The 57,671-nt window shown below is 43.2% G+C and carries 45 protein-coding genes and 2 pseudogenes; 25 read left to right on the top strand and 22 right to left on the bottom strand.

The annotated features are described in order from the left end of the window. Nucleotides 1-101: 101 nt before the first annotated feature. Both nlpD and rpoS read left to right on the top strand, forming a co-directional pair. Nucleotides 102-1,091, top strand: a complete 990-nt coding sequence (nlpD, locus tag ABLA76_RS09270) for a murein hydrolase activator NlpD (protein ID WP_348987702.1) — start codon at nucleotides 102-104, stop codon at nucleotides 1,089-1,091. 54 nt (nucleotides 1,092-1,145) lie between these two features. Continuing rightward, the gene (gene rpoS / locus ABLA76_RS09265; RefSeq protein ID WP_348987701.1) at nucleotides 1,146-2,141 is read left to right on the top strand and encodes an RNA polymerase sigma factor RpoS; all 996 of its coding nucleotides are present in this window, start codon (nucleotides 1,146-1,148) and stop codon (nucleotides 2,139-2,141) included. Nucleotides 2,142-2,488: 347 nt separating this feature from the next. On the opposite strand, the gene miaE is transcribed toward rpoS, so the two are convergent. Together miaE and mutS are read right to left on the bottom strand one after the other, a co-directional pair. After that, nucleotides 2,489-3,274 (bottom strand): tRNA isopentenyl-2-thiomethyl-A-37 hydroxylase MiaE, encoded by a 786-nt coding sequence (gene miaE, locus ABLA76_RS09260; protein WP_348987723.1) that lies wholly within the window; start codon nucleotides 3,272-3,274, stop codon nucleotides 2,489-2,491. Between the two features lie 17 nt (nucleotides 3,275-3,291). Continuing rightward, nucleotides 3,292-5,853 carry a DNA mismatch repair protein MutS gene (mutS, locus tag ABLA76_RS09255; protein WP_348987722.1) on the bottom strand — a complete coding sequence of 854 codons (2,562 nt, stop codon included), beginning with the start codon at nucleotides 5,851-5,853 and terminating at the stop codon, nucleotides 3,292-3,294. 484 nt (nucleotides 5,854-6,337) lie between these two features. Here mutS and map point away from each other — a divergent pair, with 484 nt between their 5' ends. The 5 genes from map to yjiA all read left to right on the top strand — a co-directional run bounded on the left by map (nucleotide 6,338) and on the right by yjiA (nucleotide 12,685). Then, nucleotides 6,338-7,147: a type I methionyl aminopeptidase gene (gene map / locus ABLA76_RS09250; protein WP_348987700.1), complete on the top strand. Its 810-nt coding sequence runs from the start codon at nucleotides 6,338-6,340 to the stop codon at nucleotides 7,145-7,147. A gap of 293 nt (nucleotides 7,148-7,440) precedes the next feature. Then, nucleotides 7,441-8,832: a phosphoethanolamine transferase gene (locus tag ABLA76_RS09245; RefSeq protein ID WP_348987699.1), complete on the top strand. Its 1,392-nt coding sequence runs from the start codon at nucleotides 7,441-7,443 to the stop codon at nucleotides 8,830-8,832. A 303-nt stretch (nucleotides 8,833-9,135) separates the two neighbouring features. Next, entirely contained in the window at nucleotides 9,136-11,289 is a 2,154-nt protein-coding gene (locus ABLA76_RS09240) for a carbon starvation CstA family protein (RefSeq protein ID WP_348987698.1), read from the top strand. A 209-nt stretch (nucleotides 11,290-11,498) separates the two neighbouring features. Beyond that, complete coding sequence (locus tag ABLA76_RS09235; protein ID WP_047769237.1) at nucleotides 11,499-11,702, top strand: YbdD/YjiX family protein; 204 nt, start codon at nucleotides 11,499-11,501, stop codon at nucleotides 11,700-11,702. Between the two features lie 20 nt (nucleotides 11,703-11,722). Continuing rightward, a complete protein-coding gene (gene yjiA, locus ABLA76_RS09230) occupies nucleotides 11,723-12,685 on the top strand; it encodes a GTPase (RefSeq protein ID WP_348987697.1) in 963 nt (320 codons plus the stop codon). Nucleotides 12,686-13,033: 348 nt separating this feature from the next. Here the strand turns inward: yjiA and ABLA76_RS09225 are convergent. Further along, nucleotides 13,034-13,600 (bottom strand): annotated as a pseudogene (locus ABLA76_RS09225) (tyrosine-type DNA invertase); the annotation flags it as partial. A 949-nt stretch (nucleotides 13,601-14,549) separates the two neighbouring features. Then, nucleotides 14,550-15,875: a hypothetical protein gene (locus ABLA76_RS09220; RefSeq protein ID WP_348987721.1), complete on the bottom strand. Its 1,326-nt coding sequence runs from the start codon at nucleotides 15,873-15,875 to the stop codon at nucleotides 14,550-14,552. A gap of 989 nt (nucleotides 15,876-16,864) precedes the next feature. Here ABLA76_RS09220 and ABLA76_RS09215 point away from each other — a divergent pair. The 3 genes from ABLA76_RS09215 to ABLA76_RS09205 all read left to right on the top strand — a co-directional run bounded on the left by ABLA76_RS09215 (nucleotide 16,865) and on the right by ABLA76_RS09205 (nucleotide 18,727). Beyond that, nucleotides 16,865-17,536 (top strand): CsgG/HfaB family protein, encoded by a 672-nt coding sequence (locus ABLA76_RS09215; protein WP_047769240.1) that lies wholly within the window; start codon nucleotides 16,865-16,867, stop codon nucleotides 17,534-17,536. Between the two features lie 157 nt (nucleotides 17,537-17,693). Beyond that, nucleotides 17,694-18,062, top strand: coding sequence for a DUF4810 domain-containing protein (locus tag ABLA76_RS09210; RefSeq protein ID WP_348987696.1), 369 nt, complete (start codon nucleotides 17,694-17,696; stop codon nucleotides 18,060-18,062). Continuing rightward, nucleotides 18,062-18,727, top strand: a complete 666-nt coding sequence (locus ABLA76_RS09205; RefSeq protein ID WP_348987695.1) for a DUF799 domain-containing protein — start codon at nucleotides 18,062-18,064, stop codon at nucleotides 18,725-18,727. The genes ABLA76_RS09210 and ABLA76_RS09205 overlap by 1 nt, the downstream gene beginning before the upstream one ends. Before the next feature lie 62 nt (nucleotides 18,728-18,789). Here ABLA76_RS09205 and ABLA76_RS09200 read toward each other — a convergent pair whose 3' ends face one another. Together ABLA76_RS09200 and ABLA76_RS09195 are read right to left on the bottom strand one after the other, a co-directional pair. Next, nucleotides 18,790-20,130 carry an MATE family efflux transporter gene (locus ABLA76_RS09200; RefSeq protein ID WP_348987694.1) on the bottom strand — a complete coding sequence of 447 codons (1,341 nt, stop codon included), beginning with the start codon at nucleotides 20,128-20,130 and terminating at the stop codon, nucleotides 18,790-18,792. A gap of 369 nt (nucleotides 20,131-20,499) precedes the next feature. Beyond that, nucleotides 20,500-20,856 carry a YacC family pilotin-like protein gene (locus tag ABLA76_RS09195; protein ID WP_047769246.1) on the bottom strand — a complete coding sequence of 119 codons (357 nt, stop codon included), beginning with the start codon at nucleotides 20,854-20,856 and terminating at the stop codon, nucleotides 20,500-20,502. 815 nt (nucleotides 20,857-21,671) lie between these two features. Here ABLA76_RS09195 and hpt point away from each other — a divergent pair. Continuing rightward, nucleotides 21,672-22,217, top strand: coding sequence for a hypoxanthine phosphoribosyltransferase (gene hpt, locus ABLA76_RS09190; RefSeq protein WP_047769248.1), 546 nt, complete (start codon nucleotides 21,672-21,674; stop codon nucleotides 22,215-22,217). A 199-nt stretch (nucleotides 22,218-22,416) separates the two neighbouring features. Here the strand turns inward: hpt and can are convergent, their stop codons facing one another. Then, entirely contained in the window at nucleotides 22,417-23,070 is a 654-nt protein-coding gene (gene can, locus ABLA76_RS09185; RefSeq protein ID WP_285808426.1) for a carbonate dehydratase, read from the bottom strand. Between the two features lie 185 nt (nucleotides 23,071-23,255). Between can and ABLA76_RS09180 the strand changes: the two genes are divergently transcribed. Beyond that, nucleotides 23,256-24,179, top strand: coding sequence for an ABC transporter ATP-binding protein (locus tag ABLA76_RS09180; RefSeq protein ID WP_348987693.1), 924 nt, complete (start codon nucleotides 23,256-23,258; stop codon nucleotides 24,177-24,179). After that, a complete protein-coding gene (locus ABLA76_RS09175) occupies nucleotides 24,179-24,949 on the top strand; it encodes an ABC transporter permease (RefSeq protein WP_348987692.1) in 771 nt (256 codons plus the stop codon). Before ABLA76_RS09180 ends, ABLA76_RS09175 begins: the two co-directional genes overlap by 1 nt. 71 nt (nucleotides 24,950-25,020) lie before the next feature. Here ABLA76_RS09175 and panC read toward each other — a convergent pair whose 3' ends face one another. The 7 genes from panC to sfsA all read right to left on the bottom strand — a co-directional run bounded on the left by panC (nucleotide 25,021) and on the right by sfsA (nucleotide 31,193). Further along, nucleotides 25,021-25,878 carry a pantoate--beta-alanine ligase gene (gene panC / locus ABLA76_RS09170; protein ID WP_047769255.1) on the bottom strand — a complete coding sequence of 286 codons (858 nt, stop codon included), beginning with the start codon at nucleotides 25,876-25,878 and terminating at the stop codon, nucleotides 25,021-25,023. Between the two features lie 39 nt (nucleotides 25,879-25,917). Further along, the gene (gene panB, locus ABLA76_RS09165; RefSeq protein ID WP_348987720.1) at nucleotides 25,918-26,709 is read right to left on the bottom strand and encodes a 3-methyl-2-oxobutanoate hydroxymethyltransferase; all 792 of its coding nucleotides are present in this window, start codon (nucleotides 26,707-26,709) and stop codon (nucleotides 25,918-25,920) included. Between the two features lie 32 nt (nucleotides 26,710-26,741). Then, complete coding sequence (gene folK / locus ABLA76_RS09160; protein WP_348987691.1) at nucleotides 26,742-27,224, bottom strand: 2-amino-4-hydroxy-6-hydroxymethyldihydropteridine diphosphokinase; 483 nt, start codon at nucleotides 27,222-27,224, stop codon at nucleotides 26,742-26,744. A 1-nt stretch (nucleotide 27,225) separates the two neighbouring features. Further along, complete coding sequence (gene pcnB / locus ABLA76_RS09155) at nucleotides 27,226-28,584, bottom strand: polynucleotide adenylyltransferase PcnB (RefSeq protein ID WP_348987690.1); 1,359 nt, start codon at nucleotides 28,582-28,584, stop codon at nucleotides 27,226-27,228. A 311-nt stretch (nucleotides 28,585-28,895) separates the two neighbouring features. Next, a complete protein-coding gene (gene gluQRS, locus ABLA76_RS09150) occupies nucleotides 28,896-29,774 on the bottom strand; it encodes a tRNA glutamyl-Q(34) synthetase GluQRS (protein ID WP_348987689.1) in 879 nt (292 codons plus the stop codon). Between the two features lie 56 nt (nucleotides 29,775-29,830). Next, nucleotides 29,831-30,286 (bottom strand): RNA polymerase-binding protein DksA, encoded by a 456-nt coding sequence (gene dksA, locus ABLA76_RS09145; RefSeq protein ID WP_074019168.1) that lies wholly within the window; start codon nucleotides 30,284-30,286, stop codon nucleotides 29,831-29,833. 196 nt (nucleotides 30,287-30,482) lie between these two features. Continuing rightward, nucleotides 30,483-31,193, bottom strand: coding sequence for a DNA/RNA nuclease SfsA (sfsA, locus tag ABLA76_RS09140; RefSeq protein WP_348987688.1), 711 nt, complete (start codon nucleotides 31,191-31,193; stop codon nucleotides 30,483-30,485). Nucleotides 31,194-31,296: 103 nt separating this feature from the next. On the opposite strand from sfsA, the gene hrpB reads away from it, so the two are divergent. From hrpB to ABLA76_RS09110, 6 genes and pseudogenes are all read left to right on the top strand, one after another. Continuing rightward, entirely contained in the window at nucleotides 31,297-33,777 is a 2,481-nt protein-coding gene (hrpB, locus tag ABLA76_RS09135; protein ID WP_348987719.1) for an ATP-dependent helicase HrpB, read from the top strand. Between the two features lie 49 nt (nucleotides 33,778-33,826). Next, nucleotides 33,827-36,301: a bifunctional glycosyl transferase/transpeptidase gene (gene mrcB / locus ABLA76_RS09130; protein ID WP_348987687.1), complete on the top strand. Its 2,475-nt coding sequence runs from the start codon at nucleotides 33,827-33,829 to the stop codon at nucleotides 36,299-36,301. Nucleotides 36,302-36,541: 240 nt separating this feature from the next. Continuing rightward, nucleotides 36,542-38,098: a type I restriction-modification system subunit M gene (locus ABLA76_RS09125; RefSeq protein ID WP_348987686.1), complete on the top strand. Its 1,557-nt coding sequence runs from the start codon at nucleotides 36,542-36,544 to the stop codon at nucleotides 38,096-38,098. Next, nucleotides 38,095-39,339, top strand: a complete 1,245-nt coding sequence (locus ABLA76_RS09120; protein WP_348987685.1) for a restriction endonuclease subunit S — start codon at nucleotides 38,095-38,097, stop codon at nucleotides 39,337-39,339. The genes ABLA76_RS09125 and ABLA76_RS09120 overlap by 4 nt, the downstream gene beginning before the upstream one ends. 1 nt (nucleotide 39,340) lies before the next feature. Continuing rightward, nucleotides 39,341-40,106: pseudogene (locus ABLA76_RS09115) on the top strand (hypothetical protein). Nucleotides 40,107-40,130: 24 nt separating this feature from the next. Next, entirely contained in the window at nucleotides 40,131-43,247 is a 3,117-nt protein-coding gene (locus ABLA76_RS09110; RefSeq protein WP_348987684.1) for a type I restriction endonuclease subunit R, read from the top strand. A 141-nt stretch (nucleotides 43,248-43,388) separates the two neighbouring features. Here the strand turns inward: ABLA76_RS09110 and hemL are convergent, their stop codons facing one another. Further along, nucleotides 43,389-44,672, bottom strand: a complete 1,284-nt coding sequence (hemL, locus tag ABLA76_RS09105) for a glutamate-1-semialdehyde 2,1-aminomutase (RefSeq protein ID WP_348987683.1) — start codon at nucleotides 44,670-44,672, stop codon at nucleotides 43,389-43,391. A 411-nt stretch (nucleotides 44,673-45,083) separates the two neighbouring features. On the opposite strand from hemL, the gene ABLA76_RS09100 reads away from it, so the two are divergent. Next, nucleotides 45,084-45,443 (top strand): hypothetical protein, encoded by a 360-nt coding sequence (locus tag ABLA76_RS09100; RefSeq protein ID WP_348987682.1) that lies wholly within the window; start codon nucleotides 45,084-45,086, stop codon nucleotides 45,441-45,443. Between the two features lie 522 nt (nucleotides 45,444-45,965). Here ABLA76_RS09100 and ABLA76_RS09095 read toward each other — a convergent pair. The 3 genes from ABLA76_RS09095 to ABLA76_RS09085 form a co-directional block, all read right to left on the bottom strand. After that, nucleotides 45,966-46,289: a hypothetical protein gene (locus ABLA76_RS09095; protein WP_348987681.1), complete on the bottom strand. Its 324-nt coding sequence runs from the start codon at nucleotides 46,287-46,289 to the stop codon at nucleotides 45,966-45,968. Between the two features lie 13 nt (nucleotides 46,290-46,302). Further along, on the bottom strand, nucleotides 46,303-47,001 hold the full coding sequence (locus ABLA76_RS09090; protein ID WP_348987680.1) for a hypothetical protein: 699 nt from the start codon (nucleotides 46,999-47,001) through the stop codon (nucleotides 46,303-46,305). Between the two features lie 87 nt (nucleotides 47,002-47,088). Beyond that, nucleotides 47,089-48,609: a hypothetical protein gene (locus ABLA76_RS09085; protein WP_348987679.1), complete on the bottom strand. Its 1,521-nt coding sequence runs from the start codon at nucleotides 48,607-48,609 to the stop codon at nucleotides 47,089-47,091. A gap of 564 nt (nucleotides 48,610-49,173) precedes the next feature. Here ABLA76_RS09085 and erpA point away from each other — a divergent pair. After that, entirely contained in the window at nucleotides 49,174-49,518 is a 345-nt protein-coding gene (erpA, locus tag ABLA76_RS09080; RefSeq protein ID WP_047771810.1) for an iron-sulfur cluster insertion protein ErpA, read from the top strand. Nucleotides 49,519-49,612: 94 nt separating this feature from the next. Here the strand turns inward: erpA and ABLA76_RS09075 are convergent, their stop codons facing one another. Continuing rightward, the gene (locus ABLA76_RS09075) at nucleotides 49,613-50,176 is read right to left on the bottom strand and encodes an XRE family transcriptional regulator (protein ID WP_348987678.1); all 564 of its coding nucleotides are present in this window, start codon (nucleotides 50,174-50,176) and stop codon (nucleotides 49,613-49,615) included. 97 nt (nucleotides 50,177-50,273) lie between these two features. On the opposite strand from ABLA76_RS09075, the gene ABLA76_RS09070 reads away from it, so the two are divergent. Beyond that, nucleotides 50,274-51,458 carry a benzoate/H(+) symporter BenE family transporter gene (locus ABLA76_RS09070; protein WP_348987677.1) on the top strand — a complete coding sequence of 395 codons (1,185 nt, stop codon included), beginning with the start codon at nucleotides 50,274-50,276 and terminating at the stop codon, nucleotides 51,456-51,458. Between the two features lie 5 nt (nucleotides 51,459-51,463). Here the strand turns inward: ABLA76_RS09070 and btuF are convergent, their stop codons facing one another. Further along, on the bottom strand, nucleotides 51,464-52,309 hold the full coding sequence (btuF, locus tag ABLA76_RS09065) for a vitamin B12 ABC transporter substrate-binding protein BtuF (protein ID WP_348987676.1): 846 nt from the start codon (nucleotides 52,307-52,309) through the stop codon (nucleotides 51,464-51,466). Nucleotides 52,310-52,335: 26 nt separating this feature from the next. Then, the gene (gene mtnN, locus ABLA76_RS09060; RefSeq protein WP_348987675.1) at nucleotides 52,336-53,034 is read right to left on the bottom strand and encodes a 5'-methylthioadenosine/S-adenosylhomocysteine nucleosidase; all 699 of its coding nucleotides are present in this window, start codon (nucleotides 53,032-53,034) and stop codon (nucleotides 52,336-52,338) included. Nucleotides 53,035-53,169: 135 nt separating this feature from the next. Between mtnN and dgt the strand changes: the two genes are divergently transcribed. The 3 genes from dgt (at nucleotide 53,170) to ABLA76_RS09045 (ending at nucleotide 57,105) form a co-directional block, all read left to right on the top strand. Continuing rightward, nucleotides 53,170-54,705: a dGTPase gene (gene dgt / locus ABLA76_RS09055; protein ID WP_348987674.1), complete on the top strand. Its 1,536-nt coding sequence runs from the start codon at nucleotides 53,170-53,172 to the stop codon at nucleotides 54,703-54,705. Between the two features lie 390 nt (nucleotides 54,706-55,095). Continuing rightward, on the top strand, nucleotides 55,096-56,850 hold the full coding sequence (locus tag ABLA76_RS09050; RefSeq protein WP_348987673.1) for a type VI secretion system baseplate subunit TssF: 1,755 nt from the start codon (nucleotides 55,096-55,098) through the stop codon (nucleotides 56,848-56,850). A 39-nt stretch (nucleotides 56,851-56,889) separates the two neighbouring features. Next, a complete protein-coding gene (locus tag ABLA76_RS09045; RefSeq protein WP_348987725.1) occupies nucleotides 56,890-57,105 on the top strand; it encodes a hypothetical protein in 216 nt (71 codons plus the stop codon). A gap of 245 nt (nucleotides 57,106-57,350) precedes the next feature. Here the strand turns inward: ABLA76_RS09045 and ABLA76_RS09040 are convergent, their stop codons facing one another. After that, complete coding sequence (locus ABLA76_RS09040; protein WP_285809730.1) at nucleotides 57,351-57,617, bottom strand: helix-turn-helix transcriptional regulator; 267 nt, start codon at nucleotides 57,615-57,617, stop codon at nucleotides 57,351-57,353. Nucleotides 57,618-57,671: the final 54 nt, after the last annotated feature.

Raw genomic sequence — 57,671 nt, 5'->3', positions numbered from 1 at the left:
CTGAATTTAAGCAAAATGTTTCGCTTTAAATCTTTCTTAATCCTAAATTTTCATAAATCATTATTATTTTCACTTATATTTGCCTTTATGGGGGATAAAGTATGAATCTGGAAAAACCAGTGAAAAAAATAAAGTGGATAATCGCCAGTACTGTGATGGGCGTTGTGCTGATAGGTTGCAGTAATACACCAAATCGTCCAGCCCCAATCGTGAATATCGATACAAATCGTGTTTCAGATAATCATGCGATTAAAAATCGTCAGCCAGTGAATAATGCTGCCAATAGCAGTTCATCTCAAGGGCAAATTATTTATCGCCGTAACTATGAAAATATTCCCAAAGGAAGCTACAACGGGAGCACTTATACGGTTAAACATAGCGATACTTTGTTTTATATAGCCTGGATTACAGGCAGTGATTTCCGTGATCTGGCTCTCAGAAATAATATTTCAGAGCCTTATAGCTTAAATGTTGGTCAGGTGCTGAGAATAGGTAATCTAACCTCCACAAATGGTGTATTAATAGCATCAAATAGTACTAAATCAAAAATTAGTCAGGTTGATTTTCAAAAAATTAATGCGTATCCTGCAAATATTGATAAACCAAAGTCAGGAAAAATGTTGCCAAAGGCAACCGTTTCTGATGGCGACAATTCCTATCCAAAAGTATCTATCGCAACAGATACAGGGGTAAATAATGCTATTAATGGTATTGATACTATTAATAGTTGGAGGTGGCCGGCAGAAGGAAAAATTCTTGAAAACTTCTCTGATTCTCAAGGAGGAAATAAAGGCATTGATATTGCGGGGAGCCGTGGCCAACCCGTATTTGCTACAGCCCGTGGGAAAGTGGTTTATGCCGGAAATGCATTACGTGGCTATGGAAATCTAATAATAATAAAACATAACGATGACTACCTAAGTGCTTATGCGCACAACGACACAATGCTGGTTCGTGAGCAACAGGACGTTCAAGCGGGGCAAAAAATTGCCACTATAGGTAGCACCGGAACAAGTTCAGTAAGATTGCATTTTGAAATTCGCTATAAGGGAAAATCCGTAAACCCGCTGCGCTATCTTTCGCAGCGATAAACCGGGGCAGGGATCTGAAATTCCTGCCCGCATTATCATGGGTAGGAGCAGCTGATGAGCCAAAGTACGCTTAAAGTTAATGAGTTGTATGATGATGCGAATTTAGACGAAAATAGCATGGAAGCTGATGACTTTGATGAAGTGTTGCTGAAAGATGAGGATGATATAACTGGTCTTGATGAAGATTTGGATTTGTTGCAAGGAGTAAACCAACGGGTTCTTGATGCAACACAGCTTTATCTCGGAGAGATTGGTTTCTCACCTCTGCTGACAGCAGAGGAAGAGGTTCTTTTCGCCAGACGAGCACTACGAGGGGATGTTGCTGCACGCCAACGCATGATTGAAAGTAACTTGCGATTGGTGGTAAAAATATCCCGCCGATATAGCAATCGTGGATTAGCACTGCTAGATCTGATTGAAGAAGGTAACCTTGGGCTTATTCGTGCAGTGGAAAAATTTGATCCTGAAAAAGGTTTTCGTTTTTCTACTTATGCAACATGGTGGATCCGTCAAACCATTGAACGTGCCATTATGAATCAAACTCGCACAATTCGCTTGCCTATTCACATTGTCAAAGAATTGAACGTCTATTTACGTACTGCAAGAGAACTGGCACACAAATTGGACCATGAACCCAGTATCGAAGAAATTGCGGAAAAACTGGATAAACCTATTGAAGATGTAAGTCGTATGATGCGGCTGAACGAACGCATTACTTCTGTCGATACACCAATGAGTGGTGATTCAGATAAGGCATTATTGGATATTTTATCTGATGAAAATGATTCAGGGCCAGAAACAACCATTCAAGATGATGATATGAAACAGAGTATCGTGAAATGGTTGTTTGAGCTGAACGCAAAACAGCGCGAAGTTTTGGCCCGTCGTTTCGGTTTGCTTGGATACGAAGCAGAAACATTGGAAGATGTTGGGAGAGAAATTGGTTTAACAAGAGAGAGAGTTCGTCAGATTCAAGTTGAGGGATTGCGCCGTCTTAGAGACATATTGCATACCCAAGGTTTGAATATAGAATCATTATTCCGTACTTAATTTTTTATTCCTGAGAACGTATACCTAAGAAATTTAAAATTGCAGCGTTAGTGGAAAATAGATGAATTTCCAGAAACAAAGATAATTAGATAACTTGGTGATGGCGAGAGTAGAAGTAATTCCAAAAGTGATAATTGAAAAGATAAAGGAATAGAGAAGATAGGCAGTAATCTTAAGGTGGGCTTATTTAGCCCATCTTTTATTTACGCATTTATACTCGATAAACTTCAAGTTGCAATCCGCAAGACGACGCGAGGCCTTATATTTCCCCGCTGTGCGGGGAAATATAACACGCATCTTGAAGCCGGATTGGTATATATTTTTATTACCATTTGGTGTGGCACTTATCAAAGTGAGATAATCGGAACACCACTATGAAATTTAAAATCATGATCGTGAGTTTGAATAAGTTCTGCTTCAACCAGGCCGAAATAATTCACTCTTTCGGTAATATCTTCTTTAGATATTGACTGAGCGAGCATCAAATAATCTTGGTAATGGCGGGCTTCTGAACGCAGCAGAGAAATATAAAACTTACCCAAATCCTCATCCAGATGAGGAGCCAATTTTGCGAAACGTTCGCATGAGCGAGCTTCAATATAAGCACCAATAATTAATTTATCGACCAACGTATAAGGTTCATGATTGGTAACATGCTGAAACAGGGATTTAGCATAGCGGCTGGCACTGATACTGTCATAGTTTATCCCTCTGGCATCCATGATTTCTAATACTTGATAAAAATGATGCAACTCTTCCTTAATTAATAACACCATCTTATCGATAAGATCTTGACTATAACGTGATTTTGCCCGCGCGGTAATTTGCTTGGTGGCCTGATTTTTTCCTTTCAATGAATGGATATCCCCCATTTTTTTATAGACAAAATCTTCATAAGGCTGAAACCAAGCCAGCAGAGCATCCGCACTCTCAGGGTCGACGGCATATTTACGAATTAAGAACATAGCACTTTGTGCCGCTTTCAATTCACACAGTAGATGATCGCGCAATAAAATGGGCAAATTCTCTGGCCGCCGCGCTTTTTCTACCCATTGCTCGGGAGTTTCGCACTGTAAAATTTGATAAATGGGCGCTAACAGATTAGTATCAAACGTCATTGTTGTTCCCTGCATGGCTGTTTCATTCACGGCTAAACCATATCTTTCAGACGATAAATCCACTCTAATGCCTGACGTGGTGTCAAGGTATCTGGATTCAGGTTTTCCAATGCTTCAACTGCCGGAGAAGTTTCTTCTGTCAGCAGGGTTAACTGTGGTGTATCGACATGGCCTACTGCCGCATTATTGGAGAGTGATTCCAGCTCTTTCAATTTTTGGCGCGCACGTTTAATGACATCGCGTGGAACACCGGCCAGCGAAGCAACGGCCAATCCGTAACTCTTGCTTGCTGCCCCTTCCTGTACACTGTGCATGAAAGCAATGGTATCGCCATGTTCGACAGCATCAAGATGAATATTGACGACCCCTTCCAGTTTCTCAGGCAGTGTTGTCAGTTCGAAATAGTGGGTTGCAAACAGGGTCATTGCTTTGATGCGATTAGCTAAATTTTCCGCACAGGCCCACGCCAGGGATAAACCATCATAAGTTGATGTCCCACGACCGATCTCATCCATCAAAACCAGACTGTGTTCAGTCGCGTTATGCAAGATGTTGGCCGTTTCAGTCATTTCCACCATAAAGGTAGAGCGTCCTGATGCCAGGTCATCGGATGCACCGACACGCGTAAAGATGCGATCTACAGGGCCAATAACCGCTTTTTCGGCAGGAACAAAGCTTCCAATATAAGCCATCAACGTGATCAACGCCGCCTGACGCATATAGGTACTTTTTCCCCCCATATTCGGCCCTGTAATAATCAGCAAACGGCGCTGTGACGAGAGCGTTAAGGGGTTAGAAATAAACGGTTCGCTTAATACTTGTTCGACAACCGGATGCCGACCGCCAGTGAGCTGAATACCCACTTTATCGGTTAGTATCGGGCGGGTGTAATTTAGCGTTTCAGCACGTTCGGCAAGATTTGCCAGTACATCCAGCTCTGACAGTGCTTCGGCACAAGTTTGCAAATCGGCCAGATGAGGCAGTAACAGATCGAACAACGCTTCGTACAGAGCTTTTTCGATGGCAAGTGCTTTACCTTTGGACGTCAGCACTTTGTCTTCATATTCCTTTAATTCAGGAATGATATAGCGTTCTGCGTTTTTCAGCGTTTGACGACGAACGTAATGGATAGGGACTAAATGGCTTTGTCCACGACTGACCTGAATATAGTAACCATGTACCGAATTAAAGCCCACTTTCAGGGTATCAATGCCAAGTTTTTCACGTTCGCGGATCTCCAGTTTATCCAGATAATCACTGGCACCATCGGCCAGTGCTCGCCATTCATCCAATTCAGCATTATAGCCTGTGGCAATGACGCCACCATCACGCACCAGAACAGGAGGCGTTTCGACAATCGCATTCTCCAGCAGAATCTGCAATTCATCAAAATGTCCCACACGCTGCTGTAGTACTTGGATATAAGGGGCATCGGAGGATGTCAGGATCTGATGAATATCAGGCAATTGCTGAAAAGCATGGCGCATTCTGGCCAGATCACGGGGACGAGCAGAGCGGAGAGCAAGACGGGCAAGCACACGCTCTAAGTCACCGACCTGCCGCAAAAACGGTCGTAATTCATAACCGATTTCCTGTAATGCAGAAATCGCTTGATGGCGATTTTCCAGCATAACTTTATTGCGGGTTGGTGAATGCAGCCAGCGTTTCAGCATTCGGCTGCCCATCGGTGTCACACATTGATCGAGTACCGCCGCCAGCGTATTCTCAGTGCCACCGGACAAATTTTGTGTCAGCTCCAGATTACGGCGGGTGGCGGCATCCATAATGACCGTTTCTTGTAGGCGCTCCATCGTAATGCTGCGAATATGGGGTAATGTGGTGCGTTGTGTATCTTTGACATATTGCAGCAAACAGCCTGCTGCACGCAGGGCGAGCGTCGCTTTTTCCACCCCGAAGCCAATCAGGTCACGGGTGCCAAATTGCAAATTAAGTTGCTGTCTTGCTGTATCCAGCTCAAATTCCCACATCGGGCGTCGGCGCAAGCCATGACAACGTTCAATCAACGCCATATGCTCAAAGGTTTCAGGATAAAGCAATTCCGCGGGACGGGTGCGTTGCAATTCTGCGGCAATACTATCTTGATCGGGCATTTCAGAAACGCGGAAACGACCGGAGGTGATATCCAGCGTCGCGTAACCAAAGCCCTGATTATCATGCCAGATAGCGGCGAGCAGATTATCCTGACGTTCTTGTAGTAAAGCTTCATCAGTAACGGTGCCGGGAGTGACAATACGCACAACTTTGCGCTCAACAGGGCCTTTACTGGTTGCAGGATCACCAACTTGTTCGCAGATCGCCGCAGATTCACCGAGTTGTACCAGTTTTGCCAGATAGTTTTCGATTGCGTGATAAGGAACACCCGCCATCGGAATAGGCTGACCTGCCGATTGCCCGCGCTTGGTTAGGGAGATATCCAGCAACCTCGCCGCTTTTTTTGCATCGTCATAAAACAACTCGTAAAAATCCCCCATTCTATACAGCAGCATAATATCGGGGTGCTGCGCTTTCAGACGCAGATACTGCTGCATCATGGGGGTGTGGCTATCTATATCCTTTGCTGGAGATTCTTTCATATTGACTTGATTCAATTCTATTATTCCTGTTGACTCAGTTGGGCCATCGACGCTAAGTCAACCCATCTAAATGACAAAACCTAAATATAATCAGCTAAGGATGGAACGCTAATAGACCTCATCCTGGGCGAAAACGCTATCTTATCACTGATAATCTGTGTGATTCATCTGTGGATGCGATGAGAAGATCTAAATGGTAGGTTAGCAGGATTACTCGCAGGAATGTATCAGATTTTTTCACAATTCAGCAGGATTGCGAAGCAGCTCGATTGTTGTTTGGTTTGAGTCATGCTGCCAAATAACAAATAATAAGAAAGCCGATGGCATACAGCACTTGAATTCTATCAGCGATATTGAGAATTGGCGGACTTAGAGGAAATTAGAAAAAGCCTGGATTTAAATAAATGTTGGCTTGAACTCTTCACTAATGCAGGAGCATGATTAAAAAGGAATCTACATAACTTGTGTTAAGAGAAAAAATAATATGACAAGAAACAACGGAATACTGATAAAAAATAGGGACGAAATAGAGAAGATGGAAATAGCGGGGCGTTTGACTGGTCAGGTACTTGAAGCCGTCCGTCCGATTATTGTGCCCGGTGTCACAACTTTTGAAATTGATTCATTTTGCCATGATTACATCATCAATACCCTTGATGCGATACCGGGTAGCTTAGGGCAATATGGTTTTCCTTATACAGTCAATACCTCAGTAAATCACGTTGTTTGTCATGGCTGGCCTTCGGAAAAGAAGCTGAAAAATGGGGATATTGTTAATGTGGATGTTACCGTCAAAAAAGAGGGATATTATGGCGATAGCAGCATCACATTTTGTGTCGGAGATGTGCCGTCCCATGCCAAACGTTTGGTTAATGTGACTCAAGAGTGCTTATATAAGGCAATTAAAATTGTCAAACCAGGCATCACGCTGGGAGATATTGGTCATACGATACAGCAACATGCCGAAGCAAATAATTACACGGTGGTACGTGAATATTGTGGGCACGGTATTGGCTGCAATATGCATGAGGAACCACAAGTTTTGCATTATGGCAAGGCGGGAGAAGGTATTATCTTGGAAGAGGGAATGACTTTCACCATTGAGCCTATGATCAACCAAGGCAAAAAGGATATTAAACTGCATAAAGATGGTTGGACTGTAACAACCAAAGATCGTCGGTTATCAGCTCAGTTTGAGCATACGATCTTGGTAACCCGTGATGGTTTTAACGTGTTAACGCTGCGGGATGAAGAACGCGAAATTTTTGCACGTTACCTGTCGATCACTCAATAAATGACAATTTATTATGTGATAGTGATTCCCAATACTGTGTTGTGCAGTGTTGGGTTTATAGAAATTTAACTACGGCTATGTGAAATTACAGGGTGATTATGTCTTGGCTTTATAAAAACAAGAATCTTTCTTGTTTTATTGTTCTCTTTTTTCTTATTTTTCTGATACATAAATGTTTAGGGTATCAATTAAAACTCATATATGTCTTTAGTGCCTTTGCACTCTTTTTATTTTTGGCTGCTATCAGTAGACGAATATATATCTTTTTGATTGCTTTTTTTTCCTTGATAGGAATGCTCTATACCCCGATTGGTCTCAATTACGGTTATCCAGACATCAATGCGGTGGGATCATTAATCTATACAAATAGGAATGAAACAGCGGAATATATTAGTGGCCTTTCTGTTTCAACCTATTTAACTGCGATAGCTATTTTTGTTCTGATGATATTTTCACTTAAGCTAAATGTCATCTTAACAGGCAAAAGTAAAAAGTGGCTGTTTACCCTGTTTTTTATTTCGGCTTTCTGGTCCCCAGCCAAAGGGTATATAAAATCGGGTTTTGAAGATAGCTCGGAACTTTTGAATACCAGTTTACCGGAAGTTCGTTTTTTCAGTGATGTCTATCAGAGCTACAAGCAAGTCATGTCAGAAAATCACCGATTTGCCAAGATAATTCAATATCGGGATGACTGGCAGCCAGTGGTGAAAGAAGAGAAATACGATACTTATATCATGGTGATTGGTGAGAGCGTCCGAAAAGATTTTATGAGTGTCTATGGGTTCCCGGATAAAAATACCCCTTGGTTGGATAATGCGAATGCTACCGTGTTAACCCACTATATTTCTGCGGCACCCTCGACACAGTTGTCGTTGACTAACTCTCTGGCCGTTCGTGAAGCAAATGAAATTCAACTGAACAACAGTCTTGTTTCACTGGCGAAAAAAGCGGGATTTGAAACTTACTGGCTGTCCAACCAGGGAATGAAGGGAGGGTTTGATTCTCCTGTCGCACTGATTGGGCAGCAGGCCACTCATTATACTTTTCTGAAAGAAGGCAATTCAGATGATCGCAGTTATATGCCGGATGAAAATTTATTGCCTTATATTCGCAAAGCATTAGGGAAGAATGAGCAAAAAAAGAAGCTGATTATTATTCACTTAATGGGTTCGCATCCACAACCTTGCACCAGAACGAATGATAAATACGGCACCTATTTTCATTCCAAAAATATTTCATGTTATCTTCAGAGTATTCATAATACGGACAGCCTGCTAGCTGACATTGAAAGTATTGCCAATAAAAATCAATTGCACTGGACAATGCTTTACTTTGCGGATCATGGTTTGTCGCTTGTGAATAAGAATACAGATAGCGAGAATCTGACCCATAACGATAGTAATAAGCAGAACTATCAAGTTCCCTTTATTATTACCGGTTATGACTATGGCATTAAAAATGCCGACAAGAACACAGTAAGCAAAAATATCATAGATGCTCACCGCAGCGGTTTGAATCTACTGTCTATGTTATCCACATGGTTGGGAATTGAAGAACCTCGCCTGGTATCTAAATGTGCTTGGTTTTCCAACCAAGCGTGTCCGAACCAACATACAGTGATTTCATTCAGTAACGAATATAAAGACTTTAATTACCTAAAGGATGACGCCATCAACTTCGATTGATGAATATACCTTCGTCTTGCAATTTATTGAGGAAGTGAGTTACCTCACAAAATCTGGCTCATGCTTTATATGTATGAACCACTGATTGGGGGATTTTGACCGCTTAATGTTGGTATTCAACCGCTGAGTAAGATCCTCTCCCTCTTATCAGGGAGAGTTTTATATCATAGTGCAGTGTGACGAGGAGTATATACCTTTTAATGGGTATCGCTTCCTGCCGGCTGTAGATGGTCGGTTTATGGAGAAGGAAGTAAAAATTAAATAATGACTTGCTGTTCGTCTTACTGTGGAAAAGGACGTTTTATGAAGAATAATAAATTGTTAAAACATATCCCCTGGATGATGTTGGGGATAATTGGCGCATTCTGTCTTGGAGTCGTTGCGCTACGTCGGGGAGAACACGTTAGTGCTTTGTGGATCATTGTCGCTTCCGTAGCCGTTTACTTGGTTGCTTATCGGTATTACAGCCTGTATATCGCCACGAAGGTGATGAAGCTGGATGCCACGCGAGCAACGCCTGCTGTTGTCAATAATGATGGTTTGAACTATGTTCCCACCAATAAAAATGTCCTGTTTGGTCACCATTTTGCCGCCATCGCGGGGGCCGGTCCATTAGTCGGGCCAGTATTGGCGGCACAGGTCGGTTATCTGCCAGGAACATTGTGGTTGTTAGCAGGGGTAGTGCTTGCCGGAGCGGTGCAGGACTTTATGGTGCTGTTTATCTCCTCCCGCCGTAATGGGGCATCACTGGGTGAGATAGTCAAGGAAGAGATGGGGCGTGTACCAGGCACAATAGCGCTGTTTGGTTGCTTCTTAATCATGATCATCATTCTGGCAGTACTGGCCTTAATCGTCGTGAAAGCATTGGCAGAAAGCCCGTGGGGCGTATTTACTGTTTGTTCGACAGTGCCAATTGCGCTTTTCATGGGGATCTATATGCGATATATCCGTCCGGGGCGTGTGGGTGAAGTCTCGGTGATCGGTATTTTCCTGCTAATTGCCGCCATTTGGTTTGGTGGTGTTGTCGCCGCAGATCCTTACTGGGGACCCGCGCTGACTTTTAAAGATACCACCATCACTTATGCGCTGATCGGATATGCATTTATCTCTGCATTATTGCCCGTTTGGCTTATTTTGGCACCGCGTGACTATCTGGCAACTTTCCTGAAAATTGGGGTTATTGTTGGTCTTGCAATTGGGATTGTCATCCTGAACCCTGAACTGAAAATGCCCGCCGTCACACAATATATTGATGGTACAGGGCCAGTCTGGAAAGGAACGTTGTTCCCATTCTTGTTCATTACTATTGCTTGTGGCGCGGTGTCTGGTTTCCATGCCCTGATCTCTTCGGGGACGACGCCTAAACTGTTGGCAAATGAAAAAGATGCCCGCTTCATTGGTTATGGTGCGATGTTAATGGAATCGTTTGTGGCGATCATGGCATTGGTTGCTGCATCCATTATTGAACCGGGGCTGTATTTTGCGATGAATACCCCTCCGGCAGCTCTGGGCATTACCATGCCTGATTTGCATAATTTGGGTACTGCCGAAGCGCCAATGATCATGGCCTCTTTGCAAGAAGTCACGAGCCATGCGGCAACGACCGTCAGTTCCTGGGGCTTTGTGATTTCACCCGATCAAATTCTGCAAACGGCAAAAGACATTGGTGAGCCATCCGTTCTGAACCGCGCAGGGGGAGCGCCAACCTTGGCCGTGGGTATTGCCCATGTATTCCATCAGATCATGCCTGCGGCAGACATGGGCTTTTGGTATCACTTTGGTATTCTGTTTGAAGCGTTGTTTATCCTGACGGCGCTGGATGCAGGTACACGCTCTGGCCGTTTCATGTTGCAGGATCTTCTGGGTAACTTTGTTCCATTCCTGAAAAAAACGGACTCTTTGATTGCGGGTATTATTGGTACAGCCGGTTGTGTTGGCTTATGGGGTTATTTGCTGTATCAAGGTGTGGTTGATCCATTGGGTGGCGTCAAGAGCTTGTGGCCGCTATTTGGTATCTCCAACCAGATGTTGGCTGCCGTTGCGTTGGTATTGGGTACGGTTGTCTTGATCAAGATGAAACGCACCCGATATATCTGGGTAACGGTGATTCCTGCGATTTGGTTGTTGATTTGTACCACATGGGCGCTGGGGCTGAAATTATTCAGTGATAACCCACGGCTTGAAGGCTTCTTCTTTCTGGCGAAAGAATACAAGCAGCGAATTGCCGAAGGGGGTGCAGAATTAACAGCTCAGCAAATCAGTAACATGAATCATATTGTTATAAACAACTACACCAATGCGGGCTTAAGTATTTTGTTCCTAATTGTGGTGTATAGCATCATTATTTATGGTATCAAAACTGCGATCAAAGCAAGTAAGAACCCAGAGCGTACCGATAATGAAACGCCTTATGTTCCGCTTCCTGAAGGTGGGGTGAAAGTCTCTTCTACGCACTGATGCGATACGAAAACTGATACCAGCCAAGTCATTTCGTATCAGTAACAGCGATACCCCACATAATTGACTTTGTATTATGTGGGGTATTTTTTATTGGAAAGCGATTCCTTATATACTCGATAAACTTCAAGTTGCAATCCGTAAGACGACGCGAGGCCTTTTGAAGTTGGATAGGTATAGAACAAAGAACAAGCCTTGGAGAACAATTTATGTTTGGTCATCTTGGTCGGGCAGGCAAGTATTTGGGGCAGGCTGCCCGCATGTTGGTGGGCGTTCCCGACTATGACACCTATGTACAACATATGAAGGAAAACCACCCAGATAAGCCTTATATGTCTTATGAAGAATTTTTTCGCGAACGTCAGAATGCTCGCTATGGTGGCGATGGCAAAGGCGGGATGCGTTGCTGTTAGTGAAAAATCGGGAAACGAAAATGCAACCAATATCAGTCACGATCCTGAGCGGTTTTTTGGGTTCAGGCAAAACGACGCTGCTGCGTCATATTCTTAATGCCAATCATGGTTATAAAATCGCCGTCATTGAAAATGAATTTGGCGAAGTCCCTATTGATAATGAATTGATTGGTGATCGGGCAACTCAGATTAAGACATTAAGTAACGGATGCATCTGTTGTAGTCGTTCGAATGAGCTGGAAGATGCATTATTGGATCTGCTGGATAGCTTGGATAAAGGGCAGATCGACTTTGACCGCTTGATTATCGAATGTACAGGCATGGCTGATCCTGGCCCGATTACGCAGACTTTCTTTTCCCATGAAATTTTGTGTCAGCGTTTTTTGCTCGATGGCATTATTACGCTGGTGGATGCGGTTCACGCGGAACAACAGTTAGATCGTTTTTCCATTGCACAGGCGCAGATAGGATATGCAGACAGTATTCTTTTAACCAAAACAGATGTTGCTCCCGTTCATGATGCTTTAGTTGAACGTTTGCAGCGAATCAATGCCAGAGCACCCATTCACAAGATTATTCAAGGTGAAGCTGATTTAGACTTACTGTTCGATATCGAAGGTTTTATGTTGAATGACAAACTGACGGTTTCGGCACCTATTTTTCGATTTGTACCCAAACAACAAAATTCGGTTCAGTCGATTGTCATTAACTTGGCGTACCCAGTTGAACTGCTAGAAGTTTCTAACCTGATGGAAGAGCTATTACTGAGTTTCGCGGATAATCTCCTGCGATACAAAGGCATTCTTGCTATCAAAGAAGAACCACGGCGGTTACTGTTTCAAGGGGTTCAGCGTCTGTATAGCGCAGATTGGGATAGAGAATGGCGCGATAATGAAGTACGTGAAAGTGTGCTGGTTTTTATTGGTATAGATCTGCCGGAACAGAAAATTCGTGAAAAATTTGCGGAATGGGTTGAAGCATAATTGATTGGGTAATCACTTTTTGTGGAATTTTAATTGATAATTTTTATTTCTTATTGAGCAGTGAAGTTATTTATATAAATTCGCTGCTCAAGTTTAAATGAAAATTTATATATTGACCGGTTGAGCTTAAGTTTTTTTAAAGAATAAACTTAGGTTATTTAACAGGTGGAAAACAATAAAAATAAAATAAATTTACAAATTGAGTTTGCCATACGTAAAAAATAGTCCTTTATCTTAGATTTTCATGGCATTGTCTATTTTATCTGCCAGCAATCTCCACAAATTCATTAGTGGAGATTGTTACAATAACCGATCATGTTAGTGAAAACAGCAGAAAAAATAACACAACTATTTAGAGTGAGACTCCCAAATTCTGGAAAAACGTTTCACATTACTGGCGGTGTAAATTACAGTATGTGAAATATTACGGTGTCCGAGATAGTCTTGAATCAAGCGGGTATCACGACCGAGATCAGCTAAAGCATAACCACAAGCGTGCCTTAACATATGCGGATGTGGAGAAACACTGACAGATGCCTGCTTTCCATAACGTTTTAATAAACCATAAACTTGTTGCCGTGAAACAGGACCCGATTTTTGAGAGAGAAATACCCACGGAGAATCGGCTTCACGCCATTTTTGACGAATATCTAGCCATTTATTTAACGCTTCAATTTCCTCTGGAATTAAAGGATGTGTGGTTGAAAGCCCACCTTTTAACCGTCTGATGTGAATGATCGCTGAATTCAAATCGAGATCAGATAGGCATAGATTACATAACTCACTTACCCTAAAGCCGTGAATGAAACACATTAACAGCATGCAATAATCCCGCTCTGCGTGACGTCCTTGTTTTGTTGCTGCCAAAATTGCGTCTATTTCGTATCGGGTTAAAAACTTACGTTGTTTCATGAAATTATCATTCCTATGAAATCAGAGAGATAAATTGTGAACAGCAAGGTATTTAAGTTAATCGAATACAACAAAACATTAATGTTTTTTAAACATGATTAGCTAAATGCCTGATTAATTTAATTGGAATAACGCAAATAAAAAGTTGCTGCTTATTTTTAATGAAAATGCTAATTGAAATCGTATAAATACGTGTTATGTGATTCTGATACACAGAATGAGGCAATCATAAATAGAATTCCATATATAAAAACAGCTCTATTGAACTTTACAACTAATCATTTAGCTTGGTTTGTTTTTTAGTTTTTTATTCTTTTAAAAATCCTTTTAAGTGTATTGGGTTTGTATTTTTACTGCATTTAGTGGAAAAAGTAAATGATTTATCTAATTTGTTTAGATAACGCTTTATTATTGATTGAAAATTAACTCTTATTTGGTGTTTTTGAAATAATATTTTTATTTTTTGTTTATTATTGGATTTTTATTCTGAGTGACTGCGTTTTTGAGAGAAAAAAGGGGAAATATTGAGGGAGGTTAAGGGATAATGCTTGGAATAACATCAGGTTAAAGTAAGGGTTTTCGTTAACTTGATAACATTTGTTATAGTTTCTTTTGTTTATTATATTTTTATTTGGACTGCGCTTTTTGGTTGTTTTTTGTTCATTTTGTGAAATTAAATTAAATAGATATTTTTCATGATTAATTAAATATATACCAATCCAACTTCAATATGCGTGTTATATTTCCCTGCGCAACGGGGAAATATAAGGCCTCGCGTCGTCTTGCGGATTGCAACTTGAAGTTTATCGAGTCATCCTTAAAAGGATTCTTTAATGAATAAATGAAGGCGATTTTGTAGGACGTTGATTAGTTGAATGCGCCTTATATCCCCTAACAGAGAAAGACGAGGATATAGGGCGCACGGGGTAAACCTTAATAATAAGCCCTCATATCAGGAGAAGGCCAGGAAAGGGGAAATACAGAGCAAGATCCCAGTAAAGATGATCAAGATGAGCGATATCCCTTTGTAATGGTGTAGTCCAGGGAGCTTGTAGACCAAATAAGCCGGAATAAGGCAGCCAACAATGCCAAATATTGGGCTACAAATAGAAGTAAAACTTAATACCGGGGCATTCAGGAGGATAGCGCCCCATGCCAATAAGATGGCAAAAACCATGATGCTTTTTTGTACCCACTTTTCATTGATCTTTTCGGCAGGCACCAGGCGATTAAGAATATTCATGGCAATGCCTTGGCTGGCTTCGCGAAACCCAAGGTAAACACCAAAAAACGCAGTCATCACGGCAAAGACATTGAGCATGATACTGACGGCAATAACCCAACCGCCGGGAAAGAATTGGGCGGCAATGGCTAATGCTGAAATATTCTGTTCATAGGCTTTGAGCGCTTCATCATGTCCCATTGCCAGCGTAAAAGAGATGGCATAGAAAAATACGGTACAAAACAGGATACCAAAGGCAATGTTCATAGCTCGCAGTGCCTTGTGACGGGCAACTTCACGGTTTTTCTCCCGATTGCGATAAGAAATCACCATTGGGCTAAGTGTTTGGATAAACAGGATGGATGTGAGCGTAAAAGGTAACGTGATGATGGCTTGTTTGATCAATAGCCCCAGGGGAGGTAATGCTCCGATATTGTAAAGATGCCACATACCGATCATGGAAAATCCTAATGCCGCGATAACAAATAACTTTGTTATGACCATTAGACTGGATATTTTGAACAGTAATTGTTCACCTTGGGAAGCGATAGCGACTAATACACAGATTAATACCAATCCATAAAGCGGATTTTTCGATATTAATTCATCAGTGATCCCAAAGGTTTGCAGGTAAGAAGCACTATCATTGGTTATCGCAGTGGAATAAACAAACATCCAGATCACCAGCATAATAAAGTAGAGTATTCCTAACAGCATGCCCCAATTTTTACCAAGATAACCACTGATAACACTAGGATAATCTTTGCATTCTGGTGACTCGGCAAGGGTATTGATGAAGAGCCGTTGAAAGAGATACATGGCAGGATAACCAATAATGGAAGAGAGCAGAAAAACCCACAATCCCATCAATCCAACCTGAACAGGCAAGAAAACAATTCCGGCCCCGATTGCCATACCAATACTCATAATGACCCAACCGGTATCGATATGGTCAAATTTTATTGCTTTTTTCCACTCTGCCTCCGTCATGTTGGCGCGTTTGGCCGATGGCGATAACTGTGACGTGACATCATTGTTGTTTGTTGCTGTTTTCATATCTTTTAGTAAGTGAATTATCGTTTGCTGATCGTCAATGATTTCGATTTCAGGGAAAAAATTTTCCCTAAACATGCCATCTGATATGGCGTTTGGAGAACAATGTCTTCATAAAGAAGAAATTGCAAAGGGAAACGGCGTAAAAAGAGTTGCTGTTTTTATCATATTGATAAACAACGCTATTCATTCGCTATACGAAGGTATTTGTGATATTGACAATTGGAACAATTATAAAGAAAAGTTGAGTATTTTCTATTATGTTTTTATCACGTCTGTATCTGTTCAAAACACCTGGTCAGGATTTAATCCTTTTAATTATTAACATTATGCTGTATTTCAGCATATTAATCTAGATTTTTTTACTAGTGAACGGAGGCGATACCTATCTTAATCCTGCTTATTGATTAAAAATGAAAGGAAATCATAATTTAATTAGTCAGCTTTCTTTTACTATGGTTTTTTAGGTGATGAAAACTAACGGAACAGTGTCATTGATAGAATAGTATTCTATTAAAGTGTTAAGGTTAAAAATATATACTAATCCAGCATTCAAAATGCGTGTTATATTTCCCCGCGCAGTGGGGAAATATAAGGTCTCGCGTCGTCTTGCGGATTGCAACTTGAAGTTTATCGAGTATATATAGATTGTGGTTTATGTTTTATCTGAAATTAACCCGATCTAATTAATTTGATGGAATAAAGCTGATTTATAGATAATGATGAAAAAACTAAAATGTAAAGAGCTTAACGCTATTTTTCTATTTTTTAGTAACAGGAGTTAAAATTAAGTTACCAGGTGATTACTCAATAAGTATTTTTAATGATTTAAAATCAATCAATGACTTGGTTTTATCCGGCGAGTTCTTATTAATTAAATGGACTTTTACTGTAACTATATTTATTATTCCACTTTTATATTAGCGATACGATATGTTCTGTATAAAAAATAGAGCAGACTTATTTGAACCATCATTCAGGAAGATATAATAATGAAAAGAAAATTCACATTGGCTTCACTTTGTCTGGCCTCCCTCATGCTGGCCGGTTGTGCAACGGAATCTTCATCAACACTTCCAGTACAAAAAGTCACTTCTTATAAAACGACCTATGCCGGCATTCGCAGCCCGATTGCCGTGGGTAAATTCGAAAACCGTTCAAGCTACCAAAATGGCATTTTCTCTGACGGCATTGACCGTTTAGGAAACCAGTCAAAAACTATCCTTATAACGCATTTACAGCAAACAGGACGTTTTAATGTATTGGAACGCACCAACCTGGCCGAGTTGAAAATGGAAACGGACTTACAGGGTAAGGTTCAAAAATTGAAAGGAGCTAATTACATTATTACTGGTTCTGTGACTGAATTTGGCCGTAAAGAAGTGGGTGATCACCAGCTATGGGGCATTTTGGGGCGTGGCAAATCACAAATTGCTTATGCAAAAGTGATGCTGAATATTGTGAATGTAGAAACCTCTGAAGTTGTTTTCTCTTCTGCGGGGGCAGGGGAATATAAACTTTCCAGCCGTGAACTGATTGGATTCGGTAGTACTTCCCGCTATGACTCTACCTTAAATGGCAAGGTATTGGATCTGGCGATCCGTGAAGCAATTAATGATTTGGTCGCTGGTATTGATAATGGTGCATGGAAGCCAACTAACTAATTTTTAAATATAAATACCTTCTTATACACGATAAACTTCAAGTTGCAATCCGCAAGACCTTATATTTCCCCGCTGCGCGGGGAAATATAACACGCATCTTGAAGTTGGATGGGTATATATATTGATAAGTGAAATATTTTTTAGGGAAAATAGCGGTATGTATTTGATAAAAAAGACGGGGATGTTGCTGGGATCACTATTAGTAGCGGAATCATTAGTGGGATGTGTCAACGCACCTAAGACCATATATGAATGGGGAAATTACCAATCAACTCTATACCAATATTACCAGCAGGATAAAACGGGACCACAAGAGCAGCTTCAGGCATTGCAAAAAGTGGTTGAACAAGCTAAGGCTAAAGATAATCCGGTTCCACCGGGTTTGCATGCACAAATGGGATTGCTTTACAGCAATATCGGCAATATTGGGGATGCATTCCAGCAGTTTGAGATAGAGAAAAATCTATTTCCTGAATCAGCACCTTACATGGATTTTTTGTTAAGCAAGAATAAGGGAGTGAAATAATGAAGCGTTTTCTGGGGGCGATTGGTTTCTTATTTCTGCTGGTACTAGCAGGGTGCGCTAACAATAAACCGTATGATTATTCAGCCTTGAGAGAAAGCAAACCTAAATCTATTTTAGTTCTGCCTGCCATAAATAAGTCCGTAGAAGTGCAGGCTTCTGGCAGTTTTCTGTCTCAGGTGACTTACCCGCTGGCAGAATCCGGCTATTATGTTTATCCCGTTGCGGTAGTTGAAGAAACCTTCCGCCAAAATGGTGTCACAGAAGCGCAGGATATCCACGATATCAGCTATAAAAAACTGTATGACATATTTGGTGCAGATTCCGTTCTTTACCTGAATATTACCCAATACGGTACGCAATATCAGGTGATTAACAGTGATACCCGTGTCAGTGCGACAGCTCGTCTGGTGGATTTGCGCACGGGTAAACAACTGTGGAATGGTTCCGCGACAGCATCTTCCACAGAAAATGATAATTACTCCAGCGGCGGTTTGATTGGGATGTTGGTATCAGCAGCCATCTCCCAGATCGCAAATACCGTTATGGATAGAGGTCATGATATTGCAGATATCACCAGTAATCGTTTGTTAAGTGCGGGTGGATATGGATATGGCCACCTACTGTATGGCCCACGTTCAGAATTCTATGGTAAAGAAAAATTATAGGATTTGATGGGAATAAAATGCCGCAGACAAATTTGCGGCATTTTTTACTGTTATTTTTTTAACTAGACATCCAATCGCTTGGCTTGCCATCTTTTAGACTTCCAACGCCAAGAGTTCACTAACCCGCGGATCCACTCGTCGCAGAAGAATCCTATCCAGATCCCCAAGATCCCCATTCCCATAGTAATTCCTAGAAAATATCCGACTGGAATAGAGATTCCCCACATACAAATTAACGCGGTATAGAGTGGAAAACGAGCATCACCGGAAGCGCGCAGGGCATTGACCATCACAATGTTGAAAGTGCGTCCTGGTTCCAAAAATACCGAGAGCAGGAACAAAGGCAGCAGAAGTTCAACAATCTTCTGATCTTCTGTCATGAAATAGAGTAGTGGCTCCCTGAAAATCCAGAACATTAAGACGATGCCTACTGTAACAATCACACCAATTCTCAGGCTCTTCAACCCCCGAAGATAGGCATCTTCAAAACGCTTTGCTCCAACAAGGTGACCAACCATAATCTCATTGCCAATGCTGATAGAGATACCAAACAACATAATGAACAGAGATAGTTGGAAGTACAGCGTTTGCGCGGCCAGAGACATTTCACCCATCAGGCCGATAAATGCCTGTGCAGTCATATATTGCAGGATCCACACCAAATTTTCACCCGCAGCGGGTAAACCGATGTGCAGGATTTTTCCCAATATATTCTTGGACCAGCTCACGAGCAATTTAGGTTCGAGTTTGAGCTTCAAACCACAAAACAGTAATCCGAAGAGCAGAATAACAGCCACAGTACGGCCAAATACCGTAGACCACGCTACGCCTTCAAGCCCATATTGAGGTAGTCCAAAGAATCCATACAGCACGATCATATTGCCGACAATGGTCAGCAAGTTGGCAATCAGCGTGACATACATGGCCGATTTCGACTTGCCATATACCCGCATACAGGCGGCCAGAATAATTGAAATCGCTTCGGGGATCAGACAGATACCAAGAACATGCAGATAAGCGAACCCCTCTTCCATCAGATTTTCAGGCAGGTTCATGAGATGCAGGATCTTATAACCGAAGAACACTGTAACCAGCGCACAACTGAAACCCAACAGAAAATTAAAGGCGATGGAAATATGAATCGCCTGACCTGCTTTATTGCGTTTCCCTGATCCCAGATATTGCGCGATGACAACACTGCAACCTACGCTAATGAAGTTAAAAATTGTAATAAAGAGATCAAAAACATGATTACCCACTCCCATTGCAGCAAGGTAAGCAGTAGAAATATGGCTGACCATATACGTATTAATTAATAACGTCGCCATATGCAGAAAGATATCAATGAAAATCGGCCAGCTTAATGAAAAAAGCGAGCGATCAACAACATCAGACTGATGCATTAGTAAAACCTATTTATTAGAAGTGAAATGGAGGGTCTTTTGCGGTGTGACATACCCAGAAAGCATAGTTGATTTTACAGGGTTTATTGATGATTTGATAGGCAGACAAGCGATTTATGTCTTCATCTCCTGCGGTAATTGCCGTAGGAGTCAGGTGTTGTGGCATTGTTTTCCAAAAGAGTCTGATAAACACGGTAAATTGGGTTATCTTACCGTTGAGTTGTTAAGTCCAGATCATGCTCCCAATGCTTAGATATTGTGAGAAACTCCCCGCTCTTCCTCCATTGTGATCTTCATCGGCTGCACATAGTAGCCGGTAATTCACATATCCGTCACTTGGTTTTAACATGAAATTAATCTTGGAAGTATTTAAAAGGAACTTTTTATATAGGAGAGCAGGCTGAGGGAGTTCTTTGCAAGAGAACGGCATTTAACCTCATGAGGTAAGTTGATATCCTTTAAGTCATTGTAACCTAATTGATTTAGTTCTTGCATTAACTGACTATCATAGTTACTGAGATCCCACTTGTTACGTTGGGCAAAATAGATAATTGTACGTTTAATTTGAAAATCTGGGATTTGGCTATAGCCGCAGTCATGTTTTAGATAGATATAGACGGCTGTCAGATCAGCGAGATCTTCAGCTTCATTCTCAGACAGCGCTGTTGCTGGTTGAGCAAAACTAAACAGAGCCAGAATGTACGCGAATAAGGCAATTTTTTGCATAATTTCTATTATACTGATTTTCTACCGTTTTACTTAAATTAACATATTAATATCTTTGTTAGCCAAACTTTATTTGCTTCAATTTAATAAAATGGCCGTTTTTTCTGCCAGTGAGCTTATGCTATTGAGCACGATATAAATAGTCACATTCATTTTTAGCTTTGATTTGTGATTGTTAAAAAAATCAACTGGTTATTTTCCTCTCAGCCTGACCGCGTTTGAACCAGTGTCAAGCGGTATCTGGATGCATATGCAATCATTGGCCGATTTAGCGAAATAATTTCTCTTCCAAACGAAGAAGCGGGATAGCTTGCTGTCTTAGCCGCACTTGTTGCTCAGTCGTGAGCGTGCGTCATCTGTTTTCATTCATACAGGATATCAGATATGAATTTATTCCGGTTAAAAAGTGTTCTATTTCAGGGGGGGGATCCCGCCCGATATGCGATATAAGTGAATTCAAGTTGCCAGGAATGGCAAAAATAATATTGATAGCCAGAATGGGAGCGTCCATGACGGCAGATCCCTCCCTCTAACTGTAAACAAGGTGGATAGGTTACAGCAATCACTATCTAATACTTGACTCATGGTACTACGAGTGTGTAGCCGCATTCACCTCAAACCCCTATTTGTAGGTAGTCATAGATTCACCCTTCTTTTACTGTAGGTGATGAATTCTGATATGCTTTGCAAAATATTTTGTTCTCATGTTTTCTTGTGTGTGCGTTTTTGTGTGGTGAACGGTATATCAATCGGGGTATCACTTTGGGTAAAATGCCACATGGTTTATTTAAATTTTTAATTAAAAACATATAGTTATGAGTGAATTAAAACATATTGTAGAAGTAATGATCTCCGAACAAGAGGTTAAGCAACGTATTGCTGAGTTAGGGCAGCAGATTACAGAACACTATCGTAACAGCGATCGTGAATTAGTGTTGATTGGCTTGTTAAGAGGGTCGTTTATCTTTATGGCAGATCTATGCCGTGAAATTCAGGTTCCCCACGAAGTGGATTTTATGACTGCATCCAGCTATGGCAATGAGATGAGTTCTACCCGCGATGTGAAAATCCTCAAGGATCTGGATGAAGACATTCGTGGTAAAGATGTGCTGATCGTTGAAGATATTATCGACTCAGGCAATACACTGAACAAAATCCGCGAGATTCTGGCGCTGCGTGAGCCTCATTCACTGGCGATTTGTACTTTATTGAACAAACCCTCTCGCCGCGAAGTCGATGTGCCAGTTGAGTGGATGGGTTATTCAATCGAAGATAAATTTGTCGTCGGTTACGGCATTGACTATGCACAGCGTTATCGCCATCTGCCTTATATCGGACATGTCATCTTGCTGGAAGATTAATTTTTGCAATAAGCAAAAATAATCAATTTGGTATATACCAATCCAACTGCAAGATGCGTGTTATATTTCCCCGTGCAACGGGGAAATATAAGGCCTCGCGTCGTCTTGTGGATTGCAGCTTGACGTTTATCGGGTAGAAGCAAATGGCAGCTTTGGGGCTGCCATTTGTTTTTCTAATAATAGATTGCCTTTCGGGTTACTATTTTGTCTGAGATAACTTGGAAATAGCCTGACGGTAATTAAGTTCCAATTTTTCACGGCTGTCAGCGGTAATATCCAGATCATGTAACTCCCCATCCTTCAAACCATATACCCAACCGTGGATCATCACTTTCTGCCCACGTTTCCATGCAGATTGCATAATGGTTGAGTGGCCAAGGTTGTAAACCTGTTCAATGACATTCAATTCACACAGGAGATTCAGCCTGTCGTTAGGCGGTAATTCACCCAGCATGGAACTGTGTTTGTACCACAAATCACGGATATGGAGCAGCCAGTTGTTGATTAAGCCCAATTCAGTGCCATCCACAGCAGCTTCAATGCCACCGCAACCGTAGTGACCACAGATGATGATGTGCTCAACCTGCAAAACATCAACGGCATATTGTACAACAGACAGACAGTTTAAATCGGTATGGATAACAAGGTTAGCGACGTTTCTGTGTACAAAAAGATCGCCAGGGGCTGCATCAATCAGCTTTTCGGCAGGTACTCGGCTATCAGAGCAGCCTATCCACAGAAAATGGGGTTTTTGTGCTTTTGATAATTCTTTGAAGAACAGGGGATTTTCTTCGTTTACGGACTTTGACCACTGTTTGTTCCTGGCAAACAGCTCTTCAATTTTTCTCATCATAACTAATAGCCTAGTAACATTTTTGAGATAGAATCATATACAACATTAATTGAGAATTTAATATTTAATTGAAGTATGTTTTTTTATTGGTCCCCTATTATTGCGAAGAAATAGGGGAAAAATAATGGCATACTTTCTCTCTTGCAGCAGTCAGAATTAGCAAATAATAAAGGTATTTTTTACTTATGGCTTACGCATTGGAATTGACGCAGCTCACGAAAGTCTATGAGAGTGGAGTGAAAGCGCTGCGGGGGATTGATTTGCGTGTAGAAGAAGGTGATTTCTACGCGCTTTTAGGGCCAAATGGCGCCGGGAAATCGACCACGATAGGGATTATTAGTTCCTTGGTTAATAAAAGTGGGGGGACGGTCAGGGTTTTTGGCTACGATATTGATACGGATCTCATTAATGCCAAACGACAGCTTGGCCTTGTTCCACAGGAATTTAATTTCAATCCATTCGAAACAGTGATTCAGATTGTCTTAAACCAGGCGGGATATTATGGCGTTCCACGCAATCTGGCGCAGGAACGGGCTGAAATCTATCTTACTCAATTGGATCTATGGGAAAAGCGCAACGAGCGTGCCATTCGTTTATCTGGCGGTATGAAACGGCGTTTAATGATTGCCCGTGCCTTAATGCATCAGCCGAAGTTGTTAATTCTTGATGAACCTACAGCGGGAGTGGATATCGAACTGCGCCGATCGATGTGGGAATTTTTGAAAGAACTGAATGCGCAGGGAACCACAATCATCTTGACGACTCACTATCTTGAAGAAGCTGAGATGCTGTGCCGTAACATTGGCATTATCCAACATGGTGAGCTGGTGGAAAACACCAGCATGAAAAACCTGCTCAGTCAACTTGAACGTGAAACATTCTTGCTGGATTTATTACCAAAAGAAGCAAAGCCTGTTATTGACGGCTACGATTACCGTCTGATTGATGCAGTCACGCTGGAAGTAGATGTTAAACGTGGGCAGGGATTAAATGATGTTTTCTCCCAGTTAAGTACGCAGGGCATACAAATCAGCAGTATGCGTAATAAAGCGAATCGCCTGGAAGAGCTGTTTGTCGGATTGACCAATAATAGTCAAGGAGAGAGGTAATGATCCAATTATACTGGGTGTCTCTGAAAACCATTTGGATTAAAGAAGTCACCCGCTTTGGGCGTATTTGGGTACAGACATTACTGCCGCCGGTGATCACGATGTCTCTTTATTTCGTTATCTTCGGCAATCTGGTCGGTTCCCGCATTGGCGAAATGGGGGGGGTTGGTTATATGCAGTTTATTGTGCCCGGGTTGATAATGATGTCAGTGATCACCAACTCTTACTCTAACGTTTCTTCGTCTTTCTTTGGCGCTAAGTTCCAGCGCAGCATTGAAGAAGTACTGGTCGCTCCGGTTCCAACCCATATCATTATTGCTGGATTTGTTGGGGGGGGCGTAGCGCGTGGGGTATGCGTTGGCATCCTGGTGACACTGGTTTCCCTATTGTTCGTACCGCTACAGATACATTCATGGGGAATGGTGGTGATCACTTTGCTGGCAACATCAATCTTATTTTCATTGGCGGGGCTATTGAATGCTATTTTTGCGAAAACGTTTGATGATATCAGTATTATTCCAACATTTGTGCTGACCCCGTTAACCTATTTGGGGGGCGTATTCTACTCCCTTACCCTGTTACCTGCTTTCTGGCAGATAGTGTCAAAACTAAATCCCATCGTCTATATGGTCAGTGGCTTCCGTTATGGTTTTCTCGGTATTATGGATGTTTCTCTGGCGATGACGTTAGGTATGCTGGGGCTTTTTATTGCTGGATTCTATCTATTGGCCTGGTATCTGATTGAATCAGGGCGAGGGCTGAGAACTTAATAGCCAAAAAATTTAATACTCCGCCGTTGATTGCGGCGGAGTGACGGTATGCACATATCCCACAATTAAAATCAGTCAGCCAAATCAACTTGCTGATTATCAATCAGCCGGGTTTGCCCTAACCATGCCGCCATTAGAATTACGGCTTTTTTACTTTGTGCCGTTAATGGCATCAGGTTTTCTGCATCACGAATAAATAACTCATCCGGCATAAAGCCTTCTTCCCGCAAATGTGCAGATGCCAGCTCAATGAGTCGTTCAGTATCGCGTTCACCATTTTTCAGCTTTTCTGCCATACATTGCATAACTTTATTCAGCAAAGGCGCAAATTTTTTCTCTTCAGCGGACAGAAGGCTATTACGTGAGCTGAGTGCCAATCCAGTTTTATCACGGACAATCGGCACGGAAACCAAGGTAATATCGTAAGCCATATCTGCAATCATCTTGCGGATAATCTGTAATTGCTGGAAATCTTTTTCGCCGAAATAAACCAGATCGGGCTGGATCAGGTTAAACAATTTGCTGACAACGGTAGTGACGCCACGGAAATGTCCTGGTCGGCTGGCACCTTCAAGAATATGGGAGAGTTCAGGGACTTCGACAAAAGTTTGGTTGCCGTTTAAACCATGTGGGTACATCTCGTTAGCATTAGGGGCGAATATCAACTCGACATTGCGGCGGCTTAGTTTTTCGCAATCTTCCTGCAAGGTTCGAGGATAATTGACCAGATCGTCTTCTCGATCAAATTGCATCGGATTGACGAAGATACTGACGATAACAACGTCAGCCTGTGCTTTGGCAGTATCAACTAACGCCATATGACCATCATGCAGGTTTCCCATCGTAGGGACGAAGGCAATACGTTTGCCCGCCTGACGCCAACGCCGGATTTCTCGGCGTAAAATGGGGATCGTTTCTATGATCAGCATTGCTGTACTCCTTTAATTAATCGTCATGCTGGAGAATATTCAGTTGAACGAGTGTGCCGGGTCGGGATAGGTGCCGCTTTCTACTTGTTCAATGTACAGGCGAATGGCATCCCTCATATTGCCAGTTTCATTGAGGAAGTCTTTAGCAAATTTAGGTGGTTTTGCGGTAATGCCCAAGGCATCATGCATCACCAGAATTTGACCGTCAGTCATATTGCCTGCCCCAATGCCAATAACCGGAATGTCCAGTGCTTCAGTAATACGCTGCGCCAGTGCAGTCGGAACACATTCTAGCACCAAGAGTTGCATACCTGCTTTTTCTAAGGCAATCGCATCGTCAAATAACTTTTGGGCTGAGGCGTCATCGCGTCCCTGAACTTTATAGCCACCGAGGACATTGACGGATTGTGGTGTCAGACCTAAATGACCGCAAACGGGGACGGCTCGTTCGGTCAGCATTTTGACGGTATCACATAGCCAATCTCCGCCTTCAATTTTGACCATATTGGCACCAGAACGCATGAGTGCCGCCGCATTACCAAAACTTTGTTCGGGGGTTGCGTAGCTCATGAAAGGCATATCTGCGATGAGAAAAGCATGAGGGGCACCAGCACGAACACTTCGGGTGTGGTAAGCGATATCTTCAACGGTAACGGGCAGGGTAGAGTCAAATCCCTGTATAGTCATGCCGAGTGAATCACCAATGAGCATGACGTTAATACCTTGTCCGGCGAAAAGGTGGGCGAAACTGGCATCGTAAGCGGTGATGGTTGCAAATTTGCGCTTTTCTTTTTTTAACTGACTGAGATCAGCCAGGGTGGTTGATTTCATCATTCTCTCCTGAATAGTTATACCCTCTATTTTTATAACCAAAGCGTCAGGCCATTTTCTGGCACTTTTTTTAATTGCGCTGTCAGGGTTTCTCCATCGGGAAACACAAGGTCAGGTGCAATTTCTGCAAGTGGATAAAGCATGAATTCACGCTGTTTTAACCCATAGTGGGGAACTGTCAAGCGTTCGGTGTTGATGATGTGATTACCAAACAACATGATATCCAAATCGAGCGTTCTCGGTCCCCAGCGTTCGTCTTTACGAACGCGTCCTTGTTCCCGTTCGATTGCTTGGGTGTGATCAAGCAATGTTTCTGGTGATAACTGCGTTTCCAATGCGACGGCTAGGTTGAGGTAATCTGGTTGATCCTGTGGTCCCATTGGTTTGGTTCGGTAAAAAGAGGATCGAACAATGAAAGTGGTATCAGGGATCTTTTTCAGGGCAGCAAGCGCGTTATTGACTTGCTGCAAAGGTTCGGCCAGATTGCTGCCAATGGCAATATAGACTCGAGTCATATTAACCGTTATTCCTGTGATAGCGAGCGCGTCCAACACGACGGGGGCGTGTCCGGCGGCGAATGGGTTCGTTGCCCAGATCAGATATCATTTCACGCTGTTGTGGTGATGTTGACTGTTGGAATTCAGCCCACCAATGTACCAGTTCTTTCAGGTCATGGCGTGGCTCAATGCTGGCGCGCAATTCCAGTAAGTCATACGCCGCGCGGAACTTCGGATGTTCCATTAACTTATTTGCTCGTTTTCCTTGACGGCGTGGCAAACGAAGCTGGAGTAACCAGATATCGCGCATGGTGGTGGTATAACGTTTCGGGATCGCAATGGAATGACACTGTTCATCAAGAATATCATTCATTGCTAACGCAAAGGCGTCGTAATACTGTAATCCACCTTCCTGTGTCAGCTTTTCCGCATGTTCAATCAAGGGATACCATAGCATGGCCGCAAATAAGAAAGCGGGATTCACTCTTTTGTCACTTTGTAAGCGAAAATCGGTATTTTTCAGCACTTGTACTAACAGCTTTTCCATTGACGAATCACCACGTTGGGTGAAACCCGGTTGAATAAGCGGAAACAATGACTGGAACAGATGATATTCGCGCAGCAGTTTATAAGTCCTGTAACCCTGTCCTGTTTGTAACAGTTTCAGCGATTCTTCGAACAGACGTGCCGCTGGAATATCTTTCAACAGAAATGCCAGGCGCGGGATAGGTTCAGCGGTAGCTGGCTCGACAGTCATATCCAGTTTGCTGGCAAAACGGACAGCCCGCAGCATACGCACGGGGTCTTCCCGGTAGCGCGTTTCGGGATCACCAATCAGGCGAATGATACCTGCGTTCAGATCGGCCATGCCCCCGACGTAATCCCGCAGTGAGAAATCTTCAATGCCATAATAGAGGCTATTGATTGTGAAATCACGACGAACGGCATCTTCTTCTACTGAACCAAAAATATTATCCCGCAGTAACATGCCGCTTTGAGCTTTATGTGACTGGTTCCGGTCATTGCTTTCAATTTGATCATGTGGCCCGCGGAAGGTGGCAACTTCAATCACATCAGGGCCAAACATGATATGGGCAAGGCGAAAGCGACGTCCGACAAGGCGACAGTTACGGAACAGTTGACGAACTTGTTCAGGTGTAGCATTGGTGGCTATATCAAAATCTTTGGGTTTTTTGTGCAGCAGCAGATCACGAACTCCACCACCGACCAGATAAGCTTCAAAACCTGATTTATTTAGGCGATACAGAACTTTCAAGGCATTATCACTGATGTCCTTGCGTGAAATTGGGTGCTGGTCGCGTGGGATCACCGTGATCGGAGAGTCCGAACGTATTGCCTTTACGGGTTTTTTCTTCATTTTGTCGTTTTCGGCATGTGATGAAGATGAATGATTCCCTCTGCTACGTTTACGCAGAGGACTGCTCTCTGTTTGAGCAGAATGGTCAGATACGGTGACTGGCCTTTCACTGACTGCCGGTGCGTCGCGCTTTGTTCTGTGATCGCGGATTAATAAATTACGACAGAAAGTTGCTACTCGGTTAAAAATGGTACACCTCGGTAGTGACTGATCAATTAAAACAAAAACAGCCGCCAATCATAACTTACTGGACATTTTTTGAGAATGCTTACAGTACCAATAGAAAGACTTTATTTAACTTAGTCTATTCACTAGGTTTTTTTTGGCGGAACCGCGTTTATATTCCAACCGACGATAGCTTGCTGTAGCAGTTGATCTGTTGTGAGATCCTGCCAGCCTGCAATAGTGGGCTGATTCAGAAATGATAACGCATCAATAAGCAATGGTCTTGGGTCGCTCAATGGGATCGGCTGGGCATGATTTTGCTTAGAAAGTTTATTTCCCTCTTTATTTAGCACGAGAGGTAAATGCACATAATCTGGTGTTGCAAAATTCAAATGCTGATACAGAGATAGCTGGCGAACCGTGGGATCAATTAAATCAGCTCCTCTGACAATTTCAGTGACACCTTGAGAGTTATCATCAATAACAACGACAAGATTATAGGCAAATAAACCGTCTTTGCGATAAATAATGAAATCTTCCTCAGCCATTTTCGTAGGTACGGTGATATGGCCTTGCAATTTATCGTAAAAACCATAAACCGGATGGCGTTGTTTTAGACGAATGGCAGCATCGTGAGTGGGCAGGTGCAAATGTCGGCAATGACCATGATAAAAGCCGCCTAGTTGTTGAATGTGTTGGCGGGTGCAGGTGCAGTAATAGCTATCACCTTGCTGTTTTAATTGATCGAGGATAGCACGGTAAGCGTCATGGCGCTGGGATTGATAGAGTACCTCACCATCCCAATAAAGCCTATAATGCTCAAGGGATTGCAATATCCGCGTGGCGGCTCCGGGAACTTCCCGTGGGGGATCAATATCATCAATACGCATCAGCCATTTTCCTTGGCAGGCACGGGCTTGCAGATAACTGCCCAATGCAGTCACCAAAGAACCAAAATGGAGATCGCCGGAAGGAGATGGCGCAAAACGGCCAATATATAACGAGGGATGTCTGGATTGATTCATCGTCGATTCAACATAGGGGCATACGGCGCATTTAGCGCCGTACTTAACCCTATTGGTTAGCCAGCCATTTGTTTTTCACGAATTTCGGCCAACGTCTTGCAGTCAATACATAAATCGGCTGTTGGCCGAGCCTCTAAACGGCGGATGCCGATTTCAATCCCACAGGCTTCACAATAGCCAAAGTCTTCTTCTTCGACCTTTTTCAGCGTTTTTTCGATCTTTTTGATCAACTTACGCTCACGATCCCGATTGCGTAATTCAAGACTGAACTCTTCTTCTTGCGCCGCACGGTCAACTGGATCAGGGAAGTTTGCTGCCTCATCTTGCATATGAGATACAGTACGGTCTACTTCATCCCTGAGTTGATTGCGCCATGCTTCCAGAATCAGCTTGAAATGCTTTAACTGGGCATCGTTCATGTATTCTTCGCCTGGCTTTTCCTGGTAAGGTTCTACCCCAGCGATGGCGAGAATGCTCAAGGACGAGGTTTTACGTTTTTGCCCTTCTTGCATATTGCTTCTCCTTACACACGCACTATCAAACGACCCCCCGATAAGAGGGGGAAAAAAAATAGGCCGCTATAAATAGCAGATGACTGCGAGGTTGGCAATTGTTCCTGCCATTAGTTTTGCAATGGTGTGAAGGCAGGCATGTTTACTGCCTAAATATGTTGCAAAACCCCTCTTGTCAGTATGATTTGTTTACAAATTATCCCATTGATACGAAAGGTAATTTGTCACTTATAACCATCCCGTTTTCTGTCATGCTGGCCTTATAACAGATTACTTCGACCCCTGATTGGCATGCTTGTTCCAAAAGAAAAGCATAATCATGGTCAATATGTTTTGCTGCTGCAACCTGGCTGATCCCAGAATGTAAAACAGCAAATAACAAAACAGCCCGCTGGCCTTGTTGTGCTATCAATGATAGCTCACGTAAATGTTTTTGCCCTCGAATTGTGACCGCATCAGGAAAATATCCATAATTTTCTTGTAACAATGTGACTGACTTGACTTCAATATAGCAGCTAACTTTTTGTTTTGATTGTAACAATAAATCTATGCGACTTTTCTCTTTGCCATAGCCAACTTCACGACGCATGTGCTCATATCCAGATAATTCCGAGATAATATTTTTTTCAATAGCTTGACAGGCCAGGGCATTGGCTCTGAGGGTATTGACACAAATCCAGTGACCATCCTGGGTTTGCGTGAGTTCCCAGCTATTGGGGTACTTGCGTTTGGGATTATCGGATGTGGAATACCACACGGTATCCCCTGGCGTGGCACATCCTGTCATGGCACCCGTATTGGCACAATGTATAGTGAGTATTTCTCCTTCTGGCGTGAGGACATCCGCAAGAAAGCGTTTATAACGGCGGATTAAGGTAGCCGGTTTCAGGGGAGGTGAAAATTCCATAAACTTTCCTTCATAACCCGTGGGCGAATGAAATCAAAGGCGCTAATGCTACAATGGCATCCACTGAAAGTTAATTCATTATGGTGATCCTTTGTCATTGCCCATGTGTGATCTATTACCCATTTATGACGTGGTTGGCTCCGTTATTGCTGCATTGCAAACGTCGAAGCAAGTGTTATTACATGCGCCAACGGGCGCTGGAAAATCGACCGGATTGCCATTGGCAATTTTACAGCAGGCGCAGTTGCCGGGGCGCATTATTATGCTGGAACCGCGGCGCATTGCTGCACGGAGTGTGGCTGAACGCCTTGCCGAACAACTCAATGAACCTGTTGGTATGACCATCGGCTACCGGATGCGTTCGGAAACTAAAGTCAGTGTTGCAACACGGATTGAGGTTGTGACCGAAGGGATTTTGACGCGTATGCTGCAACAAGATCCTGAATTGAACGGCATCTCTTTGGTCATTCTTGATGAATTCCATGAACGCAGTTTACAGGCCGATCTTGCATTGGCGCTGCTGCTGGATGTACAGGAAGGGTTGCGCGATGACCTGCGTATCTTGGTGATGTCGGCAACATTGGATAACCAGCGCCTTTCTTCTTTATTACCCGATGCGCCTGTGATTGTGTCAGAGGGGCGTAGTTATCCGGTAATCAGGTCATATCATCCACTTCCTTCTCATCAACCTTTTGAACAATCCGTTGCATCGGCGGTACTGCGTTTATTGCAGCAGGAAGCGGGATCGTTATTGCTGTTTCTGCCCGGTGTCGGTGAAATTCAGCGGGTATTGTCGCAATTGGCCGGTAAGATCAATGACGATACGCTGTTGTGTCCATTGTATGGGGCATTGTCGTTGGCAGAACAACGCAAGGCAATCACACCGGCGCCAGTGGGGATGCGTAAAGTTGTACTCGCTACCAATATTGCAGAAACCAGTTTGACAATTGACGGTATCCGGTTAGTGGTAGACAGCGGACTGGAACGCGCCGGCCGATTTGAACCGAAGAGTGGCCTGACACGCTTAATGACCCAACGCATCAGCCAGGCATCTATGATTCAGCGGGCAGGGCGGGCTGGACGACGAGAGGCAGGTGTCTGTTGGCACTTATTTAGTCAGGATCAGGCAGAAAGAGCCAGAGAGCACAGCGAGCCGGAGATCTTGCATGCAGATCTAAGCGGCCTACAGCTCTCTTTACTACAGTGGGGATGTCGTGACAGTAACCAACTTCATTGGTTGGATAATCCACCACAACCCGCATTGGCGGTTGCAGGTTCCCTGTTGCTGCGCCTTGGGGCGTTGGACGACAACCAGCAACTGACTTCCCGTGGTTGGCAAATGGCGGCATTCGGCAGTGAACCCCGTTTGGCGGCGATATTGTGTTCAGCTCAGGAGAGCGAAGATAAAAAAGGCGAAGGCTGGGCAGCATTGATAACAGCAGCGAAATTGGTCGCCATTCTGGAAGACCCCCCGCGTCGTGGACAGCCTGACCTTCTCTATTGGATGACGACAAATCAGCGTCATTGGCAGCAACGAGCCAATCAGCTGGTCAGGCGTTTTACAAATCAACGGGCGGATAAACCAAGCCATGCTGAAAACCTGAGATTGGATCTTGTGCCTGAACTCCTGGTGCAGGGTTTTCCAGACCGGATCGCCAAAAAACGTGATAATCTTGGCCGTTTTCAGTTAGCCAATGGCTTGGGGGTGGCACTGGAACGTGAAGAGCCGCTGTCGGGAGAGGCTTGGTTAATGACTCCCTCATTACAGCAAGGAAACAGCCATCCTGATGCACGGATTTTGCTTGCCTGCCCGTTGGCGATTGAACAGACCATAAAGCAGCACCCTCTTCTGTTTACTGAGCATACAACCGTGGAGTGGGATGATAATAAAGGTTCGTTACGGGCGTGGAAGCGTTTGCAATGTGGTCGGTTAATTGTTAAAGCACAGCCACTGGCAAAACCTTCGGCGTCGGAATTACAGGAAGCCTTGCTGAATTGGGTCAGGCAGGAAGGGTTGTCGGCATTAAATTGGTCACCGGAAGCGTTGCAGTTGCGCATCCGCCTGCAAAGAGCGACAGAATGGTTACCGGAGGTGGAATGGCCTGCGGTTGATGACGAAGCATTGTTGAACTCCCTTGAACAGTGGTTGCTGCCCGCCTTGGGTGATGTTGATGATTTAAAAGGCTTGCGCCAGATTGAGTTGTCCTCCTGTCTGATGGGATTGCTTGATTGGCAACAGCGGCAAATACTGGATAATGAATTGCCTGCTAATTACACTGTGCCAACGGGTAGCAGGATCACTATCCGGTATTTCCATGATAAGCCTCCTGTACTGTCAGTGAGAATGCAGGAAATGTACGGAGAGCAGCAAAATCCAGCATTGGCGAAAGGACGGGTTTCAGTTGTCATTGAATTGTTATCTCCCGCCCATCGTCCATTACAGATCACGCAAGACCTTGCCGCGTTTTGGCAGGGAACGTATCGTGAAGTGCAAAAAGAGATGAAAGGGCGTTACCCCAAACATTTGTGGCCGGATGATCCTGCCAACACCGCACCGACCAGGTACGTGAAAAAACAGATGTAGTTGTTTGTATTTATCTACCTGTATTTAATAAATAGTTGGAGAATTCGTTATGTCTGATGATGATCGTCAGCCAATCGGACGTAAGGGTAAAAAATCAGAACTTCGTCGTGGGCGAACATCTGATAAACGCAATCAGCGGGATGACTATGATGATGAAAATGATGATGTTGACGACAACGATGAGGATGAAGTCATGACGAAAAAAAGGAAGAGCGCCCGCAGTCCTAAATCCCGCCCGCCTAAAAAAAGAGGGCACTGGTTTTTGTGGTTGCTGCTGAAAATCTTTATTGTACTGGCGGTACTCATTGTCATTTATGGCTTCTATCTGGATAACAAAATCCGCAAGCGTATTGACGGAAAAGTCTGGGATTTACCGGCCGCAGTGTACGGACGGATGGTCAATCTTGAACCCGGTATGAATTATAGCAAGGATGAAATGATCCACTTGCTGGAAGGCATGCAGTACCGAAGCGTGACAAAGATCACCCGTGCAGGGGAATTTGTCGTCAGGGGGAATAGCATAGAGATGCTGCGCCGCCCATTTGATTTCCCTGATGGTAAAGAAGAGCAAATTCAGGCTCGACTGACCTTTGATAATAACCATCTTGCCAGCATTGAAAACATGGAAAACCAGCGGCAGTTTGGTTTTTTCCGTCTTGATCCCAAATTGATCACAATGATGCAATCACCGAATGGTGAACAGCGCCTGTTTGTCCCGCGTTCCGGCTTTCCTGATTTACTGGTTCAGACGTTGCTGGAAACAGAGGATCGTTACTTTTATGAACATGATGGCGTCAGGCCGCTTTCCATTGCCCGTGCGTTTTTGGCTAACCTGACGGCAGGACGTGCGGTTCAGGGGGGAAGTACCCTGACGCAGCAATTAGTGAAAAACCTGTTCCTCTCCAATGCACGTACCTTTAGCCGTAAAGCGAATGAAGCATATATGGCGTTACTGATGGATGCGCGTTATAGCAAGGATCGCATTCTGGAATTGTACTTGAACGAAGTTTTTTTAGGACAAAGTGGTGATGAGCAGATCCATGGTTTTCCATTGGCAAGTCTGTACTATTTTGGTCGCCCGATTGATGAATTGAGTTTGGATCAACAGGCGTTGCTGGTGGGCATGGTCAAGGGGGCCTCGTGGTATAACCCATGGCGTCATCCTAAAACGGCGCTGGAGCGGCGCAATGTGGTTTTGAAAATTCTCCAGAACCGGAACATCATCAATCAGGAACTGTATGATTTACTGAGTGCCCGTCCATTAGGGGTAAAACCGAAAAGCGGGGTGATTACACCACAACCCGCCTTTATGCAATTGGTTCGTCAGGAATTGCAGGGAAAATTGGGCGATAAAGTCAATGATTTGTCAGGGGTAAAGATCTTTACTACCCTCGATCCTGTTTCGCAGGATGCGGCGGAAAAATCCGTTGAAGAGGGCGTTGCTGCCCTGCGAAAAGTACGCAAGATGGATGATCTGGAAGGGGCGATGGTCGTTGTTGACCGTTTCAGCGGTGAGGTTCGCGCTATGGTTGGCGGCTCCCAGCCGCAATATGCTGGATTTAACCGGGCATTGAATGCCCGTCGTTTGATTGGCTCGCTTGCTAAACCTGCTACGTATCTGACGGCACTGAGCCAGCCGGATAAATATCGCCTGAATACCTGGTTGGCGGATGAACCTCTCTCTGTCCCCCAGGCGGGGGGAAAGCCCTGGGAACCGAAGAACTTTAGCCGTACTTTCAGCGGGCGTGTCATGCTGATCGACGCGTTAGCGCGTTCGATGAATGTGCCGACCGTGAATTTAGGGCTGGATGTCGGGTTAGACCGCATTTCCAGCACCTTGATTGCATTGGGTATTCCTGAGAAAGAGATCCAACAGATCCCGGCTATGTTATTGGGCGCGATTAACCTGACGCCAATGGAAATGGCACAAGAATTCCAGACGATTGCCAGTGGGGGTAATCGGGCGAAACTTTCTGCGTTACGCTCCATCATTGCTGAAGATGGTACGGTGATTTACCAGAGCTATCCACAGGCAGAGCGTGTTGTACCGCCACAGGCCGCCTATCTGACGCTATACGGTATGCAGCAGGTTGTGGAGAGAGGTACAGGGCGTTCACTGACAGGGAAATATGGCAAATATCACCTGGCAGGCAAGACCGGAACAACGAATGATCTGCGTGACAGCTGGTTTACAGGCATTGATGGCAAAGAAGTTGCGATTGTCTGGGCTGGGCGTGATAACAATGGGCCGACCAATTTGACCGGAGCGACAGGTGCATTGACGATTTACCGTCGTTATCTGGAAAATGAAACGCCACTGGAACTGAATAACCGTCCACCGGAAGGTATTGTGGATATGTCCGTCAATGAAGATGGCAGTTTCAACTGTGAAGGAAGCGGTATCAGAGTATTACCGGTTTGGACTGATGATCCTCAGAAGTTGTGCCAGCAATCGGCACAACAGCCTATCGAGGAGAATGAAGAAGAAGCGCCTGGCTGGCTACGTGAGATGTTTGGTCAGTGATAAGTTATTGGTAAATCATACACTAAGCAGTACCGTATACTTTAGATAGAAAAAGGGCTTCATTGATGCTCTGATCATCGTCGCTAAGCTAATATCAAAACCACGGATGTCCAAAATGCCCCAAGATGACGACTAAACTTGTAGCGATTCAAAATGATTAGAACGTCTTTACTCGTTATAATACCGGCCTGATTATGGGCCGAAGGCCATTCAAAAACGGATTAAAAGTGGAGTTTCACAATGACAAGTACCCAACAACGAGCCGAACTACAGCGTCAAATTTGGCAAATTGCCAACGATGTGAGAGGTTCAGTTGATGGCTGGGATTTCAAACAGTATGTACTCGGTACGCTGTTTTATCGTTTTATAAGTGAAAACTTTGCAAACTACATGGAAGGCGGTGATGAGAGTATCAACTACGCTGAGCTTTCAGATGATATTATCACTGACGATATTAAAGATGATGCCATTAAAACCAAAGGCTATTTTATTTACCCAAGTCAGCTGTTTGCTAATATTGCCGCAAGTGCTAATAAAAATGAAAATTTAAACAAAGACTTAAATTCCATTTTTGTAGCTATTGAAAGCTCTGCCAGCGGTTACCCATCAGAAGACGAGATCAAAGGGCTTTTTGCTGATTTCGATACCACCAGTAACCGTTTAGGTAATACTGTTAAAGACAAAAATATCCGCTTGGCCGCGGTCTTAAAAGGTGTGGCAGGGCTTAAATTTGGTCACTTCGAAAGTAACAAAATCGATCTGTTTGGTGATGCTTACGAGTTTTTAATCTCTAACTATGCTGCTAATGCGGGTAAATCAGGGGGCGAATTTTTTACACCACAACACGTTTCCAGGCTAATCGCTCAGCTCGCCATGCACGGGCAAAGCAGCGTAAACAAAATCTATGATCCCGCCGCTGGTTCTGGCTCATTGCTATTACAAGCTAAAAAACACTTTGATGACCACATTATCGAAGATGGTTTCTTTGGTCAGGAGATTAACCATACCACCTATAACCTTGCGCGTATGAATATGTTTTTGCACAACATTAACTACGATAAGTTCAATATCGCGCTAGGTAATACCCTGCTAGATCCGCACTTCGGTGATGATAAGCCCTTTGATGCTATCGTCTCTAATCCACCGTATTCGGTGAAATGGATTGGCAATGATGATCCAACACTGATCAACGATGACCGCTTTGCTCCCGCGGGTGTATTAGCGCCGAAGTCCAAAGCCGACTTTGCCTTTGTACTGCACGCATTGAGTTACTTATCCAGCAAAGGCCGCGCGGCGATTGTTTGCTTCCCGGGTATTTTTTACCGTGGTGGGGCTGAGCAAAAAATCCGCCAATATCTGGTAGATAACAACTATGTTGAAACCGTGATCTCATTGGCACCTAACCTGTTTTTTGGCACTACCATTGCTGTCAACATTCTTGTGCTGTCTAAACACAAAACTGATACCACTACTCAATTTATTGATGCCAGCACTCTGTTTAAAAAAGAAACCAATAACAACATACTTACCGATGATCATATCGAACAAATCATGCAGGTGTTTGATAGCAAAGCTGATATTGAACATTTGGCAAAATCAGTCAGTTTTGAAGCCATCGCCGCTAACGATTACAACCTGTCGGTGAATAGCTATGTCGAAGTTAAAGATAACCGCGAAGTAATTGATATTACAAAACTCAATGCTGAATTGAAGACTACCGTTAAAAAAATCGACCAGCTAAGGGCAGATATTGATGCCATTGTTGCTGAGATTGAAGGCACGGAGAGTAAGGCATGAGCAATATGAGTTTTATGGAAAAACTGCTTGATGGTGTTGAGGTGGAATGGATGGCCTTGGGAGAAATTGGTGAGTTAGTTCGTGGTAATGGATTACAAAAAAAAGATTTTACCGAAACCGGTGTGCCGGCAATTCACTATGGACAAATTTATACTTATTACGGTTTTTCTACGACAAAAACTAAATCATTTGTTTCGCCTGAGCTGGCCAAAAAATTAAGGAAGGTTAATACAGGTGATGTTGTAATCACAAACACAAGTGAAAACCTTGAAGACGTTGGTAAGGCTCTGGTTTATCTGGGCGAGCAACAAGCAGTTACCGGTGGGCATGCCACAATTTTCAAACCAAGCCCAATTATCTTAGGGAAATATTTTGCTTATTTCACTCAAACAACCGAATTTGCAAATGAAAAAAGGAAATATGCAAAAGGAGCAAAAGTTATTGATGTTTCTGCATCTGATATGGCGAAAATCCAAATCCCTATTCCATATCCTGAAAAACTAGAAAAATCGCTTGCATTCCAAACCGAAATCGTCTGCATTTTGGACGCCTTTACCGAGCTTACCGCTGAGCTTACCGCTAAGCTTACCGCTGAGCTTACCGCCCGTAAAAAGCAGTACAACTACTATCGTGACCAGTTGTTAAGTTTTGAAGAAGGTGAGGTGGAGTGGAAGACTTTGGGGGAGCTTACAGAGTATTCAAAAACTCGTATTTGCTTTGATAAACTTGATAAATCGAATTACGTGGGAGTTGATAATCTCCTACAAAATTGGGCAGGGAAAAAAGAGTCTAATTATGTGCCAACCGAAGGTAACTTAATAGAGTATCAAAGTGGTGATATTTTAATCGGTAATATTCGCCCCTACTTGAAGAAAATATGGCACGCTGATCGTATCGGTGGCACAAATGGCGATGTACTGGTTATACATCTGACTGATGAAACGATAATACCTAGGTATCTATATCAAATTTTAGCGGATGATAAATTTTTCGACTATAACATGCGGCATTCTAAAGGGGCCAAAATGCCACGCGGTAATAAAACAAAAATAATGGAATATCCAATTCCTATCCCCCCACTTGTCGAACAAGATCGCATTGTGACCATCCTAGATAAATTCGACGCCTTAACCAGCTCCATCAGCGAAGGTTTACCGCGTGAAATTGAATTGCGTCAAAAGCAATATGAATATTATCGCGATCTGCTGTTGAGTTTTCCCAAACCAGAGGTAGAGGCATGATATGAGTAAAACGCTAACGGAAATAGCACAGCAATTAAAAGAGGCCAACAAGAAAGTACAGTTGATCTATGCCTTTAATGGCACGGGTAAAACCCGGCTTTCGCGGGAATTTAAACAGCTGATTGCGCCAAAAATCGATAATGATGAAAGTAATGATAATGATACGGATCACGCTGAGTTATCTCGCAACAAGATTTTATATTACAACGCCTTTACCGAAGACTTGTTTTACTGGGATAACGACTTATCTGAGAATACCGAGCCTAAACTCAAAATCCAGCCGAATTCATTTACAGATTGGGTGCTGAAAGACCAAGGGCAAGACCGAAATATCATTGCTAACTTTCAACGCTATACAGATGAAAAACTAACCCCGCATTTTGGCGAAAATGGTGCAGAGGTCACGTTTTCTTTCGAACGTGGCAATGAAGCACAAACTGAAAATGTTAAAATATCAAAGGGTGAAGAAAGCAACTTTATCTGGAGCGTGTTTTACACACTGATTGAGTAAGTATCACTTTAACTTTTTAAGAAATATATTAGAAAAAACCTCGACATTCCTTGGCTATAAAAAGTGGGGGGATTTATTGCCAAAAACCGATGATGGCAGACCTAACCCTTATGAAACCAGGATTATTAATATCTCTAGTCATTCAAAACATGCAGGTGAAGAGGTCGCGGCGCTTACGGATGATGACAAGCGTGTTTTGCACTATCTGATTAATGAAATTAATACGATGTACCGTTTTCAACAGGCAGAAGACTAGATTAATCGAATTTATAGGTGAAGTATGTACGAATACAAAACTGTTGCTGAATCAAATAACTTTATCGTACTCGATAAATACACTAAAGAATTGCAGCTAAATGAAACCTACCAAAGCGAAGGTGATTTAGAACGGGAATTGATCGACGATTTAGTCAGCCAAGGTTATGAATATGTTACTACCTTAAATACGCCTCAAAATATGCTGGCTAATGTGCGAGAGCAATTACAGATACTGAATAATGTTAATTTTTCAGAAAGTGAGTGGCAACGCTTTGTTGAACAGTACTTAGATAAGCCCAGCGATAGCAGCATAGACAAAACTCGTAAGATTCATAACGATTATATCCACGACTTTGTTTTTGATGATGGGCATATTGAGAACATCTATCTCGTCGATAAGAAAAACATTGTCCGTAATAAAGTACAAATCATTAAGCAATTCAAGCAAACAGGGGCGCAAGCGAATCGATACGATGTAACCATTTTGGTTAATGGCCTGCCATTGGTGCAGGTTGAGCTTAAAAAGCGCGGAGTTGCTATTCGAGAAGCTTTTAACCAAGTGCACCGTTATAGTAAAGAAAGCTTTAATACAGAAAACTCACTGTTTAAATACTTACAGCTTTTTGTGATTTCAAACGGTACAGACACTCGCTATTTTGCCAATACTACCAAGCGTAATAAAAACAGTTTTGACTTCACCATGAATTGGGCTAAATCTGATAATACGCTGATTAAAGACTTAAAAGATTTTACAGCGACATTTTTTCAGAAAAATACCTTGCTGAATGTGTTAATTCATTATTCTGTATTTGATGTTAGCAATACTTTATTAGTGATGCGCCCCTATCAAATAGCGGCTACTGAACGTATTTTGTGGAAAATTAAAAGTGCGTATCAGGCTAAAAATTGGAGTAATACTGAGAGTGGTGGCTACATTTGGCATACTACGGGTTCGGGTAAGACTTTAACCAGTTTCAAAGCGGCACGTTTGGCTACTGAGCTGGATTTTATCGATAAGGTGTTTTTTGTGGTCGATCGTAAAGATCTGGACTACCAGACCATGAAAGAATATCAACGTTTTTCACCTGACAGCGTTAATGGTTCGGAGAGTACCGCAGGGTTAAAACGGAATATTGAAAAAGATGACAATAAAATTATTGTTACTACCATTCAAAAACTGAATAACTTAATAAAAAGTGAAAGCGATTTACCAATATACAATAAGCAAGTCGTGTTTATTTTTGATGAGGCACACCGCAGCCAGTTTGGTGAAGCACAAAAAAATCTAAAGAAGAAATTTAAAAAATATTATCAATTTGGTTTTACGGGTACGCCAATTTTCCCGCAAAATGCTTTGGGTGCAGACACCACCAGTAGTGTATTTGGCCGAGAATTACATTCGTATGTGATTACCGATGCCATTCGTGATGAAAAAGTATTGAAGTTTAAAGTTGATTATAACGATGTAAGACCACAGTTTAAGTCCATTGAAACCGAACAAGACGAAAAAAAGTTAACAGCGGCAGAAAACAAGCAAGCTTTTTTACATCCTGTTCGTATTCGTGAAATTTCCCGGTATATTTTAAATAACTTCAGGCAAAAAACGCATCGTCTCCAAGCCGGTGGCAAAGGCTTTAATGCTATGTTTGCGGTCAGCAGTGTGGATGCTGCAAAAGCTTATTATGAAGCGTTCAAGCATTTACAAAAAGAGACTGATAAAAATAAAACGAACAGAAAACCGCTTAATGTCGCCACTATCTTCTCTTTTGCCGCCAATGAAGAACAAGATGCTATTGGTGAAATCATTGATGAAAGTTTTGAACTCACCGCAATGGACAGCAGTGCTAAAGAATTTTTAAGCGCAGCAATTGATGATTATAATGCAACATTTAAAATGAATTTTGGTGTGGATAGTCAAGGTTTCCAAAACTACTATAAAGATCTTGCTCAGCGAGTGAAAAATCAAGAAGTAGATTTACTGATTGTTGTTGGCATGTTTTTAACGGGATTTGATGCGCCGACGTTGAATACTTTGTTTGTCGATAAAAATCTGCGTTACCACGGCCTAATGCAAGCTTTTTCACGCACCAACCGTATTTATGACGCCACGAAGACCTTTGGTAATATCGTCACTTTCCGTGATTTAGAACAGGCTACGGTTGAGGCTATTACTTTATTTGGCGATAAGAATACCAAAAACATAGTGCTGGAAAAAAGCTATAAAGAATACATGGAAGGCTTTACTGATTTAGTCACCGGTGAAGCACGTCGCGGATTTTTAGAGGTAGTGACGGAGCTACAAAGACGCTTTCCTAATCCTGATGATATTTTTAAAGAGCAAGATAAAAAAGACTTTGCCAAACTATTTGGTGAATATTTGCGTGCGGAGAATGTACTGCAAAACTATGATGAATTTGCAGGATTAAAGGCTCTACAACATGTAGATATCAGTAATCCGGAGGCTGTTGAGGCATTTAAGGCTAAATACTACCTAAGTGATGAAGATATCGCCACGATGCAAGCGATTGAGATGCCGACTGAGCGTACTATTCAAGATTATCGCTCAACCTATAATGATACGCGTGATTGGTTACGCCGTGAAAAGTCGTCTAACGAGAAAGATAAATCTACTATTGACTGGGATGATGTCGTCTTTGAAGTGGACTTGCTCAAATCGCAGGAAATTAATTTAGATTACATTCTTGAGTTGATTTTTGAAAACAATAAAAAGAATAAAAATAAAGCAGAATTAATTGATGAAGTTCGCCGTTTAATTCGTTCGAGCCTTGGCAATCGGGCAAAAGAAAGTCTAATTGTCGATTTCATTAATCAAACTAACTTGGATGAAATTATCGACAAGGCCAGTATCATTGATGAGTTTTTCAAATTTGCTCAAATTGAACAAAAGCGTGAAGCAGAAGAGTTAATTAGATCGGAAAAGTTAAATGAAGATGCTGCTAAGCGCTATATTACGGCATCATTAAAACGAGAATATGCAAGTGAAAATGGTACAGAGCTAAATTCAACGCTACCTAAGTTAAGCCCACTTAACCCGGAATACAGAACGAAAAAGCAGACCGTTTTCCAGAAAATTGCTGCCTTTGTTGAAAAGTTTAAGGGTGTAGGTGGGCAAATATAGATGTATACGCGATAAACTTCAAGTTGCAATCCGCAAGACGACGCGAGGCCTTATATTTCCCCGCTGCGTGGCGGGCTTTGGTGTGAAGACGCCACTGATAACAGAGAATAGTGACGTCTGATATTCGGGAAAGCAGAATATTTATTGCAGTTTTGCAAAACAACGTGCTGCCGCATCAACTGTGCGTTGGATATCTTCATCTGAATGAGCGATGGACATAAAGCCGGCTTCAAACGCAGAAGGGGCCAGATAAATACCGTCATCCAGCATCAAGTGGAAGAACTGCTTGAAACGTTCTACATCGCACTTCATGACATCCTGATAACAGGTAACGCTTTGCGCATCGGTAAAGAAAATACCGAACATACCGCCAATGTGGTTAACAACCAGAGGGATGCCAGCTGCTGATGCTGCATGTTTTAAACCCGCGGCCAGCTTGTCGGTTAGTTCCCCTAAACGCTGATGAACACCAATTTGGGCCACTTCTTTCAGACAAGCCAGACCGGCAGCCATTGCAATTGGGTTACCAGAAAGGGTGCCTGCCTGATAAACAGGGCCAGTGGGTGCCAGTTTTTCCATGATTTCCAGACGGCCACCAAAAGCACCCACAGGCATACCGCCGCCGATAATTTTGCCAAGAGATGTCAAATCTGGCTTAACATCGTAATACTCTTGTGCGCCACCCAGTGCGACACGAAAACCCGTCATCACTTCATCAATAATGAGCAGGGCACCAAATTCATCACACAGCTTACGCAGACCCGGCAGAAATTCTGGTAGCGGTGGAATGCAGTTCATATTACCCGCGACGGGTTCGACGATAATACAGGCGATTTCTTCTGGGTATTTTTCGAAGGCTTCACGGACAGAATTGAGGTCATTGTAAACACACGTCAAGGTGTGTTTAGCGAAATCAGCGGGAACACCTGGCGAGTTGGGCTGACCGATCGTCAGGGCACCTGATCCGGCTTTTACCAGCAAGCAATCAGCATGTCCGTGGTAGCAGCCTTCGAATTTAATGATTTTGTCACGGTGGGTATAACCCCGAGCCAGACGAATGGCGCTCATTGTGGCTTCTGTACCTGAGTTCACCATGCGCACCATATCCATGGAAGGCACCAGTTCAGTAACCAATTTTGCCATTTCCACTTCGGCTGCGGTTGGTGCGCCAAAACTCAAGCCACGCTCTGCGGCCTCAATAACGGCATTGCGGATAGCGGGGTGATTATGTCCGAGAACCATTGGTCCCCATGAGCCGACATAATCGATATAAGCATTGCCATCAACATCATAAAGGTAAGCACCATTCGCACGTTGAATAAAGACGGGGGTTCCACCAACACCGTTAAAAGCACGTACAGGTGAATTGACTCCACCGGGGATCACATGTTTTGCCTGAGAGTAAAGCGTTTCGGACTGGCTCATCAATAAAAGCTCCTGAAAGATAACGGGATACGGGAACGTCATTTTAAAGTACCCCACCAGGGAAGCCAAATCATCATTCTGTTCAAATTCCTCTCTCAGAACGTCAACATGCTCTGGTGCTATTCCTCACAGAGTCTAACCCCTTGACATAGACATTTGCTGTTAGATTGATGAATTATATTTCATTATTATCATCTGTATAGGCGTAAATCTCTATCTAATTCGTAGTCTATTGTACTGTTTAAAAGCTAAATTTTTGTTATGGGAGTATAAATTTCGGACTGAGTATTAGACGAAACAATAAATTTTTTCTAAATTAAACTATTATAGCCTGATGGCCTCCACTATTTTTTTGCTTCAGGCACCTTAGCCGTTTTTTAAACGAAATTCAGGTTATTTAGGGATCCTCTTATGAAGATATACAGACATGCTGTATTCCCAATAACTCTTAGAGTAGCTTTACTGTTTCCGGGTATAAGTGTTTATGCAATAGCGGACTCATCATCATGCGGCTCTTCGAACACGACGTCCATTTCCGGTGATGAGACAGAACCCTGTAATCTGTCAAGTGGTGAAAATCTTACTGTCATTAAAGGTGCATCAATTAATGCCCCTGACCGAACTTGGGCTGAGACAGGTGTCGGGGGTTCTTACAATTGGAATGATGGAAATTCTTTCATCTATGGTCAGACTTCCGTCAATACCAGCCTCAATAATTTTGCAGACAGCTATGAGCTGAGCGCAAAAATTGGGCTAAGGATGAAATGGTAATGCAGTAAAAAGAAAACCGTGGAAATAATTCTCCACGGTGAGCGTTTTCAGTGAGCTTATACAATATGGTATTGAGATCATCTCTACAAGAGATATAAATACGTTATTGTATTCGATTATACCGCCGTTACCCTAATAGGTTCTTCCCAGTGTTGGTTTCCCAGAACTTGGCGTTATTATACTTTCAGCCCACGTGTTATCAAGGTGACTGCTTTCTGAGCAATAAATGGTACATATAAGCTTTCCGTCGCTCGCTTTTTCCCAAGTGACGTAAGTATGCCCAGTATCATCTTGTAGTGTTACTGTATGTATAACCATATCCAGCTAGTACCTGAAAGAAATATGAAACATACCAACCACACTTTTTATTCCTGGAAAATAAAGTGTTTTCGTTGCCATTGTAATACCTCTCTATTGTTGTCCCATGATATATTTTATGCTTCCAACATTACACAATGAGCGTTTATGTGATGCTGATGTGAGGCCATGCTGTCACGCTGAGAACTAATTGATTGTATCCCATTATGCTTTTGTCAAACTCAAAGGCTGCATAATAGCTTCTTCCCAGAATTGGCCCCCCGAATTTGGTATGATAATACTTTCAGCCCAGGTATTATCAATATAATCAGTGTTTGAATTAATAACTAATATACATTCTCCATCTAATCCTACGTATTGAGATATACCTCCACCCCGAGAGTTTATATAGGTGTTGATATTATCATAATCGTGACCATCTTTGAGTGTAAAAGTAAATTCACAACCAGGGTTAGGTTGACTCTGATATAAATACAAAATAGTCCAACCATTTTTTATATCTGGAAGATAAAGTGTTTTTATTGCCATTATTAATCTCTCCTTAATATTGTCCCATGGTGTATTTTATGCTTCCAACATGATTGTTGGCTGTAACCGTTATAGTGCCATATCCTCCCTTCTGACCTTGCAGGTTTATTCTAAATTGTCCGTATTCATTTGTGGTCATTGATTGTATCGTATCGGGGTTTGAAGCAATTTCAGATACATTACTCATGTTTATGGCTGGATCTATCTTATAAGAGATGGGCGCGTTTTTAATTTGTTCAGATGTCTGTTTATCGTTAATCCGAATTGTCAGTATTTCATATTCATCACCGATTGGTTGATATCCGGTTATTGTTAGTATTGCTTCAAGAAATGGTTGCGGAGGATTTGTCTTTTTTGGTGGCTCTGTCTTTTGAATTGTGACGTAGATACTTTCAGATTTAGCTTCATTACTTAGTAAGTCAGTGATGGTATAGTAAATATCATAACTTCCGGGAGGAATAGCAGAAAAAGGTATGGTTATTTGATACGTTGGATCATCAATATTTTCATCTGTGATAAAAAACGGTATTGATGATAGATATGGCGTCAGATGTACAATGATTTTATATCCAACACGAACTTTTTCATTCTTTTTTATTATGACGACCAGTTCATCTTGGCTTAGTTCCGATTCATCAATAATACCATTGCTGCTTTGTGGTAAAGTAAGGGGAACAAGGATGGCGTTCAATATTGTGTTCTTTATAGACATGCTATCACCTTTCTCAAACAATTATCTTCATGGAGGCGACTGCCAAAAAGCAGTAACGATGAGCAGTCACCTATTTTGATTAAGATTCTACACTAACGAGTCTCCTTCTCCTGGTGCTACTGTACCGAAGCTTCTAGTGTAAATTTTCGATTTCTGTTTCTGAGCAAGACGACTGTATTCTATCGTGAGCAATCCCACGGCATAACCATCTGCTCTGTCATACCCCATCAGTTTATCGGGCGTGATGAGAGCCTTATAATAGCCATTTGTTATGTCTGTCGATTGCACAGTTTTAACCATCACAATCGGTAAAGGACGTATTGGTGAGATAGTATCGACGCAGTGTGAGATATAAACTTTAATCGTGATCTTATCACCTGCGGCGATGGTGTGATCTGGATTATTGATATCGGATGGCAACCAAACCTCAAGCCCTTTTGTACCGATGCTGTTGATATTGATTGGATTATGTCTGCCAATAAATAGACCGTATTGGTCATATACTTCTGGAGCAACCAAGGTCCGGTGTCCATCAAAGGAACTTGGACCGTTAATACCGCCATTATCATAATTGATGTAATTAAACTTGGATCTCACTGGCATACCTGTTTGGTCAGTCGTAATAAAGCAGAGATGGTTATCACCCGAATACAGGTCACTGTAAGCGGCCTTAAATTTATAATACCCGTCTTCTTCACCTGTTATTTGCCCGGCAAACAGTTCTGTCTTAAAAACGTTTTCTTTATCGTCCGTCACAAACCCGATGATAAAATCACCAATTTGGGCTGTCTCGTAGCTTGGAACCATGACCGTAAACTCATCCGCTTGATCCGGCCTTGTTAAAGTAGAAGACAAGAGTGTTTCTTCAATGCCCGGTGGCTCCAGACTGCTGGATACATTAGTCGGAACGGTCGTAATAAATATGGTTTGTTTTTGATTGTATTCCTCATCATTGAATATCGTATCAAGCTCAACAAACCCTCGGGTCTGCTGAGTGGCGTATATTTTTAGGTTCACAGCCGCCTTTGATGCTTTTTGTATCAGGTAATAATAATATTGGTTTTCTTGATCAATTTTATAAGGGAAAATTTCATCCATGCCCTCTGTGAATATTCGCAGTGGGGCTGTTGTACGAAGCGGAATATCATAGTTTGAAATTGCCCCCCCTCCCTGCTTTAACATCGGATTGATTGATGCTGAAACGAATGGGTTGGTTCCACATGGAGGTTGCCCTGTTAATTCAACAGGCTTAGCGTCATACAAATAAGCCGCTGCTCCTCTCAGTACACAAGTATCGGGATTCAGATCTGGGTTATTAACAGGGTGATAGGTTGCCTGCCCTTTCGGTTTGCTCGTCGAATCTGCGGTAAATTTGATTTCGTGATCACCGTTGCTGTCGTCAGCTTGAAATATCAGTTGCTGGGAAATTATTCCTCTAGCAATTAAGGGGGGGAATTTCTTTATTAGTGTCACTCCTGGTGGAGTATCGACACTAATATTCACAGTATCCAGAATACCTGGTTCATTGGTTATCAAAACAACCACACTGAATGGTTGCCCTTTGATTATGTTACCGTTTTGGGGAACTACCGTGAGTTGTCCAGCCATTATATTATCCTTTCAAAGTATAAAGTTTACTCTTCACTGAAAACCACATTTTGTGGGTGTGGTCAGCAGCAGATTTTGACTCTTTATCGAAAAATAACAGGAATGACAGTATTTATATTTAGAATTGACTTTATAGAAAATTTAACACCGAATTATTGGAAGGCTATTTTTACTGAAATTGCAAATCAGGTTATATTAAAACAAATAGGAGTCAATATAATTATGTAAATAAAATTAATATATTGAAAGTCTTTAACTACATTCCCTAATAAACTTTTCCTAACAACAAATTTGAGTAAAAAGCAAACAATATACCACCTTGTAGGTATTCCGTTATGATTACTCGCTTTGCAAGGCAGAATGAGAGCATACTTTGATTTATTTTTATCAAAAAAGTACTTAAGTACTCGCGTGATAAGCATCATTCCCTCGTCGAATTGTTGCATTCATGTGGCAAAACTTGAACGAATCAGTCAGGTATTGGATAATCCCGGCTAACATGATCAGAAAGCCTAAAATAACTTTCCGAGAATTTTTACCGGAAAACCGGACTGGAGTAAAAGTATGAGCGATGATGCTGCATTGCCTTTGCAGTTTACTGATGCCGCAGCCAATAAAGTCAAAGTACTGGTTGCTGATGAAGATAACCCGAACCTGCGCTTGCGGGTTTACATTACAGGTGGTGGTTGTAGCGGTTTCCAGTATGGTTTCACTTTCGATGACCAAATTAACGAAGGTGATATGACGATCCAGAAACAAGGGGTTGAATTGGTTGTTGACCCAATGAGCCTGCAATACCTGATAGGCGCTTGCGTGGATTATACCGAAGGGTTGGAAGGTTCCCGTTTTATTGTTGCCAATCCGAATGCAAAAACCACGTGTGGTTGCGGCTCTTCTTTCAGTGTCTAATGGGAAAATTCACTATTGCAATAAATGGCCTCTTATTTAGCAGGCCATTTTGCAAGAGACTGTCATTTTTCCGCTGTATGGGGTTATTTTTTAATTAATTATGCGGATAGTGAATAAGGTTATGGATAACGACGGTCTTATCGCTTGAATTGGCATAAGCATGGTGACAATCGGCATGAAAACGCATGGATTCACCCGCTGAAATTTTATGCCAGATGTCATTAAGACGCAGATCGAGTTCCCCACTGAGTACGATAACATGCTCTATTACCCCGAATTCATGTGGAGAAGATTCACTTGAAGCACCGGGGACTAATTCTATTTTGAACAAATCAATGAAGAGTTCATCATCAAAAGGGATGAGCGGCGTGACACGCATACCTGAGTTGTTTTGCTCAAAGATCGGTAATTGATTAAATCGATATAATTCAGGCTGAGATTGGGGAGCCGCCCCCTCTAAGAAGGTTGAGAAGGCAATATTAAAGCCTGTGGCGATTTTCCACAGTGTCGAAATTGTCGGGCTTGATTGGCCGCGTTCAATTTGCCCAAGCATCGCCTTACTGACTCCCGTCAGTTTAGCCGCCTGACTGAGGCTTAGCCCGAGGGAAGCTCTTAATGATTTAAATTTTTCAGCAATTTTCGATGTGATATCACTCATTGGTGCTTTCTCAAAAAATGGGTACATTATTGAACGTTATAACGGACGATGATATTCTGACCATCGTCCGTTATAACGTCCGGCAAGGTAATGTCATATGTCTAAGCTATCATTTTTCAGGGATTTTTCACCAGCAACACTTATCACTGGGTTTGTTGCGGTATTAGTGGGTTATGCGAGTTCAGTGGCGATAATTCTCCAGGCAGTGGCGGCTATCGGCGTTGAGCCAGCACAAATAGGGGCCTGGCTCAGTATGCTTGGCGTGGGAATGGGGATCACGACAATGGGGTTGTCCCTCTATTATCGCACTCCTATTTTAACGGCCTGGTCAACACCGGGAATTGCATTACTGGCGACAAATTTGCCGGACACATCTGTTAACGAAGCCATCGGTATTTTTATCTTCGCTTCGGCATTAATGTTGATATGCGGTGTCACCGGACTGTTTGCCAGATTAATGAATTACATCCCGCACACTATCGCGGCGGCGATGCTTGCCGGCATATTGCTTCGTTTCGGTTTGGACGCGTTTGCAATGCTACAAGTCAACTTTTGGCTTTGTGGTGCCATGTTACTCGTCTACTTAATTTTCCGCCGCTATTTTCCGTTATACGCCATAATCTCGACGCTGGCGGCTGGATTGGTTATTTGTATTCTTAGCGGCGACTTAACGTTGGCGGGTGAAAATGTAATGTTTTCCATGCCTGAATTTGTGATGCCACAATTTAGCGCAACCACACTGATTGGCGTGGGCATTCCATTTTTTATCGTCACGATGGCGTCACAAAATGCACCCGGGATCGCAACCTTACAGGCGGCGGGATATCCTCCCCGTGCCTCCAAATTACTTATCTGGACGTCATTGATGGCAATGATCCTGGCGCCTTTTGGGGGATTTAGTATTTGTATTGCTGCAATTACAGCAGCTATTTGTATGGGAAGCGATGTCCATCCCGATCCCAATAAGCGATATGTTGCCGCTGTCAGTGCCGGTTTTTTCTATTTGTTGGCTGGCATTTTTGGCGGGGCAATTTTCTATCTGTTTAGCGCATTTCCAGCCCCGTTAATAAAAATTTTGGCCGGATTGGCACTTCTTGGCACTTTTACCAATAGCCTGAATCAAGCGATCAGGGATGATCACACCAGAGATGCGGCAATTATCTGCTTCCTTGTCACCGCTTCGGGCGCCAATGTACTGGGTATCAGTTCAGCATTTTGGGGATTGATTGGCGGGATCATGGCTCACAGTGTGCTAAAAAAACGCACCAAGATAAAAAAATAAACCAGTTAACTGGGACGATTTAACTGCTTACAAAGTTGTTCTGCCGCCCAAATAATCCTTGGTCCCGCACGGCTAAACCAGTCATCATTTAGGGCGATAATAGTGACATTCATTTGTGGTCGCCAAAAATCGGCCACCCGCTGTTTTTGCCCTTCCATTCCACCGATGACAATGACTTCCGGTTTGCGGGTAAGTACTTGCTCACGGTTAACCTGTGGCCACGGAACGGGACTATCAGCGAAAATATTTTTACCGCCACAGACGGAGACAATTTCGCTTTGGATAGTATGGCTTGAGGAAGTAAAAATCGGCTGCATACCAAACTGCAAGAACACAGGCTTAGGGTTCAGGTCGGCATACTTTTGTTTTAATTGGCTGAACTGATCGCGCATATCTGTGGCTGATTTCTTGGCTATATCAGGATGTGGGCTATAGGCAGCCAGTCGTTCCAGTTCTGATGCAATATCTTCGACTTTTTTTACATTCGAATAAAAAATGGGGATACCTAAAGCAGCGAGTTGTTCCAGAGGACGTTGGGGATTACCGCCACGCCATGCCAGAATCAGGTCAGGTTTCAGGGCGATGATCCGTTCAACATTGATGCCTTGCCAATCAGCAACCTGTTCTAACTTTTTAGCGGCTTCGGGATAATCGGAGTAAGCGCTAACTGCGACAAGCTGGTCGCCCAGCCCCGCAGCATATGCCAGCTCTGTCGTTGATGGGGCAAGGCTAATAACACGGGAAGCTGCCGCATAAAGTGGAGCACTGAAACCACACCAAAAGCTGTACAGAAGGAATAAAAATGCCAGCCAAATGGATCGGTGGGAAATTATTTTCAACCATGATTTCATTATCGATGCTCCACTGTAAAGACGCTTTATTGTTTGCTGAGTTCGGTCAGCATCGCATTGACCATCCGCGTTGATTCACGCGCTGCGACAACTAAAAACTCATCAAAACTGATATGGGACTCTTGATCGGCAACGTCAGAAATAGCCCGAACGACAACAAAGGGAATGTGATATTGATGGCAAACATGACCAATGGCTGCCGCTTCCATTTCAACCGCAGCAACTTGCGGGAAGGTAGCCCGAATGCGTGCCAATGGTTCAGAACCATTGATAAAGGCATCACCGCTGCAAACCAGACCACGGACGGCACTCAGGTTGAGGGATTGGATACATTTTTCGGCCAGGGCGATTAACTTGTCGTCAGCAATAAAGGCGGCCGGGCATTGCGCCATTTGTCCCGGTTCATAGCCGAAAGCGGTAAGATCGGCATCATGGTAGCGAACTTCTTCGGAAACCACGATATCTCCGACTTTCAGATTAGGATCAAGGCCACCGGCTGAACCCGTGTTAATCACGATATCGGGCTGGCAATGCTCAATCAACAAGGTGGTGCCAAGTGCGGAGGAAACTTTACCAATACCCGATTTCAATAAGGCAATATCAACGCCATTCAGTTTGCCGGTATAAATTTCGCATCCACCTCGTGACAATGTTTGCAGATCTTCAATCTGGTCACGCAATAAAGTCACTTCTTGTTCCATCGCCCCTATTACACCTATTTTCATTGTGTCATACTCGCTTATTATTAATGGATTGATGCCTTATTAACAGGCCGATTTAATCGGCAAGTGTATCATTGAATGGCTATTTACCGCAGATTCCAATTCTGAATAATCGTTATATTTGGCATGGGGGGATTAATGTCTAAGATTGATTTCAAGCAGAAGTTGAATTACCAACGCAAGTTCAGTAAATCTTCCATTCATCCCGATGATGAAGAGCAAGTGAATCGCCAATTTGAAAGTGATCGTGGGCGGATCATCAACTCAGCCGCTATCCGGCGATTGCAACAGAAAACACAGGTATTTCCACTGGAACGTAATGCGGCGGTACGCAGTCGGCTGACGCATTCGCTCGAAGTACAGCAAATAGGGCGCTATATATCAAAAACGATTATTGCCGAGCTGTCAAAGCAGGGCTTGTTGGAAAAATATGGGTTGAGTGATCGCTTGCTGGCTTTTGAAAGTCTGGTTGAGATGGCTTGTTTGATGCACGATATTGGCAATCCCCCATTTGGTCATTTTGGCGAGGCAGCGATTAAAGATTGGTTCTCCCGCCGATTAGATCCTGACTATTCTCTCCATTCGCCGAAAACGGAGGATCGGCAGGATGCCTGTCAGGTCGCGGCATTACGTCTGACGGGAGAAGAAAAGAAAGATCTATTCCGTCGGCAATTGCGCAGAGATTTATGTCAGTTTGAAGGGAATGCTCAGGCTATCCGTCTGGCACATAATCTGCTGCGCTTGAATCTCACGTATGCCCAGATTGGCTGCATATTGAAATATACCTGTCCGGCCTATCGTCTGGAAGAGATACCGACTGAATTCAGTTACCTGATGAAGAAAATAGGTTACTACTGGTCAGAAGAGAGCTTTATCCGTGAACTGAAAAAAGAACTGGAAATGGGCGATTTTTGTCGCTTCCCGCTGACCTACATTATGGAAGCCGCCGATGATATCTCATATTGCATTGCGGATTTGGATGATGCGGTAGAAAAGGATATTTTTAATGTTGAGCAGTTGGTGGAATACCTGAAAAAAGAGTGGGAAGAAAATGGGGGACACCAGAAAGGTGACCTGTTCGAATCTACCGTGATACAAGCCTATAAGAAAACCACCAATAACGAAGTCCGTCGTAATATCCACGAACAGTTTTTCATGTACTTACGGGTGTTTATCACCGGAAAATTGGTGCCTTATACCGCTAAATTGTTTATTGAACATCTGCCTGAAATCTATACAGGGACATTTAATCACGCCCTGCTGGAAGGAAATGGGGAAGAACACCGTTTATTGAAGACGTTGAAAAATGTCACCCGTAAACGGGTTCTCAATCACCCTGAAGTGGAAGAGCTGGAATTACAAGGATACCAGATTATTACCGGATTGCTGGATGTCTATAAACCTTTGCTGGCACTGCCTCGTCAGGATTTTATGGAATTGAACCAGAATAATTTTCACAAAAAATACTTTATTGAAACGCGCCTGCTGCACAAACTTTCGACCAAGCATCGTTTGGCTTATGGTGAAGCGGTGGAGGGCATTGTTGCCACTGATGAGGCTGAAAAAGATGTGATCGAGTTTTATTATCGGGCACGTCTTATTCAGGACTATATCAGTGGCATGACGGATAATTACGCTTACGAAGAATATCGTAAGTTTATGGTCACAAAGTAACGGGGTAGAGTGGTACGGTATCCGCTTCCCAAAGCGCGAGATGTACCGCAATTATTGCTCTTCCTTGCTACGGGCGTTTTCGTTCGCCACCCGAAGGCGATCCTGACAGGCGAAGGATCATTTTTGTAGAAAAAGACATTAACGGTCAGGCAGGAGAGAGCCAAACCGTTAACGATTCCTGCCAGCCTGATTTTTGCCTGAATGACCGTGCATATTCTGATAATCCCCCTATATTCTGCCAAAACCCGCCCAAAATTGGATTTAATTCGTTAATTAATTTGATTGATTAATCTGTAGAATAAATGTGCTTTGCTGTTCAACTGCGCAGTTTATCTCGCTGATATTCAGCCTAATACCGAAGCCTGATTGATAAAATATAAGTTAAATTCAATGAAAAATAACAAGGAATTGCTGTACCTGCAAGAACGCGCTTACCTGCGAGAGCTGGCTGAGCACATCGCAAAAGCGTCGCCGCATCTGGCTGAATTTCTGGTTTCCTCTCATGACCCCGATATTGTCCGTGTTTTCGACGCCTTTGCGTTTTTGACTGCCAATCTGCGGGATAAGCTGGAGGATGATTTTCCCGAAATTGTTCACGGCATGCTCTCCCGTATCTGGCCGTTAGCCCTGTCGCCTATTCCACCCACGACGATAGTCCAGTTTACGCCTGCGGATGACGAGCATCAGGGCACGGCCGAGATCCCGATCGGTACATCGGTGTCTGCCAGCCTTAACGGGCAGTGGCTCGGCTTTAAAACCTGCCGTCCTTTGCATATTGAACCGTTGATTGTGCAGGAGCGCACCGTCAGAAAAACGGGCACCCACAGTGAAATTATCCTGACACTAGGCCAAACCGGTTCGGCATCGTCTTTCTGGCAAAGTGGTCCGCTGACGTTCTTCCTCGGCACCGACACAGCGCGTGCCGCCCAGCTCAGCCTGTGGCTGGATCAACATATCTGTGATGTCAGCCTGAACACACAGGGCGGGCGGCGAACCATTAAAAGTTTTCCTTATGGCTGGTATGGCCTGCTGGACGAGCCGTTGCTGCCCACCGCCAAAAGTCCCTATTCCGGCCTGCAACCGTTGGTGGAATACTATGCGTTGCCGGCGCTTTATAACTTTGTCACGCTGGATATCAGTAGTCGCTGTGCGCAAGTGCCGCTCAATGACGATGGCACGTTTGAGCTGATTTTGCGGTTCGAGGGCGAATTGCCGCTGGATGATGTCGAGGGGGTATTTTTGTTGGGTTGTGTTCCGGCCATTCATCTGGAAAACCAGACCAGCCCGCCTGTCCGGTTGGAAACCGGTGATCACCGCTATCCGCTGCCATTGGGGGAGTCAGTGTGCTTGTACCGGCTGCGGGAGGTTCAGGTGGTGGTGCAGCCCGAAGACAGCGAGCAGCGTGGCACGCCTTATCACTGGCTGCCGATTGAGCAGTTTGTTCCCGGGCGTTTTTTCGATGACGATGAGCAGCCCGACACGTTTTACTACCAGCTCCAGACTGAATCTGATTTTCTGGGCAGAACCCGCCACCGGCTGTGCTTTTTTGATTTGACCGGCAATCCGGCCCACACTCTGCCGGATATTGCTGTCTCGTGCTCTTTCACCGGCTACCATGAGCAGGCACGGATGCTGGAACAGGGCGCAATTACCGTGACGCCGGAAAGTGCACCGTCTCATCTTGATGTACAAAATATTATTCCTGTGGTGACCGATTATCCGCCCTTGTTACAGGAAAATAACGGCTGGCCGCTGCTCTCCTGTCTCTCCAGCCCGCCGGTGATGTTATTTGCCACTGACAGCCTGAAACAGTTTCTCCGTCTGTTTGACCCGCACCGCGAGACAAACCGTCCGCTGAGTCGCCAGTTCCAGCAACATATTGACGGCATTGTGCAGGTTAAAGAGCGCCTGACCGACCGCTTAAGGCGTGGGCAACCGATTCGTGGGTCTGTGTTGTCGCTCACGCTGGTTCCCGGTTGTTACCGCACGCCCGGTGAGATGTACCGCTTCAGCCGGTTAATCAATCAGGCGATGGCCTGCTTTATCAGCCAGTCCACGTTCGTCATGCTGGAAATTTTCACCCCGGACAACCCTGAAGTACTGTGGCAGTTCTGGCACGTCGATGGATTACGCCCCGCCATGTAAGGCATTCATGTCATAAACGAGAAGGAATAAGGAATAAACATGAAAAGTGGATTACGTTTTACCTGCCGTATCGCGGGTGTGCCGGAAGACACCTTTGCGGTCGGTGATTTTTCTTTGCAAGAGGGATTATCGGAACTGTTTACCCTCAACCTGACGCTGGTCAGGGCCGGTAACGCGAACCCGTTCAGACCACAGACTGAGATTGATTTGGCCTCACTGCTAATGCAGGAAGCGGAGATAAGTATAATTAATTGAATATAAAAGATATATTATATTACCGCCCTTTTATGCCCCTTTTGATGCCCCAAGATTTTTTTGTTTATTTTTTTTCATATCTGACTGATTTTTATTATTTATATCATTAATTGTGTGATTTTCAATCATTTTAAAGAAAAAAAGCCGTGAGGATTAAAAATGGTAAAATTTAGCTACCATTTTACGCTCAGGGCTTGAGATAAAAAATATTCATTTTTACGACATCGATCACAAATTACAGCGGGTTATTCCTGTGGTTTACTGCGAACTTTACGCTCAATCAGTTGACCCTGCTTATCAAAATAACGACTTGGCCAGATTTCTGAGGGATGGATACCAAGATAGTTCGCAATTATCCATTCGCCTTTAGGCCACTGTCTGCTGAGTGCATTTGCGAGTGTAGATGAACTGAGTCCCGTCTCACGGGAGAGGGCCGCTAAGGTTGTACCACGTTTACGTAATGCGGCGATGATATCGGCCTGATGCCAGTCATTTCTAACGTTGTCATTCATTCCTGCTACCCCTTTCCATTCATTAATATTGATGGTGGCGATTCAGACAGGGTT

This window comes from Xenorhabdus sp. SGI240 (genome assembly GCF_040081915.1).
GTDB classification, from domain to species: Bacteria; Pseudomonadota; Gammaproteobacteria; order Enterobacterales; family Enterobacteriaceae; genus Xenorhabdus; species Xenorhabdus bakwenae.
Note: the sequence above shows the minus strand (reverse complement) of the source record. Positions and strands in the feature narration are given on the sequence as shown.

Bases quoted from the DNA above. Each gene is read 5' to 3' on its own strand.
- ABLA76_RS09110 (WP_348987684.1), top strand. From the start codon at position 40,131: ATGTACGAATACAAAACTGTTGCTGAATCAAATAACTTTATCGTACTC.
- panC (WP_047769255.1), bottom strand. From the start codon at position 25,878: ATGCTGATCATAGAAACGATCCCCATTTTACGCCGAGAAATCCGGCGT.
- rpoS (WP_348987701.1), top strand. From the start codon at position 1,146: ATGAGCCAAAGTACGCTTAAAGTTAATGAGTTGTATGATGATGCGAAT.
- ABLA76_RS09240 (WP_348987698.1), top strand. From the start codon at position 9,136: ATGAAGAATAATAAATTGTTAAAACATATCCCCTGGATGATGTTGGGG.
- dksA (WP_074019168.1), bottom strand. From the start codon at position 30,286: ATGCAAGAAGGGCAAAAACGTAAAACCTCGTCCTTGAGCATTCTCGCC.
- mrcB (WP_348987687.1), top strand. From the start codon at position 33,827: ATGTCTGATGATGATCGTCAGCCAATCGGACGTAAGGGTAAAAAATCA.
- map (WP_348987700.1), top strand. From the start codon at position 6,338: ATGACAAGAAACAACGGAATACTGATAAAAAATAGGGACGAAATAGAG.
- ABLA76_RS09095 (WP_348987681.1), bottom strand. From the start codon at position 46,289: ATGGCAATAAAAACACTTTATCTTCCAGATATAAAAAATGGTTGGACT.
- sfsA (WP_348987688.1), bottom strand. From the start codon at position 31,193: ATGGAATTTTCACCTCCCCTGAAACCGGCTACCTTAATCCGCCGTTAT.
- ABLA76_RS09085 (WP_348987679.1), bottom strand. From the start codon at position 48,609: ATGGCTGGACAACTCACGGTAGTTCCCCAAAACGGTAACATAATCAAA.
- dgt (WP_348987674.1), top strand. From the start codon at position 53,170: ATGTCTAAGATTGATTTCAAGCAGAAGTTGAATTACCAACGCAAGTTC.
- ABLA76_RS09200 (WP_348987694.1), bottom strand. From the start codon at position 20,130: ATGCATCAGTCTGATGTTGTTGATCGCTCGCTTTTTTCATTAAGCTGG.
- ABLA76_RS09120 (WP_348987685.1), top strand. From the start codon at position 38,095: ATGAGCAATATGAGTTTTATGGAAAAACTGCTTGATGGTGTTGAGGTG.
- ABLA76_RS09180 (WP_348987693.1), top strand. From the start codon at position 23,256: ATGGCTTACGCATTGGAATTGACGCAGCTCACGAAAGTCTATGAGAGT.
- ABLA76_RS09195 (WP_047769246.1), bottom strand. From the start codon at position 20,856: ATGCAAAAAATTGCCTTATTCGCGTACATTCTGGCTCTGTTTAGTTTT.
- hemL (WP_348987683.1), bottom strand. From the start codon at position 44,672: ATGAGCCAGTCCGAAACGCTTTACTCTCAGGCAAAACATGTGATCCCC.
- ABLA76_RS09210 (WP_348987696.1), top strand. From the start codon at position 17,694: ATGTATTTGATAAAAAAGACGGGGATGTTGCTGGGATCACTATTAGTA.
- mtnN (WP_348987675.1), bottom strand. From the start codon at position 53,034: ATGAAAATAGGTGTAATAGGGGCGATGGAACAAGAAGTGACTTTATTG.
- yjiA (WP_348987697.1), top strand. From the start codon at position 11,723: ATGCAACCAATATCAGTCACGATCCTGAGCGGTTTTTTGGGTTCAGGC.
- ABLA76_RS09040 (WP_285809730.1), bottom strand. From the start codon at position 57,617: ATGAATGACAACGTTAGAAATGACTGGCATCAGGCCGATATCATCGCC.
- ABLA76_RS09070 (WP_348987677.1), top strand. From the start codon at position 50,274: ATGTCTAAGCTATCATTTTTCAGGGATTTTTCACCAGCAACACTTATC.
- ABLA76_RS09050 (WP_348987673.1), top strand. From the start codon at position 55,096: ATGAAAAATAACAAGGAATTGCTGTACCTGCAAGAACGCGCTTACCTG.
- panB (WP_348987720.1), bottom strand. From the start codon at position 26,709: ATGAAATCAACCACCCTGGCTGATCTCAGTCAGTTAAAAAAAGAAAAG.
- pcnB (WP_348987690.1), bottom strand. From the start codon at position 28,584: ATGAAGAAAAAACCCGTAAAGGCAATACGTTCGGACTCTCCGATCACG.
- ABLA76_RS09220 (WP_348987721.1), bottom strand. From the start codon at position 15,875: ATGAAAACAGCAACAAACAACAATGATGTCACGTCACAGTTATCGCCA.
- ABLA76_RS09245 (WP_348987699.1), top strand. From the start codon at position 7,441: ATGCTCTATACCCCGATTGGTCTCAATTACGGTTATCCAGACATCAAT.
- miaE (WP_348987723.1), bottom strand. From the start codon at position 3,274: ATGCAGGGAACAACAATGACGTTTGATACTAATCTGTTAGCGCCCATT.
- ABLA76_RS09090 (WP_348987680.1), bottom strand. From the start codon at position 47,001: ATGTCTATAAAGAACACAATATTGAACGCCATCCTTGTTCCCCTTACT.
- ABLA76_RS09205 (WP_348987695.1), top strand. From the start codon at position 18,062: ATGAAGCGTTTTCTGGGGGCGATTGGTTTCTTATTTCTGCTGGTACTA.
- can (WP_285808426.1), bottom strand. From the start codon at position 23,070: ATGATGAGAAAAATTGAAGAGCTGTTTGCCAGGAACAAACAGTGGTCA.
- nlpD (WP_348987702.1), top strand. From the start codon at position 102: ATGAATCTGGAAAAACCAGTGAAAAAAATAAAGTGGATAATCGCCAGT.
- gluQRS (WP_348987689.1), bottom strand. From the start codon at position 29,774: ATGAATCAATCCAGACATCCCTCGTTATATATTGGCCGTTTTGCGCCA.
- hpt (WP_047769248.1), top strand. From the start codon at position 21,672: ATGAGTGAATTAAAACATATTGTAGAAGTAATGATCTCCGAACAAGAG.
- ABLA76_RS09075 (WP_348987678.1), bottom strand. From the start codon at position 50,176: ATGAGTGATATCACATCGAAAATTGCTGAAAAATTTAAATCATTAAGA.
- ABLA76_RS09175 (WP_348987692.1), top strand. From the start codon at position 24,179: ATGATCCAATTATACTGGGTGTCTCTGAAAACCATTTGGATTAAAGAA.
- ABLA76_RS09125 (WP_348987686.1), top strand. From the start codon at position 36,542: ATGACAAGTACCCAACAACGAGCCGAACTACAGCGTCAAATTTGGCAA.
- hrpB (WP_348987719.1), top strand. From the start codon at position 31,297: ATGTGTGATCTATTACCCATTTATGACGTGGTTGGCTCCGTTATTGCT.
- btuF (WP_348987676.1), bottom strand. From the start codon at position 52,309: ATGAAATCATGGTTGAAAATAATTTCCCACCGATCCATTTGGCTGGCA.
- erpA (WP_047771810.1), top strand. From the start codon at position 49,174: ATGAGCGATGATGCTGCATTGCCTTTGCAGTTTACTGATGCCGCAGCC.
- ABLA76_RS09100 (WP_348987682.1), top strand. From the start codon at position 45,084: ATGAAGATATACAGACATGCTGTATTCCCAATAACTCTTAGAGTAGCT.
- ABLA76_RS09045 (WP_348987725.1), top strand. From the start codon at position 56,890: ATGAAAAGTGGATTACGTTTTACCTGCCGTATCGCGGGTGTGCCGGAA.
- ABLA76_RS09235 (WP_047769237.1), top strand. From the start codon at position 11,499: ATGTTTGGTCATCTTGGTCGGGCAGGCAAGTATTTGGGGCAGGCTGCC.
- folK (WP_348987691.1), bottom strand. From the start codon at position 27,224: ATGACTCGAGTCTATATTGCCATTGGCAGCAATCTGGCCGAACCTTTG.
- ABLA76_RS09215 (WP_047769240.1), top strand. From the start codon at position 16,865: ATGAAAAGAAAATTCACATTGGCTTCACTTTGTCTGGCCTCCCTCATG.
- mutS (WP_348987722.1), bottom strand. From the start codon at position 5,853: ATGAAAGAATCTCCAGCAAAGGATATAGATAGCCACACCCCCATGATG.